Origin of the sequence: Tissierella sp., from assembly GCF_031460495.1 — a bacterium.
Classification (GTDB): domain Bacteria; phylum Bacillota; class Clostridia; order Tissierellales; family Tissierellaceae; genus JAVKTS01.
Window position 1 is genome coordinate 461,372 of sequence record NZ_JAVKTS010000003.1, and the last position, 57,671, is coordinate 519,042.

53 protein-coding genes, 1 tRNA gene and 1 riboswitch (2 of these 55 running past the window's edge) are annotated in these 57,671 nt (G+C 32.3%); of the genes, 6 read left to right on the plus strand and 48 right to left on the minus strand.

Annotated features, from left to right (window positions below):
- The 5 genes from RIN63_RS09870 to RIN63_RS09890 form a co-directional block, all read right to left on the minus strand.
- Positions 1–692 carry the 5' portion of an ABC transporter ATP-binding protein gene (locus tag RIN63_RS09870; protein ID WP_310444564.1) on the minus strand. The gene continues 334 nt to the left of window position 1, outside the view, so 692 of the gene's 1,026 nt are visible here — the first part of the coding sequence; it begins with the start codon at positions 690–692; its stop codon lies off the left edge, out of view.
- A 12-nt stretch (positions 693–704) separates the two neighbouring features.
- On the minus strand, positions 705–1,625 hold the full coding sequence (locus RIN63_RS09875; protein ID WP_310444565.1) for an ABC transporter permease: 921 nt from the start codon (positions 1,623–1,625) through the stop codon (positions 705–707).
- Between the two features lie 12 nt (positions 1,626–1,637).
- Positions 1,638–2,573 carry an ABC transporter permease gene (locus tag RIN63_RS09880; protein WP_310444566.1) on the minus strand — a complete coding sequence of 312 codons (936 nt, stop codon included), beginning with the start codon at positions 2,571–2,573 and terminating at the stop codon, positions 1,638–1,640.
- A 76-nt stretch (positions 2,574–2,649) separates the two neighbouring features.
- A complete protein-coding gene (locus RIN63_RS09885; RefSeq protein ID WP_310444567.1) occupies positions 2,650–4,350 on the minus strand; it encodes a peptide ABC transporter substrate-binding protein in 1,701 nt (566 codons plus the stop codon).
- Between the two features lie 159 nt (positions 4,351–4,509).
- A complete protein-coding gene (locus RIN63_RS09890) occupies positions 4,510–5,757 on the minus strand; it encodes a S41 family peptidase (protein WP_310444568.1) in 1,248 nt (415 codons plus the stop codon).
- Positions 5,758–5,940: 183 nt separating this feature from the next.
- Between RIN63_RS09890 and RIN63_RS09895 the strand changes: the two genes are divergently transcribed.
- On the plus strand, positions 5,941–7,005 hold the full coding sequence (locus RIN63_RS09895) for a winged helix-turn-helix domain-containing protein (RefSeq protein ID WP_310444569.1): 1,065 nt from the start codon (positions 5,941–5,943) through the stop codon (positions 7,003–7,005).
- Between the two features lie 85 nt (positions 7,006–7,090).
- Positions 7,091–7,942: a YihY/virulence factor BrkB family protein gene (locus RIN63_RS09900; RefSeq protein WP_310444570.1), complete on the plus strand. Its 852-nt coding sequence runs from the start codon at positions 7,091–7,093 to the stop codon at positions 7,940–7,942.
- 31 nt (positions 7,943–7,973) lie between these two features.
- On the opposite strand, the gene RIN63_RS09905 is transcribed toward RIN63_RS09900, so the two are convergent.
- Both RIN63_RS09905 and RIN63_RS09910 read right to left on the minus strand, forming a co-directional pair.
- Complete coding sequence (locus RIN63_RS09905) at positions 7,974–10,439, minus strand: ABC transporter substrate-binding protein (protein ID WP_310444571.1); 2,466 nt, start codon at positions 10,437–10,439, stop codon at positions 7,974–7,976.
- 198 nt (positions 10,440–10,637) lie between these two features.
- On the minus strand, positions 10,638–12,683 hold the full coding sequence (locus RIN63_RS09910; protein WP_310444572.1) for a methyl-accepting chemotaxis protein: 2,046 nt from the start codon (positions 12,681–12,683) through the stop codon (positions 10,638–10,640).
- Between the two features lie 160 nt (positions 12,684–12,843).
- Here RIN63_RS09910 and RIN63_RS09915 point away from each other — a divergent pair, with 160 nt between their 5' ends.
- Complete coding sequence (locus RIN63_RS09915; RefSeq protein ID WP_310444573.1) at positions 12,844–13,386, plus strand: hypothetical protein; 543 nt, start codon at positions 12,844–12,846, stop codon at positions 13,384–13,386.
- Between the two features lie 60 nt (positions 13,387–13,446).
- Here the strand turns inward: RIN63_RS09915 and RIN63_RS09920 are convergent, their stop codons facing one another.
- The 26 genes from RIN63_RS09920 to metK form a co-directional block, all read right to left on the minus strand.
- Entirely contained in the window at positions 13,447–14,874 is a 1,428-nt protein-coding gene (locus RIN63_RS09920; RefSeq protein ID WP_310444574.1) for an aminopeptidase, read from the minus strand.
- A gap of 23 nt (positions 14,875–14,897) precedes the next feature.
- Positions 14,898–16,139 (minus strand): aminopeptidase P N-terminal domain-containing protein, encoded by a 1,242-nt coding sequence (locus RIN63_RS09925; protein ID WP_310444575.1) that lies wholly within the window; start codon positions 16,137–16,139, stop codon positions 14,898–14,900.
- A gap of 78 nt (positions 16,140–16,217) precedes the next feature.
- Positions 16,218–16,529 carry a hypothetical protein gene (locus RIN63_RS09930; RefSeq protein WP_310444576.1) on the minus strand — a complete coding sequence of 104 codons (312 nt, stop codon included), beginning with the start codon at positions 16,527–16,529 and terminating at the stop codon, positions 16,218–16,220.
- Between the two features lie 94 nt (positions 16,530–16,623).
- The gene (locus RIN63_RS09935) at positions 16,624–16,821 is read right to left on the minus strand and encodes a YjfB family protein (RefSeq protein WP_310444577.1); all 198 of its coding nucleotides are present in this window, start codon (positions 16,819–16,821) and stop codon (positions 16,624–16,626) included.
- 280 nt (positions 16,822–17,101) lie between these two features.
- Positions 17,102–18,343, minus strand: a complete 1,242-nt coding sequence (gene fliB, locus RIN63_RS09940; RefSeq protein ID WP_310444578.1) for a flagellin lysine-N-methylase — start codon at positions 18,341–18,343, stop codon at positions 17,102–17,104.
- A gap of 51 nt (positions 18,344–18,394) precedes the next feature.
- Positions 18,395–19,369, minus strand: coding sequence for a hypothetical protein (locus RIN63_RS09945; protein WP_310444579.1), 975 nt, complete (start codon positions 19,367–19,369; stop codon positions 18,395–18,397).
- Positions 19,366–20,382: a pseudaminic acid synthase gene (pseI, locus tag RIN63_RS09950; protein ID WP_310444580.1), complete on the minus strand. Its 1,017-nt coding sequence runs from the start codon at positions 20,380–20,382 to the stop codon at positions 19,366–19,368. The genes RIN63_RS09945 and pseI overlap by 4 nt, the downstream gene beginning before the upstream one ends.
- A gap of 21 nt (positions 20,383–20,403) precedes the next feature.
- Positions 20,404–20,859, minus strand: coding sequence for a GNAT family N-acetyltransferase (locus RIN63_RS09955; protein ID WP_310444581.1), 456 nt, complete (start codon positions 20,857–20,859; stop codon positions 20,404–20,406).
- Between the two features lie 26 nt (positions 20,860–20,885).
- A complete protein-coding gene (locus RIN63_RS09960) occupies positions 20,886–21,617 on the minus strand; it encodes a glycosyltransferase family protein (protein ID WP_310444582.1) in 732 nt (243 codons plus the stop codon).
- An 8-nt stretch (positions 21,618–21,625) separates the two neighbouring features.
- Positions 21,626–22,816 (minus strand): UDP-4-amino-4,6-dideoxy-N-acetyl-beta-L-altrosamine transaminase, encoded by a 1,191-nt coding sequence (gene pseC, locus RIN63_RS09965; RefSeq protein WP_310444583.1) that lies wholly within the window; start codon positions 22,814–22,816, stop codon positions 21,626–21,628.
- 33 nt (positions 22,817–22,849) lie between these two features.
- Positions 22,850–23,854: a UDP-N-acetylglucosamine 4,6-dehydratase (inverting) gene (gene pseB, locus RIN63_RS09970; protein ID WP_310444584.1), complete on the minus strand. Its 1,005-nt coding sequence runs from the start codon at positions 23,852–23,854 to the stop codon at positions 22,850–22,852.
- A gap of 188 nt (positions 23,855–24,042) precedes the next feature.
- Positions 24,043–25,860 (minus strand): 6-hydroxymethylpterin diphosphokinase MptE-like protein, encoded by a 1,818-nt coding sequence (locus RIN63_RS09975; RefSeq protein WP_310444585.1) that lies wholly within the window; start codon positions 25,858–25,860, stop codon positions 24,043–24,045.
- A gap of 170 nt (positions 25,861–26,030) precedes the next feature.
- Entirely contained in the window at positions 26,031–26,657 is a 627-nt protein-coding gene (locus RIN63_RS09980; RefSeq protein WP_310444586.1) for a hypothetical protein, read from the minus strand.
- Between the two features lie 842 nt (positions 26,658–27,499).
- Positions 27,500–28,312 carry a flagellin gene (locus tag RIN63_RS09985; RefSeq protein ID WP_310444587.1) on the minus strand — a complete coding sequence of 271 codons (813 nt, stop codon included), beginning with the start codon at positions 28,310–28,312 and terminating at the stop codon, positions 27,500–27,502.
- An 81-nt stretch (positions 28,313–28,393) separates the two neighbouring features.
- On the minus strand, positions 28,394–29,956 hold the full coding sequence (locus RIN63_RS09990) for an HD domain-containing phosphohydrolase (protein WP_310444588.1): 1,563 nt from the start codon (positions 29,954–29,956) through the stop codon (positions 28,394–28,396).
- A 36-nt stretch (positions 29,957–29,992) separates the two neighbouring features.
- A complete protein-coding gene (gene csrA / locus RIN63_RS09995; protein WP_310444589.1) occupies positions 29,993–30,220 on the minus strand; it encodes a carbon storage regulator CsrA in 228 nt (75 codons plus the stop codon).
- A gap of 1 nt (position 30,221) precedes the next feature.
- On the minus strand, positions 30,222–30,671 hold the full coding sequence (gene fliW / locus RIN63_RS10000; RefSeq protein WP_310444590.1) for a flagellar assembly protein FliW: 450 nt from the start codon (positions 30,669–30,671) through the stop codon (positions 30,222–30,224).
- Between the two features lie 97 nt (positions 30,672–30,768).
- Positions 30,769–31,722 (minus strand): flagellar hook-associated protein FlgL, encoded by a 954-nt coding sequence (gene flgL / locus RIN63_RS10005; RefSeq protein WP_310444591.1) that lies wholly within the window; start codon positions 31,720–31,722, stop codon positions 30,769–30,771.
- A gap of 17 nt (positions 31,723–31,739) precedes the next feature.
- Positions 31,740–33,185 (minus strand): flagellar hook-associated protein FlgK, encoded by a 1,446-nt coding sequence (gene flgK / locus RIN63_RS10010; RefSeq protein ID WP_310444592.1) that lies wholly within the window; start codon positions 33,183–33,185, stop codon positions 31,740–31,742.
- 5 nt (positions 33,186–33,190) lie between these two features.
- Positions 33,191–34,588, minus strand: a complete 1,398-nt coding sequence (gene flgK, locus RIN63_RS10015; protein ID WP_310444593.1) for a flagellar hook-associated protein FlgK — start codon at positions 34,586–34,588, stop codon at positions 33,191–33,193.
- A 2-nt stretch (positions 34,589–34,590) separates the two neighbouring features.
- Positions 34,591–35,058 (minus strand): flagellar protein FlgN, encoded by a 468-nt coding sequence (locus tag RIN63_RS10020; protein ID WP_310444594.1) that lies wholly within the window; start codon positions 35,056–35,058, stop codon positions 34,591–34,593.
- 15 nt (positions 35,059–35,073) lie between these two features.
- Entirely contained in the window at positions 35,074–35,358 is a 285-nt protein-coding gene (gene flgM, locus RIN63_RS10025) for a flagellar biosynthesis anti-sigma factor FlgM (RefSeq protein WP_310444595.1), read from the minus strand.
- Positions 35,359–35,423: 65 nt separating this feature from the next.
- Positions 35,424–35,837: a TIGR03826 family flagellar region protein gene (locus RIN63_RS10030; RefSeq protein WP_310444596.1), complete on the minus strand. Its 414-nt coding sequence runs from the start codon at positions 35,835–35,837 to the stop codon at positions 35,424–35,426.
- An 18-nt stretch (positions 35,838–35,855) separates the two neighbouring features.
- Complete coding sequence (locus RIN63_RS10035; protein ID WP_310444597.1) at positions 35,856–36,515, minus strand: ComF family protein; 660 nt, start codon at positions 36,513–36,515, stop codon at positions 35,856–35,858.
- 5 nt (positions 36,516–36,520) lie between these two features.
- Positions 36,521–38,740, minus strand: coding sequence for an ATP-dependent RecD-like DNA helicase (locus tag RIN63_RS10040; protein WP_310444598.1), 2,220 nt, complete (start codon positions 38,738–38,740; stop codon positions 36,521–36,523).
- Positions 38,741–38,776: 36 nt separating this feature from the next.
- Positions 38,777–39,949, minus strand: coding sequence for a methionine adenosyltransferase (gene metK / locus RIN63_RS10045; protein ID WP_310444599.1), 1,173 nt, complete (start codon positions 39,947–39,949; stop codon positions 38,777–38,779).
- 244 nt (positions 39,950–40,193) lie between these two features.
- A riboswitch (SAM riboswitch) is annotated at positions 40,194–40,293 on the minus strand.
- 300 nt (positions 40,294–40,593) lie between these two features.
- On the opposite strand from metK, the gene RIN63_RS10050 reads away from it, so the two are divergent.
- The 3 genes from RIN63_RS10050 (at position 40,594) to RIN63_RS10060 (ending at position 44,692) form a co-directional block, all read left to right on the plus strand.
- A tRNA-Pro gene (locus tag RIN63_RS10050) sits at positions 40,594–40,670 on the plus strand.
- A 206-nt stretch (positions 40,671–40,876) separates the two neighbouring features.
- Complete coding sequence (locus tag RIN63_RS10055; protein ID WP_310444600.1) at positions 40,877–41,251, plus strand: hypothetical protein; 375 nt, start codon at positions 40,877–40,879, stop codon at positions 41,249–41,251.
- A 576-nt stretch (positions 41,252–41,827) separates the two neighbouring features.
- The gene (locus RIN63_RS10060; RefSeq protein ID WP_310444601.1) at positions 41,828–44,692 is read left to right on the plus strand and encodes a phosphodiester glycosidase family protein; all 2,865 of its coding nucleotides are present in this window, start codon (positions 41,828–41,830) and stop codon (positions 44,690–44,692) included.
- Between the two features lie 29 nt (positions 44,693–44,721).
- On the opposite strand, the gene RIN63_RS10065 is transcribed toward RIN63_RS10060, so the two are convergent.
- The 15 genes from RIN63_RS10065 to atpF form a co-directional block, all read right to left on the minus strand.
- On the minus strand, positions 44,722–45,051 hold the full coding sequence (locus RIN63_RS10065) for a rod-binding protein (RefSeq protein WP_310444602.1): 330 nt from the start codon (positions 45,049–45,051) through the stop codon (positions 44,722–44,724).
- A 13-nt stretch (positions 45,052–45,064) separates the two neighbouring features.
- A complete protein-coding gene (flgG, locus tag RIN63_RS10070; RefSeq protein WP_310444603.1) occupies positions 45,065–45,859 on the minus strand; it encodes a flagellar basal-body rod protein FlgG in 795 nt (264 codons plus the stop codon).
- 10 nt (positions 45,860–45,869) lie between these two features.
- Entirely contained in the window at positions 45,870–46,910 is a 1,041-nt protein-coding gene (locus tag RIN63_RS10075) for a flagellar hook-basal body protein (protein ID WP_310444604.1), read from the minus strand.
- Positions 46,911–46,979: 69 nt separating this feature from the next.
- On the minus strand, positions 46,980–48,011 hold the full coding sequence (gene mreB, locus RIN63_RS10080; protein ID WP_310444605.1) for a rod shape-determining protein MreB: 1,032 nt from the start codon (positions 48,009–48,011) through the stop codon (positions 46,980–46,982).
- A gap of 126 nt (positions 48,012–48,137) precedes the next feature.
- Positions 48,138–48,392: a sporulation transcriptional regulator SpoIIID gene (gene spoIIID / locus RIN63_RS10085; protein ID WP_310444606.1), complete on the minus strand. Its 255-nt coding sequence runs from the start codon at positions 48,390–48,392 to the stop codon at positions 48,138–48,140.
- A 52-nt stretch (positions 48,393–48,444) separates the two neighbouring features.
- Positions 48,445–49,242: a M23 family metallopeptidase gene (locus RIN63_RS10090; RefSeq protein WP_310444607.1), complete on the minus strand. Its 798-nt coding sequence runs from the start codon at positions 49,240–49,242 to the stop codon at positions 48,445–48,447.
- 118 nt (positions 49,243–49,360) lie between these two features.
- Complete coding sequence (gene spoIID, locus RIN63_RS10095) at positions 49,361–50,404, minus strand: stage II sporulation protein D (RefSeq protein WP_310444608.1); 1,044 nt, start codon at positions 50,402–50,404, stop codon at positions 49,361–49,363.
- A gap of 199 nt (positions 50,405–50,603) precedes the next feature.
- Positions 50,604–51,854, minus strand: a complete 1,251-nt coding sequence (gene murA, locus RIN63_RS10100; RefSeq protein WP_310444609.1) for a UDP-N-acetylglucosamine 1-carboxyvinyltransferase — start codon at positions 51,852–51,854, stop codon at positions 50,604–50,606.
- A gap of 17 nt (positions 51,855–51,871) precedes the next feature.
- On the minus strand, positions 51,872–52,672 hold the full coding sequence (locus tag RIN63_RS10105; protein WP_310444610.1) for a YwmB family TATA-box binding protein: 801 nt from the start codon (positions 52,670–52,672) through the stop codon (positions 51,872–51,874).
- 138 nt (positions 52,673–52,810) lie between these two features.
- Entirely contained in the window at positions 52,811–53,221 is a 411-nt protein-coding gene (locus RIN63_RS10110; RefSeq protein WP_310444611.1) for a F0F1 ATP synthase subunit epsilon, read from the minus strand.
- A gap of 2 nt (positions 53,222–53,223) precedes the next feature.
- The gene (atpD, locus tag RIN63_RS10115; protein WP_310444612.1) at positions 53,224–54,621 is read right to left on the minus strand and encodes a F0F1 ATP synthase subunit beta; all 1,398 of its coding nucleotides are present in this window, start codon (positions 54,619–54,621) and stop codon (positions 53,224–53,226) included.
- A 19-nt stretch (positions 54,622–54,640) separates the two neighbouring features.
- Complete coding sequence (atpG, locus tag RIN63_RS10120) at positions 54,641–55,498, minus strand: ATP synthase F1 subunit gamma (RefSeq protein WP_310444613.1); 858 nt, start codon at positions 55,496–55,498, stop codon at positions 54,641–54,643.
- 36 nt (positions 55,499–55,534) lie between these two features.
- Positions 55,535–57,040 (minus strand): F0F1 ATP synthase subunit alpha, encoded by a 1,506-nt coding sequence (gene atpA, locus RIN63_RS10125; RefSeq protein ID WP_310444614.1) that lies wholly within the window; start codon positions 57,038–57,040, stop codon positions 55,535–55,537.
- A 17-nt stretch (positions 57,041–57,057) separates the two neighbouring features.
- Complete coding sequence (locus RIN63_RS10130) at positions 57,058–57,600, minus strand: F0F1 ATP synthase subunit delta (protein WP_310444615.1); 543 nt, start codon at positions 57,598–57,600, stop codon at positions 57,058–57,060.
- Positions 57,588–57,671, minus strand: the end of a protein-coding gene (gene atpF / locus RIN63_RS10135; protein WP_310444616.1) for a F0F1 ATP synthase subunit B. The gene runs 426 nt beyond the window's last position; only the last 84 of its 510 coding nucleotides appear in the window; its start codon lies beyond the right edge, outside the window; its stop codon occupies positions 57,588–57,590. Before atpF ends, RIN63_RS10130 begins: the two co-directional genes overlap by 13 nt.

Genomic DNA, 57,671 nt, shown 5'->3' on the forward strand with positions numbered 1-57,671 from the left:
TACATTACCTGAATTCTATCTGCAAAATTTGCAACAACTCCAAGGTCATGGGTTACAAGAATAATCGAAGTATCAAATTTATCTTTTAATTCACTTAGTAAGTCAATAATTTGTGCTTGAATAGTAACATCAAGAGCAGTAGTTGGCTCATCCGCTAAAAGAATCTTTGGGTTACATGATAATGCAATTGCAATCATTACCCTTTGTCTCATACCACCTGATAATTCATGGGGATATTGCTTCACTCTTTGATCTGCATTTGGAATATTAACTAATTTAAGAAGTCTAATGGCCTCCGCCTCTGCTTGCTTTTTATTCATACCCTTGTGAATTTGTAAGCTTTCCATTATCTGTTTACCTACTGTCATAGTAGGATTTAGAGATGTCATAGGGTCTTGGAATATCATGGATACATCTTCACCTCTATAGGACAACAATCTCTTTTTTTTCATCTGTACAACATCTTCACCCTCAAATAAAATCTGTGAACCAGTTTTTATTTCTGCTGGTGGTGTCTTTAATAGTCTTAAGATAGCTTTAGCTGTAACAGTCTTCCCACAACCTGATTCACCAACAATGGCTAAAGTTTCTCCTTTATTTAAATGAAAATTAACATTTCGAACTGCTTTTACCTCACCAGCGTAGGTATGAAATGATACATTTAGATCTTTTACTTCTAATATCTTCTCCATCTTTTTCCCTCCTTATTGTCTAAGCTTAGGATCTAGAGCATCTCTAAGTCCATCACCTAATAGTGTAAATGACAGCATGGTTAAAGCAATCATAAGTGCTGGGAAAAATAATTGATGAGGGTAAAAAACAAAATTCGACTGTGCCGCTGATGCTAAAGCACCCCAAGATGTAGCTGGTGGCTGAGGTCCAAGTCCAAGATAAGATAAGAAGGACTCAGCAAATATATAATTTGGAATACTAAAAGTTATAGCAACAATAACTACCCCAAGTGAATTTGGTATTAAATGTTTTATAATAATCTTCCAAGGACTAACTCCCAATGCTTCTGCTGCCATAATATATTCCTGTTGTTTTATCTGTAGCATCTGACCTCTAACAAGTCTCGCCATTCCACACCAGCCAGTTAAAGTCAAAGTTAAAATCAATGTACCAATACCTCTTGAATCTACCATTATAGAAATTAGTATCACGACTATCAAATAAGGGATAGATGTCAGTACTTCAACTATCCTCATCATAATAGTATCTATTTTACCACCAAAATATGCTGCAAATGCACCATAGATAATTCCTACGACTGTTGATATAAGTGCGCCAAGAATACCTATAATCATAGATGATCTACCTGCTTGCCATACCCTTGAAAAAACATCACGACCAAGCTCATCAGTACCAAACCAATGCATTGAATTGGGTTTTAAATTCTTCTTTAAACCATCTATTTCCTCATATTTGAAGCCATTTATATGGGGCCCTATTACGGTCATTATACCTATAGTAAGAAGTAGTATTAGAGCTAGAGTAGCAACCTTGTTAGTTTTAAGCCTTCTCCAAGCATCTTGCCAATAACCTATCCTAGGACGAGCCATGGCTTCTCCTAAATCCTTGTCTATGCCAACCTTTCTGAATTTATCCTTTGAAATACTTTCCATTTTTAGGTCCTCCTACTTACTGTTTTTTGAAACTCTGATTCTTGGATCCACTACACCGTAAAGTAAATCTACTACTAATTGAGATATAATAAACAATGCTGCATAGAAAACTGTAGTACCAATAATCATGGTATAATCTCTATCATTTATTGAAGTTATATAATATGATCCTAACCCAGGGATACTAAATATCTTTTCTATAACAAAAGAACCAGTGAAAACCCCAGCAATTTGTGCCCCAAGTATAGTAATAGCAGGTAAAATTGAATTTCTAAGTACATGTTTCCTTACAACATTAAAAGGACTAACCCCTTTAGCTTGTGCTGTAAGAATATAGTCTTGTCCTAAAACTTCTAATACATTTGAACGCATATATCTTGCATATGTAGCTATTGAGCCAAATGCCATAGCTATAGATGGTAAAATAGTATGCTTAAGCTTTCCCCATCCCGTAGTTGGCAACCATTCAAGTTTAACAGTAAAACCATACTGCAATAATGCCCCTATGATAAATACTGGAATGGTTACACCTAGCATAGCAATAAATATAACTAAATAATCTGGCCATTTATTTCTATTTAAGGCTGCAACTATTCCAAGGATAATTCCTATTGGAATTCCTATGGCAATTGCTTGAAATCCTAATCTTCCTGATACCGCAGAGTTCTTTCCTATAGTCTCTGTAACAGACCTACCTGGATATCTTAGAGATTCTCCTAAATCACCTTTTGTAACTAAATTCTTCATGAATTTCCCATACTGTACAATAACAGGCTGATCTAAACCATACTTTTCATAATAATTTTGCCTAATTTGCTCAGGTAATCTTTTAGCCATATGTGCTAATGGATCTCCTGGTATACTATGCATTAGGAAAAAAGTAAGAGTTATTACAATCCATAAAGTAAGCAACATATAGCCAATTCTTTTAAAAATATACTTGCCCATTTTCTTCCTCCTTACCGTATTTAGCAATATAGCAGCTCACAGGCATAGCCTGCAAACTGCTACTAATTATTCTGCCTTATCTACCTTGTGTGAAACCGTATTTATACCCTTGAGTACCAAATGGAGTAACTCCTAGGCTCTTAATAAACTTATACCTAAATGAATTTGTTCTTGGATATACTACTGGAGCTACTGCTGCTTCTTCATATAGTAAAATATGTTCTGCCTCTGTATAGTACTCTAAACGTTTAGCAGGATCCATCTCTGCAGATGCTAAGTCTATAAGTTCATCAAATCTTTCATTTGACCATCCTGTTCCAATAGCTGGTGCCTTAGAATAGAATAAACTTAACATATTACTTGGATCATTGAAATCTGCTCCCCATGCCATATAACCTATTTGGAAATCACCTTTTTGAACACTACTGTCAAAAACTGGCCATTCCATTTGATTAACTTCTAAATTAATTCCTAAGTTTGTCTTATACATTTGTTGTAAATATTCACCATAAGTTCTAAACCATTGGTCTGTTGAACCCAAGGAAATTCTTACAGTAAGTTTAGATGGATCTGTATCCATTCCTAATTCTTCTAATCCTTTAATTAAAAGTGCTTTTGCATCAGAATCCTCAACTAATTTACTAACTGGTGATTCTGCTACTTGTCTATATTCGTCATCGCCTAAATTCATACTTGGTGGAACCCATCCAAATGCAGGAGCATTTACGCCGTTCCAAATAACATTTGCTGCTTCTTCTCTATTTATAGCTGCTGAGAAAGCTTTTCTTATATTAGCATTCTTAAACACTTCATTTTGAGTGTTAAAGAACATGAAGAAAGTACTAGGGTTAACTATTTCAATATGATCTAAGTTCTCATCCTTCATGAATTTTTCTTTCCACTCTGGTCTATTAGCTACTGCTGCGTCAACAGAACCATTAGCTAATGAGTTATAGATTGCATTTTCATCTTGAATAATCTTTAGATTTATAGTTTGCATTTTAACATCATCTTTACCCCAATAGTTTTCATTCTTAGTTAAAACTAATTCACTATTGTGTACCCAATTAGTTAAAGTAAATGGTCCGTTATAAACTACAGTATCAAGTTCTGTACCATATTTATCTCCTTGAGCTTCAACTATATCTTGTCTTTGTGGTAGCATAACTCTTTGATAAGTTAATTGCTCGAAATATGGAGTTGCTGACTCTAGAGTTATTTCAAGGGTCTTATCATCTAATGATTTAACTCCAAGTTCATCAACTGACATTTGTCCACTATTAACCTTTGAAGCATTCTTGATAGGCATTAATATAAATGCATATGGAGAAGCTGTATCTTGTGCTAATGATCTTTTGATACCATACTCATAGTCTTGTGCTCTTACCTTAACACCATCAGACCATGTATTATCTCTTATTTTAAATGTCCAAACACTGCCATCTTCATTATGATCCCAGCTTTCTGCACCAGCTGCTGCTAAAAAGTTGTTTTGATTTTCATCTTCTTCTAATCTTGTAAGTGGTTCAAATACATTGTTTAGTATTGTGTTAGAATAGCTATCTGCACCTTTAGAAGCGTCCAATGTACTTGGCTCTGCACCTAATATTAAGTTTAGATATTGTTCACTATCAATATCTGTTGCTACTTCAGTATTCCCACCTGTACTATCTGATGGTTTGTCCACTACCTTTGCATCTTCTTTTCCACAGCCTACTACAGTAAGTAAAACTAACAACATTACAATTGATAGTACTAAGAACTTCTTGTTTCTCATCTGTGAATCCTCCTTTTTAATATTAGAAAAAATAATTTAATTACTTTTAGTATAGATTATTTTCTAACACATGTCAATCTTTTATCTAACATTGCGTTAGATTTGTTTCTAACACAATAAGTTCTTATAATCTAATTATATGGTGAAAGTTAAATCTTACTAATTGTTGTCCTCTATGACTGCTTGAATACATTTATCTTGATTAAAGTCTTCATTAGGTGTAGGATCTACTTCAATATCTGGGACTGTTCTTGTTTCCATATTAATAGTACCATCAGCATTTATTCCTAACTCTGCACTAAATCTGATTACTAGCCCACTATTTGGTAAGTAGGCAAAGGGAATCTCAGGAAAAACTCTATCTCCACCTGTTGTCTCTCCAACCAAGGTAGCAAAACCTGAATCTTTGGCAAAGGAAGCAAATTTTTCAGAGGATGAAAAAACATACTTATCTACTAACAAATATACTTTTCCCTTAAAATCCAGTACATTCCATGGCTGCAATGAAACATAATTTGTATCATATTTATCAAAATTCGTTTTTACCTCTGACGGAAACTTGGCTAAAACCTCTTCACTTAATTTATCTATTGGCTTTGCAAAAGCCACTTTATACATCTCATATTTGTCCCTATAATCTCCTCTAAAAAAAGAATAATACTCCATTGTTTTGGTTTCATCTATTAAGAATCTAACGATATTTTTCCAATAATCATCAAAACCTCCACCATTACCCCTTATGTCTATAATAAGCTTGTCATAATATTCTACTCTCTTTAGAAAATCATTTACCTTAGAATAGTCCTCTGTTATATGATATGCAGACATTGATTTTATCTTTAGATATGCCAATTCGTCTTCTATCAAAATATCTGTCTTTAGTACAGGCTCATCACTGATTAAGAAATTGGAATTTGGGTCGATTTCTATCTTTTCCACATCTCCACGGAAACCATATCTGGCCATGGACTTTTCATAATTTAATACTTCATGCTGCATAGGGTAAAAATGTTTATAATAACGGTTGTAAACTTCACCATTAAAAACATGAGTATGGTCATTGTTTAAATCTCTTAAAATATTACCTATTGCAACAAAAAATTCCGCATCATTTTTAGTGTTTTTTATTATCTTTGTATATTTCTTTTTATTTCCTAGCCAGTCTACACTATGTAGCCTTTTGTTAACTTCAAAAAAAGGATAGTTTTCTTCAAGTAGCTTGTACATATAATCAAAATCCTCAAGCTTTTCTTCTGTAGACATATTAGTTTCCACTATGCCATATTCAGATGATTCCAGTGCTATGGTCGTAACTTCATCCTTTGAAGTACATCCTACTACTGTACTTAGCAAAATCATCATGATTAAAAGTAATACACTAAACTTCACAAATCTTTTATTGCCCATTTCCAAACCCCCATTTTTGTTATTTTTATAAATCCAATGACTTTAGTATATTTTATTTTTCAATTTGAGTCAATGTTTCCTCTAACACAATGTTAGAATTTGTTCTAATGCAGTCTTAATTTAGTGTTGCATTAATTTTCTGTATATTGTATCATTTATAATAAGATGAATAGGAGGAAAGATATGAAAGATAGTATATCATGTACAATCCAGTATAATAAAGCAGTAGAATTTATTGCATCAATTCTAAAATATACCAACAACAAAACACGACAGACTCAGTGGAATACACCTGAACTTGAAAAGGATATTGCCAAAGACATAATGGATTTTTCCCCAAACGAAAAGGTAAAAGATTGGTTAAAACATGTAGATACTAATATTTCTCCTTTTTTACGCAACGATCTAATATTTGTAACAAATGAAAGCTATAGAATACTAGATGTTTGTTTTCATCTTGTTTTAATGCAAGATATAAAGGAACCTTTGGAGTTAATAGAAGCCCTAAGAACTTTGGATTCATCTACTATGATTGAAATCGCATACAAATTTTATGAGCTTGATGCTCCCTTAGATGATGATGAAAGTCTAAGGCTTGCCTTAACCGAAAATTATTCTGAAGAAATAGCATCTTCTTTTTTGCAAATAAAAAATTATCCAGAAAAATACATGCCTCGTGTGATTGAAGTGCTACAAAGTTTTTATGAGGAATTTTATCGCCCCTTTGAAGAAATGGTTTATAACTATATGGAAGAAAGACGATCTTTCCACAATGAATTATTTGAAAAAGACCCTATTTATTTTATAAATACTATGGGTATCGGTGATTATTCTAAAGCTATTGAGCTCCACAATAATTTAATTTTATACATGAGTTTTTTTATAGATGTGGGAGTATTCTATTTTACTTTTGAAGATACTTTGGTTATGTATTGTGGTCAAACTATTGAGCATAGATTTGAAAATAGAAAAACAAGTGACACATATAAAGCCCTATTTAAAGCATTATCTGATGAAAAAAGAGTTGAAATTCTAAAAATGACATCTAAGAGGCCTTGGTATAATAAAGAGTTGGCAGATTATTTCAATCTAACTACTGCTACACTTTCATATCATCTAAATTTACTATTAGATTTAGAAATATTAAGCTTTGAGCCAAGTATTATAAACAACAGATACTACTACACCACAAATAAAGAGAATCTGAAGAAGCTATTTGATATAGCTTTAAAGGATTTATTAGAATGAATCACGGAAATCTCGTGATTCATTTTGTTTAATTAATCATTTATATGGTAAAATATGAATAGATATATAATTGGAGGTGTTAGTTTTGCTCAATTGGCTGGACAAATATGATAATAAATATGCAAAATTTCTAAGGCAATTGCTCTATAGAATAAAAGATGATAGTGTAACTGCCATAGGTGCACAGCTATCCTACTATATAATACTATCAATTTTTCCATTTATAATATTTCTTCTAAACATACTAAGCTTTACTCCCATTGCAAGGGAAGATGTACTACATAGTATAATTACAATTTTACCTATAGATACACAAAAGATTATATCTACATTATTAATCGAAACAATAAATACTAGTAGTGAGGCATTGCTCTCCATTGGTGCTATCACAGGTATTTGGGCAGCTTCAAAGGGAATCATGGCATTAATTCGTGTGCTAAACAAGGCCTATGATGTTGACGAAACCAGATCTTATCTTGAACTAAGGATGTTGGCCATCTTATTTACCTTAGCACTTATAGTATTATTAACCATAGTACTTCTTACTCTTGTATTTGGAGAGGTATTAGGCAATAAACTTTTTGATTTTTTAGGAATTACAGAAAACTTTATTATGTTTTGGCAGTATTTTAGGGTTATTATTTCTTTATGTTTTATGATCTTTATATTTTCTTTATTATATAGATTTAGTCCATCCATAGGAAATGGTGAAAAAATAAGCTTTAGGCATTCTCTTCCTGGAGCAGTCTTTACTTCCATTGGTTGGATATTTACCTCCACTATCTTTTCCTATTATGTAAATAATTTTGGAAACTACTCTAAGACCTATGGTAGTCTTGGAGGTGTCATGGTTCTATTAGTCTGGTTATATATGAGCAGCATTATAATCATAACAGGTGGAGAAGTCAATGCAACCATTAAATTTTTAGATAGCTAATGGGATAGATTAAAGTAATCTATCCCATTTTTTACTCTTTCATTATATTGTCAAATTTAATCATAGCTAAAGGTGAAAGATTTACATTAATTGTCCCATCATGAGTGCAAATTCCGTTCTGTGGGTGGAATATTGGTATACAAGGAGAGTCCTCAGATATTATACTTTGAATTTCCTTATAGTATTCCATTCTCCTAATAGGATTTACTGTAGCCTTTGCTATATTTAAAAGTCTCATAACTTCTTCATTATCATATCCACTAAAATTAGATGTACTGCTAGGTGAAAACATTGGCTCAATAAATGAAGATGGCTCAACTGCATCTGCATACCAGCCATACATATATAAATCATATCCTTTTTGTACATTTGCTGAATTATTATATTCCTTATTTGATACTTGATGATATTTACATTTAATTCCTATGCTATTTAAATCTTCTTCTACAAATTTTAGTATTGGGTGGATATTCTCACCGCATATAATGTTTAAGGGCTGATTCAGATTCACATTATGTTGCCTTAATAGTGCTTTTGCCTTTTCAGGATTATAATCATATCCCTTTACATGATCATAAGGTACTAATCCTGATGGTATCATGCATTTTGCTTCAGATGCAAGACCCCCTGCAACTTCCTCAACAATTCTCTTCTTATTTATAGCATAGTTAAGGGCTTGTCTCACAGGTTTAGATGTATATTGAGAATCAGTATTTTTCGTCTTAAAGCCAACATACAATGTAGCTAACAACTCTTTCCTTTGTATATTACTATAAAGAGCCGTATCTTTTATTATCTCTATTTCCCGTTTACCTTGAAGAATATAAAAATCATATTTCTTGTCAATAAAATTATTCAGAGCATCTCTATCCTTAGTAGATATTTCTAGTATATTACAATATGGATTTCCCCCTATATAGTCTTTAAAGGCTCTTAGCTTATAAACATTATCAACAAAACTTTCAATTATATATGGTCCACAGCCTACAAAATTACCTTTTTCTAATTCCACTGGATCCATTACTGCACAACAAATCTGTGATAGAAACATTAAAAAACCACTAAAAGGTGCTTCTAGCTTAATAGCCAATCTATAATCCCCTAGTATTTTTATTCCTGTAACTTCCTTGGCCTTTCCATCCATATATTCCTTGGCTCCCTGAATATAATCTACGAACCAAGTATTAGGTGATTTAAGTCTAGGAGATAACATTCTTTCTAGTGAGTACTTTATTTCTTTGCTAGTTATCTTTTTACCATTATGGAAAGAAGCATTGTTTCGAAGGTTAAATATCCAAGTAAGATTATCATCTTCTACATACCAGTTTTTAGCTAAAGCTGGCAGTACATCTCCCGTTTCACTAGTAGTCAATAGCCCTGTATGGACATTCATCAAAAACCTCATGTTTTCCATGGAATTTGATATGGCAGGGTCAAGTGTAAATAAAGGCTCCGATAGATTATGGCGTAAAACAATATCCCCTTTATTTGTTTCCTCAATTTCTCCAATTAGTTTCTTTGTTATTCTATTTAATAGATATGCTACATCCTGCAAGGCTAATATAGCAGCCTTATTAAATTGAGTATTAATCAATGCGCTTTCAACCATAGACATGGACTTGTCCGATATCTTTGACATCTCATCTGTTGAATTAATAATCTCTTCCAGGCTATTTGTTTGTACTGATATAGCATTATTTATTTGATCCATAGTCTCTAACAATAATTCCATAGCATTTTCAATTTTCCCAAATGAAAGATTTGATTCTTCTGCTATCTTAGAACCTTCTATTATCTTTTCATTACTATTCTCTATAGCATCTATAGTTCTATTAACATTTCCATTTATCTCCGTAATTATTGAAGAAATGTCATTTGCAGATTTTGCACTCCTGTCTGCCAATGCCTTTACTTCATTGGCTACAACTGCAAATCCTCTTCCTGCCTCTCCAGCCCTAGCAGCTTCTATAGAAGCATTTAAAGACAGTAGATTGGTCTGATTAGCAATATCTTTGATAATATTTAATATACTATCAATTTGAACAGTGGATGACTTTAATCCATTAATTTCAATCATTACAGATGATATTGATTCCTTTATATCCTCCATTGACTGAATTGTATTATGTAAAGACTTGCTACCTTCATCTACTACTTGCAGAGTATCTCTTGCTGTGTCATAAGATGTACTTGAGCTTGCATTTAACTCTTCAGCCATGGCTGAGTAATTACCTATCTCCTCAACCACTTTGGATATAAAAGTCATTTGCTCTTCTACTTTTATTGCTATAGCCTCTATTATATTTGTTAGACCTTCCGTTTGATTGTTTGAGTCCTGAATCTTTATGTCTAAATTGTGTAATAAGTTTTGTTCATTTTGTATTATTATATCTATCTTTGAAGCTCTTTCAATTGTACCTTTACTAAGATCTAAATCAATCTCTTCTATTTTTTCTACCTTCTTTAAGATCCTATTGCTTCTCCATTTTTTAATCATGGCAACCTCCTATGTTAGAAATTTTTCTTACATAGTTGAATTATATCATATGCTACATTTAAAGGAAAGGAAAAATCAGATTCAACTTCCATTACTTCTTTACTCAAATAAACAAAAAATCATGGAAGAATTCCACGGCTCTTTGCTTAATTTTACATTTATAATGAAAATGGACAGATTATCTGTCCATTTTTTTATTTACATTTGAATTTTAGTCACTAAATCTCTTAAATCCATTGCTAATTGAGATAAGGATTCAGAGGATGAAGCAATTTCTTCCATGGAAGCTGTTTGTTCCTGTGTTGCTGCAGATATGTTTTGAATACTATCATTTATACCTTTGGTCATGCCTTCAATAGATTGAGTTGCATTTACTGCATTCTCAGTTCCTTCTGCTACTTGATTTATAGCCTTAGCTATATTTTCTACCTGTACAACTACTTTATCTATTGAAGTGGAAATTTGATTAAAGTACTCTGTGGCCTCTTTTACAGTAACCATGCCTTTTCCAATTTCTGAATTACTTAATTCCATATTATAATTAGCTTTTACTATTATATTGTGATTTTCCTTTATGATATTATCTATTCTTCCTGTTGATGTTGAAGTCTCTTCAGCTAATTTTCTAATCTCATCAGCTACTACAGAGAAGCCTCTACCAGCATCTCCTGCTCTCGCAGCTTCTATGGCAGCATTTAATGCTAATAAATTTGTTTGTTCTGCAATAGATCTAATTACATTAATTATTTCATCCATCTCACGAGAACTATTATCTACTTCTTTTAAAGAATCTTTTACTTCTTCCGAACTTTTTACAATATTATTCATTTGCATATCAGTTTCTTCCATTTTAGACTTCCCAATATTAGTCTTATCTGATACCTCATTACTTAAACTATCTATTGCCTCTGCATTGCTGCTTATTTCTTGAATTTGTGCAGCTATTTCTTCCATATATGATGTAACATTTAATATGTCATTTAATTGATTTTCAGAGTTTATGGCAATTTCAGATGAGTTTTCAGCCATATTTGTAGCAGCAGAAGTAGATTCCTCTGATATTGCCGTCAACTCCTCTGAAGAAGAAGCCACATATTCAGCAGATACACTAATATTTGCAGCGAAGTCCCTCAGATTTTCAATTACGATTTTATTGGCTCGTCCTATTTCTCCTATTTCATCTTTTCTATTTAAAATCTTAGGATTTACATCTCTATTAATATTTAATTGTGCGATTTCCTTCATATTTTCAGTAATTTCTTTTATAGGCTTTACAATAGCATTACTTGTAAATAAGGAATATAGTGCACCACCAATTACTGCAATTGCCATAATACCTATCATATATTTTTCCAATTTATCTATATCCTTATTCATTTCTTTTACATCAATGGCAACTGCTACAGACCAACCATTGATACCTAATGGTGTATAACTAGCATATCTCATTTTACCATCATAAAAGTACTCATCTACAGCTGATTCGCCATTAACCATTCTTTGGAATACTTCCATTAATCCTTTATACTCTGGAATTTCTTTCATTTTTTCTATTGTAATCGCTCCAGATTCAACTACCTCCGGAATATGATAAGCAATCATCTCACCTTTTTCATTAACTAAATAAGCATCTCCTGTTTCTCCAAAACTTATATCATTAACAATATCATAAATCTCCTCAGCAAGTTTAGCCCCTTGCAACACTCCAACAATCCTGCCATTATATGTAATAGGTGTAGCAATTGGTAGTACAACTTCTCCTGTTACCCTACTTTTAATTGCTCCAGACACAACAGTTTGTCCACTTTTAGCTATTTTAAAGTGTTCCCTGTCTGAAATATTAGTAGTTTCACCAGTTTCTAATTTCATGTTTCCATTTAAATCTACTATGTATAATTCTGTATATCCTAATTTAATCTTTTCTTCGTTTATAGCTTTAAACTTCTCCTCCAAGCTTACTTCTGGATCAGCTATTTTATCCCGACTAGCAGAACCTTCTATAGCTATTAAAAATTTATCTATTTTCTCATATATTAGTCTCCCTGAATCATGAGCCCTATTGGTTAAAATCTGATTCATATGATTTTCTATGCTTGTACTAAATAGAAAATAGGATATGAATCCCATAGATAATGATACAATCAATAAAATTAATACATTTGATATAATCATCCTTGACTTCAAAGTATTAAGTTTAATAATTGACTTTTTTTGTTCTTTTAATTTACTTCTTTCTCTCTTCATTTTACATCCCCTTTTTGTTTTTATATTTATGTATATAAATTAAAGCACATACTAGAATAGTGTAACACTTTTTCCCAATATTTACCATTTATTTTTAAACCCTGCCTCCATGGTTAATCTTTTCCACATTTTGCCGATAAATATTATAGAGGTGATGATAATGAAAATAGAAAATGTTCAACCAACACCAGCTATAGTTAGGCCTAAAAAAGTAGAATCTGAGAAAAAGGCTCCAGTAAAAGCTGAAGTAAAAGAAGCTCCAGCAGCAGTCTATGAAAAGACAGAAAGTAAAGAGACATCTCATGTCTATGACAAAAATACAATTGCAAGGTTGAAAAGAGATAGTCAACAAGCTCATGCCCATCTTATACGATTAGTAGAAGATATGCTAAGACGCCAAGGAAAAACTCTTAATCTACTATCTGATGATGAAATCGTAGAAGTGGATGAGACTGCAAGACAAGAGGCAGCAGCACTAATAGGCCCCGATGGACCATTAGGTGCAGAAGCAGTAAGTCAAAGATTAGTAGACTTTGCCATAGCTATATCAGGTGGGGATAAATCCAAAGCAGACACTCTTAGGTCAGCTATTGAACAAGGCTTCAAAGAAGCAGAAAAAATCCTAGGGGAACTTCCTGAGATATCAAAGGAAACCTATAAATTAACTATGGAAAAATTTGATGCTTGGGTAAATGCAGAATAATTAAAAGACATATCTATTGGAGGGCAACCCCTTAGATATGTCTTTTTTTATTTATCTTATCTAATTTTTATAAAATACATTATATCCTTTATAAGTCATATATACATCTGCCTTACTTGCTATTTCATAAGGAGCATGCACACTTAGTAGAGGAACTCCACAATCTACTACTTCCATTCCATATTTTGCAAGTATATAGGCAATTGTGCCTCCACCACCTTGGTCAACCTTACCTAACTCTCCCATCTGCCAAACTATATTATTATCATTAAATATCTTTCTAATTTTACCTAGGTATTCTGAGTTAGCATCATTAGATCCGCCTTTTCCCCTAACGCCAGTATATTTCACCAAAGTTATACCATTTCCTATAAATGGTGAGTTTTTCTTGTCTAATACTTCAGGATAATTAGGATCAAAACCAGCTAATGTATCAGCAGAAAGCACACAAGAATTTGCTAATGCTCTTTTCACTATAAGCTCAGAATAATTATCTTCAGTCATATCTATTAATTCGGAAACCATGTTTTCAAAGAACATTGATTCCATACTAGTATTTCCAACACTACCGATTTCTTCTTTGTCCACGAATAATGCAACTGATGTTTTATTTGGATTATCTATATCTAATATAGCTTTCATAGAAGTAAAAGCACAGACTCTGTCGTCTTGGCCATATCCTCCAACCATAGACCTATCTATTCCTACATCCCTAGACTTTCCAGCAGGAACTATTTCAAATTCAGCAGTAGTGAAATCTTCTTCTGTCATGCCATATTTTTCATTGAGGATATTTAATACATTTAACTTAACTTTTTCGCTTAAATCCCCATCAGCATATGGAATGCTTCCGATTAAAACATTTAAGCCTTCTCCAGTAATTCCTTCATCCATTTTCTTGCCCATTTGGTCCTTAGCTAAATGTGGAAGTAAGTCAGTTATGAAAAATACTGGATCATTTTCATCTTCACCTATTACTATGTCAATTTTTTCTCCATTTGAATTTACTACGACTCCATGTAAAGCCAATGGCAAGGTTACCCATTGATACTTCTTTATTCCACCATAATAGTGAGTCTTTAACAAGGCAAAATCTGAATCTTCATAAAGGGGAAATTGCTTTAAATCTATCCTTGGAGCATCTAAATGGGAACCAATTATATTCATTCCCTTTTCAAGCTTCTCTTGTCCTAATACAAATAGAGCAACAGCCTTGTCTTTATTATTTGCATATATCTTCATACCTGGAGTAGGTTTTGTTCCTTTTTCTCTTATTTCCTCTATTGATATATAACCATTTTCCTTAGCTACCCTTATTATTTCTCTTGCAGCTTCTCTTTCTGTTTTACCTTTATCTAGGAAATTCTTGTATTCTTCATTTATAGCAAAAGCCTTTTCTCTTTCACTATTGTCCATGATTTCCCATACATTTTTCCATTTGTGAGTTAATCTTTCTTGTAGTTTCTTGCCTTCTGTTTTTTCAGTCATTCTTTTACCCCTCCTAAATTGTATTATCTATTCATAGCTGCTTCTATTTCTTCTACAGTTTTTATAATGTAATGAGATAGATTTTCGCATCCATTTTCCGTAATCAATAGATCATCTTCTATTCTTATGCCTATTCCCTCTTCTTCAATATAAAGCCCTGGTTCATTGGTGATTACCATACCTGGCTTTAGCTCAGTATTATATGGCCCTACATCATGGGTATCTGCCCCTAAATAATGTGATACACCGTGGAAATAGTATTTGGAGATTTCTTTGTCCTCCTTAATTAATCCTAATTCCTTACAACCTTCAGCTAGAACCTTTTTAGCAATTTCATTTAATTCTCTAAAAGCTAGTCCTGGTTTTGCAGCTTCTTCTACAGCTTTTTGTGCTGTTAAAACAATATTATAAATCTCTTTTTGTCTATCTGTGAACTTGCCATTCACAGGGAATGTACGACTTATATCACCATTGTAATACTTATACTGAGCTCCCAAATCAAATAATATTAAATCTCCATCATTAGCTTTAGAATCGTTATCTACATAATGAAGGATAGTAGCATTTTTCCCACATGCAGCTATGGTTTCAAAAGCTTTGTTTCTTACACCATTTTTCTTTAAAGTAAAATCAAAATATGCTTCGATCTCATATTCCATCATACCTGGCTTAATATTTTCTACCATGTTCATTATACCTTCATTGGTGATTTCAATTGCTTTTCTAATTAAATCAATCTCATCCTTTGATTTAATTAGCCTTAGTTCCGTTATATCATGGTAGATATTTTTTATTTCTATATATGGATATCTTTCTTTTATCATCTTTGCAAATTCTTGGGACTCTGTAGTTGTTCTTCTGATTTCTTGTCTTTCTAAGTCTAAGTATATCTTTTCTATATTATTCCTGTTGAGAATAGAGCCAATAGTTCCTTCAAAGCTATCTAGGTATTCAATATTGTCTATGCCCGATGCTTCCTTGGCTTCATCCTCAGTAATTGTAGCTCCTACCCATTTAGCCATAACTGGGTCTGGTCTCTCAATGAATAATTTCTCTGAAACTTTTCCATCAATCTTACTAATTAAAAGAATGACTTTGTCCTTATCAATACCTGATAAATAATAGAAATTTCTATTAGGTATAAATTGATATAGTTCATCAGCAGACTTATATGGAGCCTTATCTGCAAATAATAGCAAGATACTATCATTTGCTAAATTCTCTTCTAATTGTTTTCTGTTTTTTGTAAAGAATTCTTTATTCATATCTATCCCCCAATTATTTATGATTTTAATTAATTGTAGATTATGCACTACTAAATTATACCATAAAATAAATAATTATTATAAATTTTCTCTTATATGAAACTTGCCTTTATTACTAACTAATTTTTCAATTACCTTGGCAACATCTTCTTGATCAATATCCTTGTTCTCTACATAGGAAATATTTCCATCTTTTACTAATCGATCTATACTTTTAAGGGATACTCCTGTTTCCATAATAATCTCCATAATAGTAGACGCTGGATGTTCCCTTATATATTCCATAATCAAATTATTTTCTTTTCCTATCTTTTCATTACAATCCATACAATATGGTTTGCCATCTTTTTCAAACATCTTGCCACAACTTTTACAGATTTCATATGCCACGATATTCACCCCAAATATTTTTTTCTTATGTATTTTACCAATATTAGTATTATATCATATAATTGAATAATAAAAGAACAGAATTATCTGTCCTTTATAGTCTGATGTCAATATTGCCACCTAAATTAGGTGTGATTGATTGTTCCATTACTTTTGTATTTGCTGCCAGTATTTGAATCATATCAGTCATTTGTGATTGGCTTGAATCCATTACCACCTCTAGTACTGAAACTCCTATTTCTTGACTCAATTTCATTTGGCTAAGTGATGTTGATAATGCAGCTATGTCCATGGATTGACCTCCTTTGGTTATATATACCCTAAACTGATTCAAACTTATGAACTACATCTTTTAATTCCATAACTTAGTGCCTTTTATCCTTGCTCTACCTTACCAAATATATAAGTTCTATAAATTCCTCAAGAATATCAATTAATGATTGTCTATGGTTTACTATTTTAATATTTATTATTTTTTATATTAGTTTTTATTAACTCCTCTAATGCATTTATATGATATACCAGACAGTAGATTAAATAATTTAACTGCTGTCTATTATCTCGCCTAATATCTAGTTCTTAGATAATATCGTCATATATGCAAGCGTATCTAGACCATTTTCCTTTATTAGATTAATAATTGATTGAATGTATTGGTTATTGTGTAATATAACTTTTGAAAACGATTGTATTAATTTTAATGTAAGTTCGTCATTTAATCCCTTGTGGTATCCCGCCATACCTATAAGGTGTAATTTTATCATTCCATAGATGACACAAAGAAAAATATAAGAATCCCATATACTTGCAAAACCTCCAAAAGGCATCATCCCTCTAAAATATTCATTTACAAGAAAGTTCTCTAAAATATATTCTTTCTCTTCTAAATAGTCCTTTAGATAGTTAGTGTAAGTTTCTTCATACTTCTTTATCGTAGTTTCTATTTTCTCATCTTCTGTATTTTCTAGACCTAGTAAAGTTTCATTAAGGCACTCCATATATCTTCCATTTAAACTTCCAATTAATAGTCTTTCATTTATCATTGTTTCTAATATCTTTAATTGAATTTCAATTTTGGAAGGAACTTTATTAAGCTCATCCTTAAAGCTTCCTCTGTCAATCATTTGTGCAAGAGATTCTAGAGTCTTAGGTATATCATGAGTTTTATACATCTTGTATAATCCTTCAATTCTATTGTTAACGATGCCCAGTAAAATAAGTCTTTCTGAAATGCTATAGTTCCTATCTTGAAGTAAGGATATGCAAAATAGTCGAATATCCCAAAAGTATCTTTCAGGTTTATTATAAAACATATGCCCTTCTGTATCAAATCTTGAATTTATCATAATTCTTAAATCTTTATCTTCTTGTATTTGTTCAAAAGAAATTCCTTTTGGGTTTAAGAGTGCTAATCTTGCTATCTCAGGACAAGATATCGTTGCACTACGCTCAAGTTTTCCATCTATCCTATTTGTAAATCTAGGATATGAAGCACAGATATCAGATAGATGTTCTTCTCCCAAGATACCTTGAATCTTACAGAGCCTACTTTCATCTAAAAAAGGGCATCTGTCTAACTCATCCATTACTATTCTCCCATAAAACTCATCAGACTTATTATTATGGGATCTTCTAACCATAGATTTAAATATAGGCTTTAGTTCCATATTGTTACTTCTTTTATAATTTTGATATCTCTTTTTATCTAAAGATACTGTCCATCCAATACAACAACTATCTTCACATTCTGAACCAATACATCTAAATTGTTTCATATATTCTGGTATTAATATCATCCTTTTATGTTGTTCCATTAAATCAGCTCCTCACTATCTTAAAAAATAAGTGTTTATTATTAGATTTATCTATATTCTTGATAACATTATTTTAGCAGTTGATAAAGTTGAGTAATTCCTCACCAAATCTAATGTTACATCTTTTAAAGTTATATTCTTATAACAATAACTTTCTATCAACCTATCTAAGCTATCATAGTCAATCCTAGGATGCTTTCCTAAATAATTAACTCCCATATTACCCAACTCTTTACATATCAAATCCTGATTATCTGCTAGACTAAATATAATGGGAATACTTCTTTGAGATAATACCTCGTAGACAGTACTTCCTCCAGCAGTAATTACTATCCTTGAAGATGCTATATATTTTTTTATGCTACTCGGTTTGTATATTAACTCCATATTTTCAGTCTTGATAGCTTCAATGTTTTTAATATAATCACTGTGATATCCAGGTCCAATTATAATCCTAGTCTTAATATCCAAGTTTTTGATTGCATCCATTATTTTAACTGTAATTCCATAATCATCTGTACCACCAGTTGTAATTAGAACTCCATCTTTTTCTATATCTTCATCTTGTTTTTCCCAATATTCTTCCTTCATTATTAAATACTTGGGTCCTAATAATTTTAATTGTCCTTCTATATCTGAGTATCCTATTCTTTCAGCATGGATATTCCCATTGTGGATAATATCTGGTATGGATGCATCATAGATGTCGTTGTTATCATCTATAATCATTAATTTAGTTTTTTCTTTTATTTTCTTAAGGTAATCATTATTTCCTAAATATGAATCAAATATGATTAAATCAATATTTAACTTGTCCATTATCATATAATCTTCTTCTAACTTATTGCTTATTATATATTTAAATTCAGTATCTTTTATTAAATTCTCTAGTTCTTGATTTAAGATGAAAATAATATTAGTATCTTCTTTTACTTGTCTGAGTGCAGTTGCTAGTGACAGACATCTATAGTAGTGCCCATATCCTATACCTTTGCCTCCTAATACTCTGATTACTATGTTCTTCATTCTATATGACTCCAGTCTACAGGAGTTCCTCTTTTTATATCTTTATTTACCTTCTTTCCTAATATGTCATTATAATGTCTTGGGTGCATCCCATATCCCGGTCTTATGGATCTCATGTTTTCTTCAGTTATTATATCCCCAGATTTAATATCTTCTGTGAAAAATAAGGATCTAGAAAAGCTTCTATTTTTTAAAGTCTTTTCATTTAAATTATAGTTCACATTGCCCAATGCTTTTTCTAGATTTCTTATTTCTTCTACCATTGATTTAAATCCATCTATTTCCATTGAGAATTCTGCATCAGGTCCTCCAATATTTCTATCTAAGATTACATGTTTTTCTATAAAATTGGCACCTAAAGCTACTGCTCCAAGGGCTACTGTACTTCCCATTGAATGATCTGATAGCCCCACATTTACTCCAAATGTTTCTTTCATATTTGGTATTGTTAGTATATTCATATCTTCATAGGGTGCCGGATATGAACTTGTACATTTTAATACAGTAATATTAGTATTTCCTGCATTTTTACATGTGTCTACTGCTTCTTTTATTTCTCCTATTGTGGCTATTCCTGTTGATATAATCACTGGTTTTCCCTTTGAAGCTACATATTCTATTAGTGGTATGTCAGTTATTTCAAAGGATGCTATTTTATATGCTGGTGTATCTAAGCTTTCTAATAAATCTACTGCTGTCTTGTCAAATGGGGATGAAAAAATAGTAATTCCTACTTCTTTTGCATAATCAAAAAGTTCTTTATGCCATTCCCATGGAGTATATGCTTCTTGATATAATTTATATAATGTTGTTCCATCCCATAATGTCCCTTGTTTTATTTGGAAGTATTCGTTATCACAGTCCATTGTAATTGTATCTGCTGTATATGTCTGGATTTTTACTGCGTCTGCTCCTGCTTCTTTTATAGCTTTTATTGTATTTTTGGCTATTTGAATATCATGTCCATGGTTGGCTGATATTTCTCCTACTATATAAACTTTATTATCAAACATGAACTTTTACTCCCTTCATAATTATTCTTTAGCAAAAGAATAAAATACATAGATATCAAGCTCTTCTTCCATTCTATATCCAGCTTTTAAAAAAGCCTTTACTGAACCTATATTGTCCTTTTTTACTTTACCTATTAATAAACTAGATTTATATATATCTTTTATTAGTTTTAATAAATTTGTTGCATGACCTTTTCCTCTATGCTCTTTAGCAATATTATAGTTAATTACATAAGTATTACTTTCTATTTTATCTAGTCTAATCAATCCAACTTTATCACCGTAAGCCTTAAATAGATAAATGATTGAATCATTTGATTCAATCTTGTTTTTAAACCACTCTTTATGATCTTCATATTTTATTGGTTTAGAATTAAATGAATTCAACCTAACATCCTTATCATTTGCCCATTTAAATACCAGATCACAGTCATTATTTGTAGCATGTATTAATTCATAATTACTAATGTCTACCATATTAATTTTCTCCTTATTACTTAACACTAAACCTTTTTCTGCTCAATATGTGCATTTATACTAAATAGCTCTGGCTTTCTTTCAAATAACTCTATTATGTCCTTAAGGTAAAAATCGTGCTGTCCTTTATACAGTTCTTCATATACCATAGATATCAGTTCAAAATCCTCTTCTGTGTCTAAAGTCCATCTATATTTTGAATAATCTATATCATTTTTATAGTAAAATATATTATTACTATTTTCGTAGATATAAGGAGTCACATGCTCTCTTTGATGCTTTTTATTAGCTTCATTGTAGGCTATTTCTAGTTGTTTAAATGAAAATACCTCTGTGTCTAGTCCTCTTGGATATGTCCTTTGAGTTAAATCAGAACCTGCATTAGTTACTAAATCATATTTATTGTTTTTATAAAGCTCTATTATCTCATCAACTATTATTGGGTCTATTAATGGACAATCTGATGTTATTCTTACCACTATATCTGCTTTGTTTTCTTTTGCTGCATAGTAATATCTTGATAGTACATCATCTTCTGATCCTCTATAATACTTAACCCCTAATCTATTTGTCTCATATACTATTGCATCATCGTCTACTTTAGTTGTTGTAGCTGTAATAATTTCATCCACTAACTTAGATTGTCCTACTCTTGAAATTACATGTTCTAGTATAGTTTTATCCCCAACTTTCTTCATGACTTTACCTGGTAATCTAGTTGACCCCATTCTTGCTTGGATTATTGCTACTATTTTCATAATTATTCCTACTTTCTATAGTAATTAATAATCTTATGAATTCCATTTATTACATCTTCCACATCCTCATCTGTCATTGCTGGGAAAAGTGGTATCGTAAACATTGAATTATACAATTCTTCTGCCTTAGGGCATATCCCTTTTTCATATCCTAACTTTTGATAATATGGATGCCAATATACAGGGATATAGTGCACATTTAATCCTATATTTTCTGCTGAAAGAGCATTATATATTTCTTTCCTATCTACTTTCAGTTTGGATAAATCAAGTTTTAGAACATATAGATGGTTTACTGTATCTGAGAAATCAGCATTTCTTTGAATTATAAGTCCATCTAATTTTCTAAAAGCTTCGTTATATCTATTTACTATCTCTTTTCTCCTTTGAATAAAGCAATCTAGTTTGTTCATTTGACTTATACCTAATGCTGCTTGAAAATCAGTCATTCTATAGTTGAATCCTAAATCTAATTGTTCGTAATACCAACTTCCACCGTCTTTATTTTCAAGTTGATTTATGTCTCTAGTGATTCCATGAGATCGAAAATTAATTAGTTTCTTATAGTATTCTTCATTATTTGTTGTTATAATTCCACCTTCACCAGTTGTTATGGTTTTTACTGGATGAAAGCTAAACATAGTCATATCAGCTTGACTACCTACCCTAGTTCCCTTATATTTAGTTCCTAGGGAATGTGCTCCGTCCTCTATAATCACTATGCCTTTATCTTTTACTAAATCTTTAATAGCATCTATATCTACGGCTTGTCCCGTGTAATCTACTGGTATTATTGCCTTGGTTTTATCTGTTATCTTTTTTTCTATTTCTCTTACATCAATATTAAATGTATCTGAATCTATATCCACAAATACAGGAGTTCCACCCATATATAATACGCAGTTTGCTGATGCTGCAAAAGTAATTGGTGTAGTTACAACCTCATCACCTTCTCCAATTCCTGCAGCATAACATGCTCCATGTAAAGCAGCTGTACCATTTGAAAATGCTACTGCATATTTAGCACCTACATAATTAGCTATTATTTCTTCAAATTCCTTTACTTTTGGTCCTGTTGTTAGAAAATCAGATTTTAATACCTCAATTACAGCAAAACAATCTTCATCATCTATACATTGTTTTGCATATGGTAATAATTTGTTTCTAACAGACATTCCACCTAATATTGCTGGTTTCATTTTCATTCCTCCAGTATTATACTTTCTGCTAAGCTACTTTAGTTTCTGTATCCTTTGTCTTAAATCCTCAATACTAATCCACTCATTATTTGTTTCTGAATTATATTCAAATCCATCTTCTATAGGCTTTCCACCATCCGTAAAAAATCGTTCCGAATTCCACCAATCAAAATGTGGATATACTATATAATGGTTTTTATATTCGTAAGTCATCCTTGAATCATCTTTTGTTACCATTACTTCGTGTAACTTTTCGCCTTCTCTAATACCTATTTCTTTCAATTTGCAATCTGATAACATTGCCTTAGCTAAGTCTGTTATCTTAAATGACGGAATTTTAGAAATATAAGTCTCTCCACCTTTTGATTCTTCTAAAGCCTTAAATACTAACTCTACTCCATCTTCAAGAGTAATCCAAAACCTTGTCATTCTAAAATCTGTAATTGGAAGTTCTTTTTCTCCTCTATCAATAAGCTCTTGGAAGAAGGGAATAACAGACCCCCTGCTACCTGCTACATTACCATACCTTACTACTGAAAATATTGTACCTTTGTCTCCAGAATATGCATTGGCAGATATGAATAGCTTATCAGATACCAGTTTTGTTCCACCATAAAGGTTAATTGGGTTTACTGCTTTATCTGTCGATAAGGCTACTACTTTTTTTACTCCTGTATCTAATGCTGCATCTACTATATTTTGTGCCCCATGTATGTTTGTCTTAATTGCTTCAAAAGGATTGTATTCACAAGCAGGAACCTGTTTCATTGCTGCTGCATGAATTACATAGTCAACTCCCTTAAAAGCTCTATAGAGTCTTTCTCTATCTCTTACATCCCCTATAAAAAATCTTAGTTTTCCTTGCTGCTCTTTGGTTAATTTAGATGCAAATAATTTTCTAACTACATCTTGCTTAAATTCATCTCTTGAATATATAATAACTCTAGAAGGATTATATCTTTCAAATATCATCTCGATAAACTTTTTTCCAAATGAACCTGTACCACCTGTAATTAGTATTGACTTGTCATTTAACATAATTATCTCCACCCTTTATATTGCAATATTTATCAAAGTTTTTTATTTCCTTTATATTGCTTCTATACTTGTAGTGCATCTATCTATCAATAAATCATTTAACTGTCTATAATAATAATTATTACTTATTATCGATCATATAATAGGTTGCTTACTATTTTTTTGATTATTTCCTTTATAAATCATATCTAAAAGAGAGCTTCTATCTCTCTTTCTTCAACAGCCTCTAATGAAACATCTAGAAGTTCATTTATATTTTCATATTGTATTTTTAATCCAATTAGTAGCCTTTTCCTTTTCTCTAATGCATCTTCTATCTTATCTAATGCATTGTAGGTTCCAATTGTAATGGCTTCTCGATATAAATTACCAATCTCTTCAATAAAACCCTTATAAAAATCTGTTTTTTCCAATTCTTTAGTCTTATTAATTATCTTATTAAAATCACTCTTAAAGTCTTTTTTATAATGCTGATTTATCAAATTAGTTAATAAATCAATTCTTTCATTTGATATTTTTATACATTTCCTTAATTCTACATTATATTTATTCATAAGCTTATCATATTCTTTTTTATCAACTTCAACTTCATATTCAAATAAAGAATTAAGTTTATTTTCTATATCATATTCTCTTGTTAAAAATTCATCTATAGCTTCCTGAAAACTCATATTTGGAATACCTTTTATAGGCAGTCCCCCTTCTGTACAATTATATATGCCTTTATTTATCTGATTATATTCAATATAATCTTCAAACCAAATTTTAAAGTTCAAAAAAGCGTCTTTAGTATATACTTTTTTCCCATAAATATCAACTTCCTGTATATATCCATTTTCAGTATTAATATGATTTTGGTGAATTGCACCATCTGCATACAATTTTTCTCTTGTATAGCATAAATCTTGACCTAAAAATATAATACATGATGATTCAAGCCATACTGCAAAATCAAGTGCCAAATTCGCTACTGAACCTCCAGTTAAAAATTTATTTGTTTTTATGTTCATCTTTTCGCAAATATTGTTCATATAAGTATCAGAATGTAATGTTAACCACATCTTATTTCCAGTATAATCTAGCAATGATTCGTAATAAACAACATTATTATATAAAAATAATGGTCTATGGTTTTTTAGATTTTTGAATATTTCTCCTTCAGATTTATTTCCATCAATCCCCATTATTATATGTGGTTGTATATTATTACTTTCTAATATATTTGCAGATGAACCTACTACCAATATAATCGCTCTTTCCTTTATATCATTTAGCAAGTTGATATTTTTTTCTAAAGAAGGCCCAGCTGAAACAATGACAACAGGCACACCTTTTAATTTATCTTTTAATCTGTCAACAACATCGTATTCTTTTATGAATTTCATATTTCTCAATATGTTATAAATCCATCTTTTCGAACTTACTATTTCTGTAAACAAATTACCTTCTATTGTCATAACTAAAGAACTTAACTCTTTATATATGCTATCTATATAATCTTCATATAAATTATTATATTTAGAACTATGAGTAAAATATAAGTTTTTTATCTTATTGTTTTTTACATAGTGTTCAATTAAATGTCTTATAGTATATTTATCTTTATTAATAATAAAAACTATATTTTCCTTATTTAGGTAATCTGAATAATCTTTAATCTTTAAAGATTGAATGAAAATATCTAATTTTGGTTCTATTATAATAATCTTTTTATCAGGAAACCTTTCTAATAAAAAATCTAAATAGTATCCTAATCCCAATCCAAATATTACTATAGTATCTTCTTCTTTTAAATCTATTCCTTCTACCCATGCAGCTGATTCCCTCAAAGGATTGTATTTACTATGTAAGTAAACTTTATTATCTATCAAGATGTTGAAACTTTTATCTTTATTTTCTACTAATTTATATTTTTTATCAATCATCTCATCCATATTATATTCATCAATTTCTTTATATAAATCAAAATAATACATTTTTAGTTGATCTAAGTTTTTTATATACAATTAAAACACCTCTTTTAATCTACATGTTTTTTATAATCTTACTTCAGATATTCAGGTTATGGTAATCTATTAATGGCTCTCAACATTTAATATAACATTTCATCTTCCATATTTATATGTTTTAACTACTAAATATTGTAGAATTTAATTCTTTAAGTTTATTTATTGTATCAATTGAGATTGGAAGAACTATCATTTTTATTGACTAGATTTAATAGTTTGGTTGCCATTTCTTTGAAAATTGTTGCAATCTCATATGATAATATATCTGCTATAGAGACATTATCACCATTAGATAGCGAATCTTCAAAATCTCCTAATATTGATTTAAGAGAAAACACCTCTTTTGCATATAGATTCCAATCTTTATAACTCAATACAACATCTTTTAATCTTTCATCTTGATCTATAAAAGAAAAAGTATTTATTACCCAGCTAATTCCACCTAGTAGATCTTCTAAATCCTTCCAAGATTCTTGATTAGGATTTTTGTAAAAGCTGTTAGCTAAATTATCTATAAGTTCTGGAGTTCTTTCTAGGTATTCTAACGCAGAATTCAATATATCATCTACTAATTCTTTATAAGTAGATGATATTACTTCCACCTTGTCAATTACCCTAATATTATCTAAGAAATATCCATAGTAGTCCTCAAACACTTCATATTCATCTACTACTATATGACTTAGCACTTTAGATGATTTAGCGATTATAGTATCTATTTCATTTAGTATATTATCAATCTCATCTTTATTGTTTTCATATTCCAAAATTTGATTTTCTATGTAAATTTTCAACATAATACCCCCATTCTTTTCTATGTATATATTATCGACAGAATTTGATATATATTTATATAATACCTCATTTTAGTATATCATGACAATTAAATATGAAGATATTTGCTGAATAAATATACTAATATGATATAATAAAACTAGAACCTTTGTTTGATGGAGGTGATAATGTGACTATCTTATTTACCGATGAAATGGTAAATATAATAAGAACTGAATATCCTGATTCAGATAATGAAATAGTATCTAATAGGTTGGGAATTTATTTCGATATGCTTTAAGATATAAAGCTTCTAGATTAGATATTAAAAAGCGATATGTTTATGAAAGAATATTATTAGGATACTGCTAAAACCTTACGAGAACTTATTACGGATTGTATAATAAAGTTCAAAGGATGAAAGAAAACGGCCTAATTTAAAAACCAGAGGAAAATCCTCTGGTTTTAGTTTGTCTCTTGAGACTTGTAAAATTATCTTAATAATTGTAATACAGTTTGAGGTGCTTGGTTTGCTTGCGGACCATCGTGTATGTTTCCATATACGCCAGACTATATCTTCAACCAAAATTTGATCTGGTTGTTGGGTACTTCGGGGGCACTCTCTCCCCTACGGACTTCATCACCGTACAATTATTTAATGTCTTAGGTGGTATATCCTAGTCGTTGAACCTTCTCCAACCTTTCAGTACAGGAACTCGGCTGCTGATTGTCCAATCTAACTAATTTTCAGACCTTCACGATTACCCTTTCGGATTGCGTTGTGGTTTAGTTAGCTTAAGGAGGTTCCAGCAATTCACCCAATTTGCTCTCAAAGATTACTCTCTGAAGGACCCTATTTCCATTATCTTAACAATTGTAGAACTGTTTGAGGATTTTGGAAGGATTGAGCCAACATAGCAGTTGAAGCTTGTTGTAATATGCTATTCTTTGTTTGCTCCATCATTTCTTTTGCCATATCTACGTCTCTTATTCTTGATTCTGCAGCTTGGATATTTTCTGAAGCATTATCTAAATTCTTGATTGTATGCTCTAATCTATTTTGATTTGCTCCAAGTTTTGATCTTTCAGCAGATACAAGTTTGATTGCAGCATCTACTTTAGCTATAGCACTAGCAGCACTACCATGTGATGCTATTACAAGAGCATTTACACTTAATTTAGCAGCTTTCATAGTTGATATTTTTAATGTCATACTTACGCCTTTATCAGCACCTATTTGGAATTTTACAGATGTAAGTGTACCATCTAATAAAACCTTCTCATTAAATGTAGTTTTTTCGGCTATTCTATCAATCTCTTTTACTAATTCAGTCATCTCATTTGCTAGCGCTGTTCTATCAACTGCAACGTTAGTATCATTAGCTGCTTGAACGGATAATTCTCTCATTCTTTGTAGGATTGAGTGAGTTTCATCTAATGCACCTTCTGCAGTTTGAATCATAGAAATAGCATCTTGTGAATTCTTTGAAGCCATATTAAGTCCTCTAACTTGCGCTCTCATTTTTTCGGAGATTGATAGTCCTGCTGCGTCATCTCCTGCTCTGTTTATTCTGTAACCTGATGATAATTTCTCCATTGATTTAGCTCCACCAGTGTTAGCTAATCCTAATTGTCTGTGTGTGTTCATTGCCATTAAATTGTTATTAATTCTCATTATTTATTCCTCCTTGATTTTTGTTGTTGGCATCCTTGCCACAATTTTTTAAGTCTTTTTATCCTTTTGGCCAAAGGTTTTCTAACTTTCAATATTATTATCGGATGTTTGTCCTATTACTTTAGTGTTTTTATCGGAATATTTTTCTTTTATTTCCAAAAATCTATCTAAATTGTCAAACAGTATGTCTACGAGTTTTGGATCGAAGTGTTTGCCTCTTTCTTCTTTGAAATAATTTAGTATGTCTTTGGTTACCCAAGGTTTTTTGTATATTCTTGGGCTGCCTAGGGCGTCGAATACATCTGCTATGGCTGTTATTCTTCCATAGATGTGGATTTCTTTCCCTTTTAGCCCTCTTGGATAGCCCTTGCCGTCGTATCTCTCGTGGTGTTCGTGGGCTACTATGGATGCTGCTTTTAGGATTTCTCTTTTTGAGTTCTTCAGTAGATTATATCCTATTGTAGTGTGAGTTTTTATAATATTGTACTCTTCTTGTGTTAGTCTACTAGTTTTTAAAAGTATATTATCAGATATTGCTATCTTTCCTATATCATGAATTGGCGTTGCATGGGTAAGGAGTATCACATCTCTTTTGGATAATCCATATTCTTCAGCTAGTATTTCACAGTATTTGGATACTCTCTTTACATGGTATCCTGTTTCTTCTGATCTGGCTTCTGTTACTTCTCCTAATGTATATAGTATTTCTTTTTGAGTTTCTTCTATTTCTAGATTTAGACAAAGGTTGTCGAAGGTAGCTGATATACTTTTGTGAAATACATCTAGAAGTTCCATATCTACATCTATTTCACCATCTATTTCTATATATATTATGGCTTCATTCCCAGCCGTACTTTTGTATTTAGCCACATAACAATTATCATAAAAATCATGTTCACCATCATTATATAATTTGTTAAGTTTCATCAGATCAGCTTCAGATACGGTTTGTCTGATGCTCTTATGAATAGATTCTTTATATTTCCCATGGCCATCTATTAATTTGAAAATATTTGAAGTCCCCTGCCTAATAGCTGCGAAGGAATTTATTTTACATTCTTGTACACTTTTACATTGATTAATTACCGCACTTAGGTGACAAAGACACCCAGATAGAAAATCTTCAATAGAGTTTGTCTCATATAGTTTGGATATAGATTGTACTACTTCTTCCATAGCTTCTTTATTGTTATTTATACGATTAATATCCCTAAAGGATCTTAGGGATGAAAATATAACTGTATTCATTTTTTTTGAAAATAAGTCTGTTTTATCTTCATATCCATTTATATCATAGCTTAATATAATTTCTTCCTGTAAACTCATAGATCTATTTCCAGTAATTAGAATTATTCTAATATTAGCATTTTTTATATCTTCTCTAATATATTTTGCCAAACCTAGACCTGAGTCTTTTTCTTCTAAAAATACATCTAACAATGCCAATGCTATATCATTGTTTTTCTTCAATATTTCAACGGCATCTTTTGATGTATATGCACTATAAAACTCCACAGGTTTATTTTCAAATCTAAGATTTTTGTTAAGCTCTTTTACCATTCTGTGTACAAAATTATCATCATCTACTATGAGTACTTTCCACGATCCATTGTGGCTCAGATTCTCTATTTCATCCTTGAACACCCTACAATTCCTCCTTGAGTACATTAAACCTACGCTCTATTGCTTTTTAAGTAATCTTTTCATTTCTTCTAGGTTTGTAGTATTATTAACTGCTGCTAAATTCTCTTCTTGTATTTTCTTGTATAATTCCTTGCGCATTATATCTATATTTTTTGGTGCTTCTATGCCAATTTTCACTTTACCGTCTTCTATTTCTACAATTCTAATCTCAATATTTCCATCTATAATTATAGACTCATCTTTTTTCCTCGAAAGTATTAGCATATTATTCTCCTCCTGTTTTGGAGTCTTGATTGAATATGAAATGTTTGGTAGTATATCTTTCATCATCTAATATTACTTGTTTACCTAGTCTTTTTCTAGTATTGATGACTATTGGTCCTAGAAGGTTGGTAGTCATCTTTGTCATATCTTCTGGTACTACTACCATGGAGTATATGGCTACTTCTTCTTGCTTTTCTATCATTAGTTTATTAGTTGCTATTTCTGGAAGTAATATATCATAGTCACTAAATATTTCAAATGGATTCAGTATTACAAAAGATAAGTCTAGGTTTTTAACGGATTGTAAAAAATGAAAAGGATTTTCTTCATCTTCATTTAATACAATGATAAATTCTTTCTCCTCTTCAAATCCAGGTATTCCTTCTTGAAACTTAATTATCTTTTCTTCTTTAATATCTATTTCGCCAAAATTCCTCGTTCTTATTCTCATCCATACTACCTCCTTTTATTCAATTATAATACAAAATATGAGATTATAATACAATAATCTAAAAAATAAAAAGGGACATCAGTCCCCTATTGATTTATTATCTTAGAAAATCCATTAAGCTTGGTTGTATTATTCTAGCCCCTACTGCAAGGCTTGCGTTGTATACATTTTCTTCTATAGCTAATTTCATCATTGCTTCTGGTAAGCTTACATCTTCGTTGAAGGATAGCAACTCTTTTAGGTTTATTAATTGATCTTCTAATTTACTTTCTGTTAGTTGTATTCTATTGGTTTTTGCTCCTATTTCTGCTGTAACTGATAAGATTTGGTTGCTAGCATCCTTTATATTTCCTAAGGCTGTTTGAAGATCATCTGCTGGATTTGCAGATGTCCCTGCTAGAGCAGCTTCTAAATCGTCAAACATTTGTATTAAATATGCTTTACTTCCTGCAGTCACTTCTGTTTCATAATCCTTAGTTCCACTTCCAAATATCTTGTTTCCCAAAGTATTTACTGATACCCTCTCAGCAACTCCTACATTATAGACAAATACTTCATCTATGGGAACTCCCCCATCATCTAGCCCAATATTTACCTTATAGTTTCCATTTTCATCTAGTAATTCCTTGTCAGTCTTATATCCTGTAAATATTGATCTTCCTGCATAGGTCGTATTTCCTATTTGGATTAAATGTCCCTTTAACTCAGTTATTTCTGCTTCAATCTTTTTTAGATCATCTGGAGCATTTGTACCATTTGCTGCTTGATTAGTTAATTCATAAGTTCTCTTAAGTACTTCATTTATTTCCTTAAATGCTGATTCTGATTCTTTCATCCAAGCCTTTGCATCCTTAGTATTTCTTAGATATTGGCTTACTTTTGATATATCTGTATTAAATTTTAAAGATTTACTGGCAGCTATTGGGTCATCTGAAGGTACTCGAAATTTCTTGCCTTTAGATGATTCAAATTGTAACTTTTCCAATCTTTGTAGAGTACCATTTAAATTATATGTCATATTGCTTACAAGCATATTATTTGTTATACGCAATTTACTTCACTCCCTTCTTATCTTCCAACCATTCCTAGCCTATTTACTGTGATATCCAATAGTGCATCCATTGTTGATATCATCTTTGATGCTGCTACATATACATGTTGGAATTTTACCATATCAGCCATTTCTTCCTCTAAGGATACTCCTGATATGGATGCTCGTTTTGTTTCTACATTTTTTTGCATTAGCTCCTGTGTAGCATATAACCTTTTTGATTGAAGGCTATCTACTGCCATGGATGAAAGCATTGCTTTAATAAAATCATCTGGTGTTCCTTGGGATACAGCTCCTGAGAAGAAATCTCTGGATTCCCTTTGCTTTACAAGGGCTAAAAGATTTCCATTGTCTTCTGCTGCTCCACCAGAAATTGAAGCTGCTGCAATTTTCTTTATATCATCTATTATGTCTTGATTTACGCCCAATGTTGCCGCTGCTTCCTCATCACTTGTATAAGTGAAGAAGTCTATTCCATCCACACCAGCTCCACGACTTTCACCTATTCCATATCCTTTTCTATGGAGTTCATTGAATTTATCTGCAAATCCCTTTGCAAAGTCATTAAGCTGCTCCATATAATATGGTATACCTCTATAAGTATTTCCTTGTCCATCTCCTTGAATCATATCCAATAGTCCCTTTAATTCTCCTGACTTAGGATTTGCATCTCCGCCATTCTCCCAAAGAATATCATAAGTATCCTCTACTCCAACTGTTGTTTTCTTAAGGAACATCTTGTTAGTATTCATGTGGTCTACTATGGATATTCCATTAACCGATATCTCATATTTGCCGTCTGATGATTCATTTACTCTCACATTTACTATCTTAGATAATTCATCTACTAGCAATTCCCTTCTATCTCTTAGGTCATTGGCTTGTTTTCCATCTATTTCTTGAGAATATATTTGCTTATTTAATCCTGCTATTCTTTCACTTAAACTATTTACATACTTTACTTTAGTTTCTATTTCATATTCTGTTTCTTTTTTTACATCACGCAATCTTTTTATAGTTTCCTGTACATGCTTCGTAAAGGCAATGGCATTTTCTCTAACAGGCTCCCTATATGCTATATCTGATGGGTTCTTGCTCATTTCATCTAAGCTTGAATAGAAATCATCCATATATTGTCTAAAACTACTATTAGATGGTTCACCCATTAATTTTTCCATTTCAGTTAATGCATTTTTCTTTACTTCCCATTCTCCCATTGGAGCCATTTCATTCCAATATTTAAAATCAACGAAGGAATCCCTTACTCTTTGAACATTATAGATTTCTGTACCTGTACCTAGAAATCCTATCCCTGGCATTAAAAAAGGGTTTGTAGCTTTTTGGTCTATTTGTTGCCTAGAATATCCCTTTGTGCTTGCATTGTCTATATTATGATTTGTAGTATATAAAGCTCTTTGTGATGCAAGGAGCCCTCTTACCGCTGAATTAAATCCAAATATCATTCTTTCTACCTCCCAACTAATCCTACTCTATTGACTACTGTCTCTATCATTTCATCTATAGCGTTGATCACTCTTGAATTCGCAGAGTAGAAATGTTGAAATTTTATCATATCTGCCATTTCTTCATCTAATGATACATCTGAAAGAGATGATCTTTTTTCATCTATGGACTTTATCAAAAATCCTTGATTGTCTGCTACCAGTCTAGAGGCTTCTCTTTCCAAACCTAATTCAAGTATTATATCTCTATAATATCCATCAATATTCATAGAACCAAATAGGGTTTCATCGTTTCTTATTTCATATATTTCCTTTGCTATATTTCCATCTCCGATTCCACCAGTTTTTGATATAGCTATTTTATTATAGTTAGATAATGCTGGGTTTACTTTGATGTTAGCAGCCGTAATGACTCCATCTGTCCCTACAAAGAAGTCCAATCCCAAATTCATGCCTTGTAAGTCTATTCCAGTTTTATGAAGGTCATTTATTCTACTGGCTACTGTACTAACTAGAGTATCTAATCTATTCATATAATTAGTCAAAGATCCGTCCCTTACATCTATATATCCTGCCAGTTCTCCAAGGCCATTTAAATTAATTTTATCATTGGTTTTATCCCAATAAATATGTCCTAAGCCCTTTTCATCAGTTTTCATATCTATTTTACTAATATAACTACCATTTACTAAATCCTTCCCCTGTAAAGAAATAATTGTCTCTCCATAGGAATTTTCATAGGATGTAATTGGAATTAGTTCAGATAATCTATCTAATAGAGCATTTCTTTCATCTCTAAAATCATTGGCTTTTACTTTGCTATTTTCCCCTTCTACTACCTTGATGCTCTTATTTATTAATGCTATCTTGTTAAGTAAGCTATTGGTTTCTTCTACTTTAATGGTTATTTCTTTATTTAAATTTTGCTTTATATCGTTTAATTGATTGGATAGATGATTGACAGTTTCTGTCATTGCTACTGCTGATTCATGTACCAAGCCTCTAATAGTCAAGCTATCTGCTTCATTAGAAAGTTCGCTCCAATTGTTCCAAAATTCATCCATTACTTTTTGCAGTCCACTATTTGTTATTTCGTTAAATATTCCCTCTACATCTTCAAGAATCTGTGATTTTGAATTATGATATCCAAAGCTAGCCATTTCACGTCGTAGTTTCAAATCTAAGAATTCATCTCTGATTTGTCTGATCTGTGAAACATTCACTCCTGTTCCCATTTCCAGCCTGCTATCTGCTGATTTTGTATATGGATTATTTGTATGAATTGCTGATTGTCTCACATAGTTCACATTATTTGCGTTGGCTATATTGTGTGAAACAGTATTTAATGATTGCCTTGAAGCTTGAAGCCCGGATATTGATATATATAAACCGCCAAAACTCATATTTACACCTTCCTATCAAAAATACTATTTCCACTAGTTTTTTTATTGTTTAATCCATAGCTTGGATTATTACTTGAATTGGTGATTAAATTCATATTAAAATCAATCCAATCCAGATTTTCCCTTATTAAATCATTATTTAATGTATTTCTTACATAAAGTTCTTCAAAAGCTAAGGTCATTTTATCCTTTAAATCTATTAATCCCTTATTATCCTCTGGAACTCTTTCAATGACATCAGAAATAGGGGTATCTATAGCTACCCCCCAAGTATCTAACAATCTTTCTCTGGATTCTTCAAGTAGTGCCATCTCATTAATTAGATCTTCTTCTTTTTTTGTTGTTTTTTCTAAATCTTGTATTTGATGGTTGATAATCATATCTGTTTTTTCAAATGAAATCTCTTTTAGACTCATTAAAACAGTTAATTCTTTTTCCAATATTATTTCCAATTCTTCTTTAAAAGTCATTGTATTCACCAACCACTATATTTTTTTATCAAAATTGATACTTTCTAACATCTTCTCAGCGATTTTTTGCCCATCAATTTCATAGGTACCTGTCTCAATTTGGTTTTTAATAAATTCTACTTTATCCATGCGAATTTCTTCTACATCTTTAATCTTTTGTAATGCAAATTGAAACTCTACTGCCCTTTCAGATATCTTGATCTGGTCTTTTTCTTGACTCGCCTTATCTGATTTTACATTTTTTACCCCTGCATTTTTGTTATACACTTGAAATACATTATCAAGTTTATTTATTCTCATTAAAAAACACCCCGCTTCCCGTATTCAATAATATTATCGGTCAGATAGGATGTTTCTTTAACTTTTTATTTTTTACGGTCATGTCTATCCGCTACTCTAAACTTTTCTTCCACTTTCTTTGCAGAATTTTTCTTTGCCCTTTCTGTATTTAATACATCTCCTAGCTCTCTCTGAATGCTATTTGCACATTTTTCACAGAATCTCCCTGTCCTAATACTTGCTCCACATTTTTCACAATCAAGTATTAGATTTCCACCTTCTGCTATTTCAAGCCTTCCATCTCTTAAAAAATCTATTATTTTCCTCGAATCAATGCCTGTCCCTTCGCTTACATCAGAAATATTTGCACCTGGGTATTCGAGGAGAAATGCTTTGATACTTTGGAAATCCTTCTCATCATCTTTTCTACAAAAAAAACAAATTTTAAAACCATCATAGTTGTATACCCTTCCACATCGCGTACAGTTTTTTAAATTCATATTCCCACATCCTTTAATTTAATTTGTTTTACTTGATGTAAGTGCTAGTCCTATTACTTCTTTAGAGCCATTTTCCCTAAGTACTCTGCTACATTCTTCCATTGTCACCCCTGTAGTTATTATATCGTCAATTAGAAGTATTTTTTTACCTTTTATTTCTTCAGCTTTCTTTAACTCAAATGAATCTTGTAAATTGATAATCCTGTCAATCTTGACTAAATGGCTTTGCTCCTTTGTCCATTTTGTCTTTATCAAGTTATCATGTAATAATGGCTTGTTTAGATTCTCTGATATGTAATTTGCCAAAAGTTCTGCTTGATTATATCCTCTTAATGCTTCTTTTCTCCTATGAGCAGGTATGTATGCAATTATATCTATATTTTTTTCTATTTCTTTTTTTCTAATTGTATCTAGCATTATCTCACCAAAGGGCTTGTACAAATAATTTTTTCCATTAAATTTATATTCCTTCATCTTATCCCTAATAAATCTATTGTAAGAAAGAGAATAATAGGCCTTATTTATATAAGATGAATTAATTTCTATTTCCTTATCTAAAATATCTAAGTTTTCATAGCAGTCTTTACATATAAAATTCTTTATATTAGAATTATTTTCCCTACACATTAAGCATATATGTTTTTTTGGAAAAAGTAAATTATTTAATAACTCTATCAATATAATCACCCTATAAATATAGACATATAATTTCTAATCTTTTTATCCAGCGCAGAGTATCTTTTAGCTATTCTATTGTTTTTTATCATCATATCTAAGTATTTTTCTTCCCCTACTAATACTACTAGTTTTTTTGCCCTTGTAATAGCTGTATATAGCAAATTTCTTGTTAAAAGCATTGGTGGACCCCAGCTAATAGGCATGACAACTACTGGAAATTCAGAGCCTTGGGATTTATGTACTGTTGTGGCATAGGCTAGTTTCAGTTCATCTAATTGATTGAATTCATATTCTACTTCTCTTTCTTCATCAAATAGAACTGTTACTGTCCTCATGTCTTCATCTATGTCTATGATATACCCAAAATCTCCATTAAATACACCCTCACCGGATTCTACTTCCCTACCATTCCTAATTGTCTTCCATTCAATTGTGTAATTATTCTTTATTTGCATGACTTTATCCCCAACTCTAAATAAATCATCCCCTATTTGTTTCTCGTTTTTATTTTTATCCTTAGGATTTAGTACAGTTTGCAAATGTTTATTTAATGAATTTATACCTACTTCTCCTTTTTTCATAGGCGTAAGGACTTGGATATCTTTTAAGCTGTCTACCCCATAGAATGTGGGCAATCTCTCTTTACAAAGCTGAAGTATTGTACCTAATATTTGACTGGTAGTTGGCATAGTCATAAAATAAAAGTCTTTATCTTTTTCATTTAAAATAGGTTCTTCTCCTTTATTTATCCTGTGGGCATTGACTATTATCATGCTCTCTCCTGATTGTCTAAATATCTCATCTAATGTAACTACTTTAACTACTCCTGAAGCAATAATATCCTTTAGTACATTTCCAGCTCCTACAGATGGTAGTTGGTCTATATCTCCTACTAAAACTACTCTAGTACCTGGTTTTAATGCTTTTACTAAGGAATTCATAAGAAGAATATCTATCATAGATGCTTCATCTATTATAATCAAGTCTGTATCTATGGGACTGTCTTCGTCTTTGCCAAAGGCCATGGATTCTTCTTCCATAAAGGAGTATTCTAGGAGTCTATGTATAGTTTTTGCTTCTCTCCCTGTGGTTTCAGTCATCCTCTTAGCTGCTCTACCTGTTGGCGCAGTTAGAAGTACTGATAGCTTTAGATCTTCGCATATTTTAATGATGGCATTTATAGTTGTGGTTTTTCCTGTACCTGGCCCTCCTGTAATGACAACCAACCCATTATCTAAGGACTCCTTTATAGCTAGGATTTGTTTCTTTGCAAAGGTAATGTTTTCATCTTCTTCTATCTTTTTTATTTCCTTTTCTATATCTATATCTAGTTCTTCTAATTTAACTTGAGAAAGCTCAGTGAGTTTTCTACTTACATTATTTTCTGCCATGTGAAAAGGTGTATAATATACTAATATATTTTCGCCATCCGGGACTAAGTGAATATTTCCCCTTATGGCTAAAGTTCGCATTCCTTCTTCTATTTGGTTACTTTCTACTCCTAATAATTCTTGAGCCTTGGGTATTAGTTCATCTTTAGGTGCATAACAATGACCATTTCCCGCAAACTCCATTATAATATATCTTATACCCGCTTCTATCCTATAAGGTGACTCTTTGTTTATCCCCATTTTCCCTGCAATGGTATCAGCTGTCTTAAATCCTATGCCTATTATATCCTCGGACAATTTATATGGATTTTCCTTGAGAATATTTACTGTATTGTTTCCGTATTTCTTATATATCTTTACACCATAATTAACTGTAATTCCATATTGCTGCAGAAAGACCATAGTGTCCCGTAGTTCCCTCTGCTCAGCATAGGCTTCAACTATTTTTTCAAGTTTCTTGTCCCCTATTCCGCCTATTTCCTTCAGTCTTTCAGGATTATATTGTATGATTTCTAAGGAATCTAGTCCAAATTTCTCCACAATCTTTTTAGCTGTTTTTGGACCAATATGGGGAATTAATCCTGATGATAGATAATTTTCTATTCCCTTTGTGGTAGAAGGAATAACTGTAGAAATACCCGTGAAGGAAAATTGTTCTCCATAGTTAGGATGATAAATCATATCTCCTTCAACCTTTACCATCTCTTCTAAGGTCAAAAATGGTACATAGCCAACTATAGTAATAGGTCCGTCATCTGTATTCAATACGGCCACAGTATAGCCATTAGATTCATTCCTAAATCTAATTTCCTCAATTATGCCTTCTAAAATCATCTTTCATTTCACTCCCGTTGCAGAATTATTGGAGGCTTAGCCTCTCAATAATTCTACTTTATCTGTTTTCTCCCATGGTAAATCTAAATCTTCTCTTCCAAAATGTCCATAAGCTGCTAATTTTTTATAAATTGGGCGTCTAAGGTCTAAATCTCTGATAATAGCTGCTGGTCTAAGGTCAAAGTGTTTATCTACTAGTTTTTGAATTTCTTCATCAGATTTTTTTCCAGTGCCAAATGTATCTACATATATTGATACTGGTCTTGCTACTCCTATTGCATAGGCAAGACCTACCTCACACTTGTCCGCTAAGCCTGCTGCTACAATATTTTTTGCTACATATCTTGCTGCGTATGCCGCTGATCTATCTACTTTAGTTGGGTCTTTTCCTGAGAAAGCTCCACCACCATGTCTTGCATATCCACCATAGGTATCAACTATTATCTTTCTTCCTGTTAATCCTGCATCTCCCATAGGTCCTCCTACTACAAATCTTCCTGTAGGATTTACATAGTATTTTGTATTGTCATCCAACATATTATGAGGCACTATTTCCATTATTACATGTTTTATTATATCCTCTCTTATGGTGGATAATTCAACATCTGGACTATGTTGAGTAGATACAACAATATTTTCAATTCTAACTGGCTTATCGTCAATGTATTCAATAGTTACTTGAGTCTTTCCATCTGGTCTTAGATATTCTAATGTACCATCTTTTCTTACGTCAGTTAGTCTTTTAGCTAGTCTATGAGCCAAGGATATTGGTAATGGCATTAGCTCTTTTGTTTCATTACATGCAAAACCAAACATCATACCTTGATCTCCTGCACCTATTTGGTCTAAAGCATCATCTGAGTCAGTTTTTTGCTCTAAAGCTTTATCCACTCCTAAAGCTATATCTGCTGATTGCTCATTTATAGAAGTAAGCACTGCACAAGTATCGGAATCAAATCCATATTTTGCTCTTGTATATCCTATATCTTCTATCGTCTGTCTTGCAATCTTCTGTATATCTACATAGCAATTTGTAGTGATTTCACCTACTACTAATACCATTCCTGTTGTCACTGTTGTTTCACACGCCACCCTTGCTAATGGATCTTTTTCAAGTATTGCGTCAAGTATACTATCAGAAATTTGATCGCATACTTTGTCTGGATGTCCTTCTGTCACTGATTCAGAAGTAAATAACCATTTTTTCATTTGTTTCCCTCCTATTAATTCCTTATAATTTGAAACTGAATACATTCATATATTTTCTCTACATCAACTCACACTCTTAGATGTATTAGGGCATTTCCCCTCAGTTTCGCAACTCAAATCTATTCGCTCCCTACGGTCGCGTAGATTTGGTGCTCATTGCGTTTGACCTACATCAGCTCACTACATTCACTGTGTTAGGTCATAAAAAAAAACCTTCATTCGAAAAGGTTTTTGCGTTGGCTAAACCTCATCTTTCAGACTATTGTCTGTGGGAATTAGCACCTGGTAATATACTGGTTGCCGGATTTCATCGGGCCCGTACCCTCCATCGCTCTTGATAAGGAACTCTATTTATTTTTATATTCTACTAATTTTATCATAACTCAATATTGTAGTCAACGATGAAATATTGTATTATAATATTGTATAATAATATTGAAAACAGAATATAATAATCTAAATTAACATTAAATAATTTTTATGTGAAATCTGGAGATATTCTTAGATATTTTAAGATTAAATTTGAATTAGTTGTTAGATTTAATTTTTCGATTGCATTTGGATGATTTTTATTGATTATCATTTAATTTATACTATTGCATTTATTTCCCCCAAAGCTTATAATGTAATAGTCGGGTTTGCGACGGGGTGTAGCGCAGTTTGGTAGCGCACGTGGTTTGGGACCATGGGGCCGGGGGTTCAAATCCTCTCACCCCGACCATAGAACCGACAAAAAGGACTAAATGAAAATTTAGTCCTTTTTTTATTTTTTGACTTTGATTAATAATTCTCTCATATTCTAACCTCCTTAGTAAATTTTCAATATATATCAATCCAAGCTCTTGATCACTAAGTGATAATCCTAAATTTTATTAAAAAATTATATTAATCTAGTTTTTTGCTAATACTAACATCGGAGGTGTTAATATGAAAAAAGTTATTTTTGTTATACTTATTTGTACATTTGTTTTAGTAGGCTGTACCACTACTGATAATAGTGCTGAAGATAATAATACTAACTATACTAAAGAATTCCCATTCTTACCCAATCACCCTGATATGAAATTTGTTGAAATTCTTCAACAAGGCAAAGAAAATGAATATAGCTCTGCAACTTACATTGTGAAGAATGCAACTCAAGAAAAAGTCATAGAAGATTATATAGATATACTTGAAAGTGATTCTTGGAATCTAACTGTTGATAAGCCAATTCTCATAAACGCAACAAAAGATGATCATCAAGTAAATATCTATATTAATCCAGCTGACAATGATGTATCTTTAACTATTGTAGCAAAGTAATTTCTTAGAAGGGCATAAAGAAGCCCTTCTAAGGTTATTCTACATTAAACTAATCCATGTAATTCTTGATATTATTCTACAGTAATCATGTCAAAAGCTAGAAATACATCTAGTTTATTATTCATATCTTTCTTTTCATACCTACCAGCATTAATTAGATTTTCAAATATATTGTAGATCATCTTATATACCTCCTAACAATCTTTCCATCTATGAATTATAATGTACTCCTGTACTTCTAATAATTGATTTTGCAATTCAATTATAGCTGGTTGTAGGGTTCAAATCCTCTCACCCCGACCATAGAACCGACGAAAAGGACTAAATGAAAATTTAGTCCTTTTTTATTTTTTGTATTTTTAACTTAGGTACATAGTCTTAATTTTTACCTCTTTATTCCAACTGAGTTAGTTCTTACCATCAGCTTCCCCATTGTCCTAAACTTGTAATATCTTTGTAACCCAATTGATACATTAACATTATATAATTAAATTGGTAAAATTTATATGGGTAGGGGGTGAACCGGTACTGTAATATTTGACGGAAAACTATTGGAAAATACAACGAGGTGAGATTATGAGAAAGAATATCAAAAAAGTTTTTGTGTGTTTTATTGCTGCTGCCACAATCTTTACATCTTCTACAGGGGTACTGGCAAATAAAATAACTGTAAATATGCCCTATTCTATTTATGAAACTGTGGAAAAGAATAATATTTCCTCAGGGGTAGTACATGAGAAGATAATGAAATTTACCACTGCAGGATGGTGGAATATAAATGTTTTAAGAATCGATTTGTTAGATCCCTATACAGATATTAAGGGTCTTATCAACCCTGAAAGTATAATAAAAAGAGATAAGGTTAGTTCCTTAGTAGAAAAGCATAATGCTGTTGCAGGAATCAATGGGGACTTCTTTAGCTACACTCCACTACCTTGGGCTCTAAGTCCATTGATCAGCGAGGGAGAATTAGTGAGTATGTCTAGGGAAAGCAATCCCTTACCTAGCTTTTTTATAGATGTATTGAACCAAGGAAAGATAGGTTATTTTAATACTACTATTGATGCGGTTAATCTAAATACAGAAAAGAGTATTAGAGTAAATGTAGTAAATAATGTAATTTTTACAGAGTTTCAAACTGTAACCTTATTAAATAAAAACTGGGGACCTGAGTCAATAGGTACGAAATATCATAATGATGCAGTAGAAGTAGTTGTAGATAATGATGTAGTAGCTGAAGTTAGACAAGGTAAAGAAGCTGTAGCAATCCCTGAAAATGGATATGTTCTCATTGTAAGAGGACCGAGAGCACAAGAACTTTTAGGTCTATCTGTAGGGGATAAGATGGAATTAAAAGTAAAATCTGCCCCTGATATTAATGAAATTAAATTTTCCATGGGTGGAGGAAGTTTTATTCTAGAGAATGGAGAATTGAGAAATCCTGATACTTCATCTCCTGGTGATCATCCAAGATCCGGGATTGGTATTAGTAAAGAAGGAACTGAGATTATTTTAGTTACAATAGATGGTAGAGACTCATCCTTTAAAGGCGTTAGCCAAGAAATGTTTGGAGCTATAATGAGAGATTTAGGTGCTCACAATGCACTTAACTTAGACGGAGGCGGTTCTACTGCCATGGCTATCAAAGCAATTGATGAAAGTAAAGCAACTGTAGTAAACAAGCCTTCTGAGGGTACTGAAAGATTGGTAATTAATGCTGTAGGAGTATTCTCCAACGCTCCTGAAGGAAAACTAACCAATATCAAAATTTCAACAGATGACACTAATATGTTTGTAGACACTACTAGAAAACTAAATATAAAGGGATATGACGAATATTATAATCCTGTAACTTTGGATGAGACTAAGCTTGAATTTACTATTGAAGGTGTAGAAGGAAATATAGAGGGCAATGTATTTAAGGCTGAATCCACTGGACAGGCTAAGATTACAGTTAAATATGAAGACATAGTAACTTCTATAGACCTTAATGTACTTGGCACTATAAAGGATATAAATACTAGTCTATCGAGCTTTACTATAGGTATAAATAGTGAAAGAACTTTACCTATATTTTCAGGAAAGGATGCCATGGGATTTGAAGCAAAGATATATCCTGAAGATATTACATTTAGCACTATAAATGAAATTGGGTATGTAGTTAACAATGTATTCTATAGCGAAAAAGCACCACGAGCAGGAATATTAACTGCAAAAATTGGGGAAGGCTTAAGAAATATTCATGTATATGTGGGCAACGATGCTAAATTAGTTTCAGGATTTGAAAATATTGAGAATATAAAATTCACTTCCTATCCTAATACTGTTACTGGAGAAGTAAACCTTAATAGCGATGCAAAGGAAGGCAAATCTTCTGTATCCCTTAAATATGATTTCTCCAAGGGTGAAAAAACTCGAGCTGCATATGTAAATTTAATAACTGGTAAAAACTTAGGAATGGCTATTCCTGGAAATCCTAAAAGTCTTGGATTGTGGGTTAGTGGAGATAATAGCGGCAGTTGGTTAAGAGGGATCATCAAGGACAATAAGGGTAATAGTCATTATATAGATTTTGCTAAAAATGTGGACTGGACTGGATGGAAATATGTAACTGCTAATCTACCTACAAATATAAGCTATCCTATTACCATAGAAAAAGTTTATGCAGTTGAAACTGATAGTCTTAAGAAGCAAAGTGGTGAATTACTGTTTGACGGGTTAATTGCTCAATACACACCGGTATTAGGAAATATTACAATACCTACTCCTAGTGCTTTAAAGGATAATAAAAATGTTAAATCAGAAGTAAAGGCAGAAGGTTTCTCAATTGGAATTACATCTGAGCCTACTGGATTAGATGAATTAGTTAAATATGATGCTACTTCTAAGATCAAATCTAGAATAAACAACAATAATGTAGGAGTTTTATTAAATGGTGTCTCTGAAGAGTTTAAAAAAGACCTTAAGAATTCATCCATAATAAATGCTTCAGGTAATTACAATAAGAATAATCATAAAGACATGTTCTTCTTACATGTAAATACTCAAAAAGGTGGAATTAGAGCCACAAATCCTGAGCAATGGAATAGTCTTAGAAAGGATTTAGAGAATATTAAAGAAAATAATATAGTATTGTTATTATCCTCACCAGTATTTGGTGCAAATGGTTTTACAGATACTTTAGAAGCTAACTTATTCCATAAATATTTAATTGAAGCTAGGGATAGAGGGAAGAATGTATTTGTAGTACACGGAGGAAATTCTAATACCTCAGATTTAAGAGATAATATCAGATATATTGGAATAAATACAAAAACACCTGCTAAAGCAGAAGATATATATGACCTATCTATAGTAGAATTTGTAGTAAATGGTTCTGATGTAACTTATCAAATCAATCCATTATTTCAAAAACCAAATGTAACAGTAGGAAAAAAATAGATTTAGGGGTTATCCCCTAAATCTATTTTTTATAAGTTAATATATCCTTTTTTAAATTGATCATATAAAATCTTCGCCATGCCAATGCCATTATCTCCATTGGACATATCCTTAGACAATTCTTCTAGATACATCTCTTCAAACATAATGCTTCCTTGAGATTTTTCTATTATTCCATTATCTGGAACAGTTTTCTTCATCTCTTTTAGCATCATATAGGTGAATATACTCTCAAACTCCTTGCAAGCATCCATAAGTTTTTTATCATCAGGATTCTTGTTTAGATTTTCCATCTTTTTCTGCACTATAGAATAATCTTTCTCATTGTTTATAACATTACCAGTTGGTGTTATTTCCATCTAATACACCCCATTATCTCTTCAAGTTATTTGCCATTTGTAGCATTTCATCGGCAGTGGTAATAGCCTTTGAGTTGATTTCATAAGCTCTTTGAGCTGTAATCATCTTTACCATTTCATCTACCACTTGAACATTTGAAGCTTCTAGATATCCTTGGATTACCTTGGTACTCATTTCCTCAGCTTCTAAAAAAATTTCTTCTCCTGATGCAGTTGTTGCACTATATAGGTTTTGTCCTTCAGATTGAAGTCCCTCTGGGTTCATGAAATTTACAAGCATAAATCTTCCAACTTCAACTGATTCACCATCTTCATCCTTGCCATATACATATCCTAACTCATCAACTGAGATATCGGATATTCCTTCTTCTATAACTATCAAATCTTCATCTTCACTAAGTACAAAATATCCCTCAGAAGTAACTATAGTAGCCTCATCGCCGTCTATACTCAATTTAAAACTTCCATCTCTAGTATACCTTATATCTCCATTTGGCAATTCCACAGCGAAAAATCCTGCTCCATTTAATGCGAAATCAAAAGTTGACTGTGTTTCCATAAAACTACTTGTCCTAAAATCTCTCTTTGTAGCAACAGGCATAACTCCATGACCGACTTCTAAATTAACTGGTCTTCCTTGGTCGTCATTAACATTAGCTCTTTTTAAATTTGCATAAAACAAGTCTTTAAATTCTGACCTTTGTACCTTGTAACTAGTAGTATTTACATTAGCTAAGTTATTTGATATTGTGTCTATATTAAATTGTTGCGCCTTCATGCCTGTAGCTGCAGTCCATAGTGACCTCATTTTACTCCTCCTATACTCTTCCTATTTCATTAGCTGCTCTTTCCATCATTTCATCTTGCATCCTAACTACCTTTTGATTTGATTCAAACTCTCTTAGGAGAGTAATCATTTCCACCATTCCAGATATTGGATTCATATTTGAACCTTCTAAATAACCTTGTAATACTTCTCCATTAAAGGGAGTTTCTCCTACTACGGCATTTTCCGCCACATAGAAAAGATTGTCTCCTCTTTTTCTAAGGAATTCCTTATTGTCGATATCTACTATATCCAAAGTATCTATTAAAACATCATCTACAAAGACATTACCATTTGCTAAAATATCTATATTTCCTCCATTTAAAGGAATTGCTCCATTTTGGCCTAATATTCTCTTACCATCTAAATCAGATAAAAAGCCATTTGTTATGGAAAATGATCCGTTTCTTGTATATAAAGCTTCTCCATCTTCACCTTCAACTTTGAAAAATCCATTTCCTTTTATAGCCAAGTCTAACCTTCCGCCAGTATCCATAAAGCTACCATTAGTAAAATCAGTAACCATCTTTTGGAATCTAACTCCTCCACTCATAGTACCAATTACATGTAATGGTGGATTGTAAACAGCACCCTGAAGAAGATTTTCTATATCCCCAACTCCTTGTAAAGGATTTCCATTACTATCAGTTATATAATTCTCATAATCAGTTTTATATTCATCATCTAAATTCTTGTAAGAAGTCTTTAAATATCCTTCTTCATCCACAACAAATTGAATTTCTTTTACATAGGATCTACCTCTTGAAGTATTTACAACGAAAAAACCTTCGTCTGTACGAGCAGTATGGACTTCACCATTGTTTTCGTATGTAATATTAGCTCCTCTTGGTATATTTCCATATTCAGGAGTTCTACTCATCTTAGCTAACAATTTTTCTGGAAAGGATTCTGTAAGAGAAATATCCTTTTTATATCCAGAAGTATTTATATTAGCTAGATTATTTGTAAGAACATCTAATCTTCTTTGATTAGTAACTAAAGAAGTTGCACCAATATATAATCCTCTATTCACAATTATCACATCCTAATTTTTATATCTATATTGTTATCGACAATTTTTTCAAAAACTTTATCTATTACTTTAGTCCCTATATTTTTTAATGCTATTATCTTCTACTATAGTACTATCAAGAAACTGAACCCAATCCAAAGCTTTTCCAGTTCCTCTTGCAACACAAGAAACAGGCTCATTTGCTACTACTGCCTGAATTCCCGTCCTATCTGCGATTAGCTTGTCCAGTCCATATAGAAGAGCTCCTCCTCCTGTGAGTATAATCCCCTTGTTGCTAATATCAGCAGCTAATTCTGGTGGAGTTCTTTCTAGGACTGCGTGAACTGTATCAATGATCTCTTGAACTGGATCCTTGAGGGCTTCAAGCATATCTGTAGAAGAGATATTTACTGTAATAGGTAATCCTGTAAGTAAATTTCTTCCCCTTATTTCTTTAAATTCTTCAGTTTCTCTTTTAAATGCAGAGCCAATACTAAGTTTTAGTTCTTCAGCGGATCTTTCTCCAATCATCATATTATATTTTTTCCTAATATATTTAGTTACGGATTCGTCACATTCATCCCCAGCTATTTTTATAGAACGACTTACTACTATACCACCTAATGAAATCACGGCCACATCTGTAGTTCCACCACCAATATCTACTATCATATTTCCATTTGGTTCCGTAATATCAATTCCTGCTCCAATGGCAGCAGCAATAGGCTCTTCAATCAGGTAGGTTTTAATTGATCCTGCTTGATTAGTAGCCTCTATAACCGCTCTCTTTTCTACTTCTGTTATTCCACTTGGTACACATACTATTACTCTTGGTTTAAATAAATACTTCCCAACAGATTTCTGTATAAAATACTTTAACATTCTTTGCGTTATATCATAATCAGATATAACTCCATCCCTTAGAGGCCTGATTGCCACAATATTTCCCGGAGTCCTACCTAACATCTTCCTTGCTTCTTCACCTACAGCTAAAAATTTATTTGTATTTTGATCAATTGCAACAACAGATGGCTCCTTTAAAACTATTCCTTTTCCTTTTACATAGACTAATACACTGGCAGTACCCAAGTCTATGCCTATATCCGCTCTTAATCCACACATTAAAAGTCCCCCCTAATTGTCCTTATCTTATATTATATTCTACATAAAATCTAAAAATCCTTCTTTTTTTGCAAAATATTTTCTAAAATATGACAAAAAATTAAAAAATCCCAAATTTGGGACTTTTTACTCATTAACTGCACTATATTTCATCTTAGTTGCCTTACCGCCTCTAATATGTCTTTCTGCCTTATTAGTATCCAAAATACTTTTCACCATTGTTGCAACAAGAGGGTTTATCCTTGGTAATCTCTCTGTTACGTCTTTGTGTACCGTGCTCTTACTAACACCAAAAACTTTAGCAGCTTGCCTAACAGTAGCTTTTTCACTTACTATGTATTTTGCAATTTCTAAGGCTCTCTCTTCTATATAATCCTTCATTGATTAACCCCCCTTAAGATTTTGGGTATTATTAATAAATACTTATGCTTTTTTAATCCATAATAGAACGAGGATCTACTATTTTCCCATTTTTTATGACTTCAAAATGAATATGAGGCTCCATTAACATCTCTATTTTTCCAGTCTTTCCTACTTTGGAGATATGATCACCTTTCCGGACCTGTGTGCCTACGGTTACCATGTCTTTAGTAGCTAAATTTGAATATCGGGTTTGCAGTTCCTCATTATGCTCTATTACTATGACTATTCCCCATAACTGGTCTTCATATACTTCCTTTACAATTCCATCAGCTGCTGCTTTAATGTTGTCCCCTTCTTTGCCACCAATGTCAATTGCTCCATGACCTACCCAAGATTCAAGAGTCTCTGAATACACCAAAGAATCTGTTGTGTATTCTGTGATTATTGACCCATCAAGTGGTAGAATAAAGGATAAGTCCTTTACCACAAAATTTGAATCAGCCTCTTCTTCCTCGTCTTCAAATTCTAATTCCTCCATATCATCTTCTGAATAATCATCCTCAGGTAATAGTACTTCTATAACATCCTCTGGACTTTCTTCCACTAGCTCTTCTGAGTCTTCATCAGAACTACTAGCTTCCATTTCTTTGTCAGCGAGCATGGACAATTCTAAATCCTCATCATATGAAGTAGTTTTCCCTGGGTCATCATCTACAATGGTGAAATTATCACTTCCTAGCTTTGCATTTGTAGCATTTAAATTTCTCTTGGATATAAAAAGGGTCCCCCCTGCAACTACACATACACACAGAAATAAAAGTAAAATAAATCCTTCCTTTTCCATTAACTCAGTTAATTTTTTTTTCATATCCCCACCTCCATTAACTAGTATTTCCAGTTGATGAAAAATCATACAAGGAATATTAAGAAAAAATAAAAAAATTAATGGAAAAATAATAGAAATTTTAAGTGCTTTTCATCAATTGTTAATTGCTAATTGACCTAATCTCAACCCCAGTATAATAATGCTTTAATATCTCTTCAAAATTACTTCCATGCTTACCCATTCCATTGGCTCCCCATTGACTCATGCCCACCCCATGACCAAATCCATAGGTCTCTATGTCTATGATATTTAACTTTTTATCCATGGATATAATAAAATTAGTTGAATTTAATGCAAATAAATCCCTTAAATCTCTACCCTCAAGTATAATTCCATCTATTGCAATTTTTTTTACTCTGCCAGTTATTGTTCTATCTATTAACTTGATTTTGTCTGGGAGATTATCCTTATTTAAATTAACCTTTGGGTATTTTGATTTAATTTTTTCAATGAATTCAGTTGTTGTTAAGGTAATAGTATTTTTGAATTTTGGAGCTTCTTCTTCATAAGGGCTAGTCACTGATTTTAAATATGGCAACTCTGCTGCAAAAACATCCTTTACATCTTCAGTCCTGCCTCCAGATGTGGAATGATAAAGAGGTTCAATGATCTCTCCATTATAAAAAATACCTAATCCTTTAGTAAGGTTCACAGCCTCCTCTATCTTAGGCCAGTAATTTTCTATCCAAGATTCTCCATTTAGTTCTCCTAGCTGAGAAAAAGATAGATAGGCTTGACAATGTATACCACTACATATAGGAGCCGAGCTATGATCGGGGTGCCCTTCCTTATACTTGAGATTCCTAGAAATAGCATAAGTTCTAGCAGCTATTGCCTGTGCTTTTAGGGCTTCTATATGGAATGCTGCTGGCATTTCTGCTGCTACTACTCCCTTTACATAATCATCTATATTCATTTCTTCTACTAATCCTGATTTATTATTATAAAATTTAATTTTGTCATATACATAACCAACTACAATGGGCTTTTCCTCAACTTCTAATATTGGTTTTATCTCTTCTTCTAAAGCCTCTCCTTGAGCAGAATTTCCTTTAGGTACAAATTTAAAGGTCTTAACAATAACTGTAGGTAACAATATAGTTATTATTAAGACCATCGATATATAAATCCCTAGTTTTCTCATCGTCTCCTCCTCTTTGCATTAGTATAGTATAAAATATAATATGCCAATAACTAAAGCTTTATGCTTTAATTTAGTGAAGATAGTGAATAACTGATAGTGAAGAGTTTAAGAAAACAAATAAACCACAAGAACCGTCCCTGTGATTTAATGTTTGCTTTTAAATTAAAATAGGAAATAAAAAAAGTGCTAAAGCACTTTTTTATTTCCTATATATTATAGCTCCCAATTTGGAGAATTTTTCTTCTATATCATCATATCCTCTATCAATATGATAAATATTGTCTATTTCTGTTACTCCTTCTGATACTAATCCTGCAAGAACTAAAGCTGCACCTGCTCTTAAGTCTGAGGCTTTGACTGGGGCTGAAGTTAAATTACTAACACCTTGTATAATTGCGGATCTACCATCTATCTTAATATCTGCTCCCATCCTCTTTAGTTCATCAACATGCATAAATCTGTTTTCAAATACAGTTTCAATACATACAGAAGTACCTTCACATAGACTCATTAATGCCATAAATTGAGCCTGCATATCTGTAGGGAATCCTGGATACGGCATAGTTTTCACATCTATTGCCTTTAAATTCTTTGTCCCTATGACCCTAACAGTATCTTCATTTTCAATTACTTCACAACCAGCTTCCTTAAGTTTTGCTATTACTGGTTTAACATGTGATGTAATTACATTTTCTACGATTATATCTCCACCAGTTATTGCTGCGGCTACCATAAAAGTACCTGCCTCAATTCTGTCTGGAATAATGGAGTGAACTCCTCCACCTAATTTTTCTACGCCCTTAATTCTAATAGTAGATGTTCCTGCACCCTTAATATCTGCCCCAAGTTTGGATAAAAAGCTAGCTAAGTCAACTATTTCAGGTTCCATAGCTGCATTATCGATGATAGTCTCACCTTGGGCTAAGACTGCTGCCATCATAATATTCTCTGTTGCTCCAACAGAAGGAAAATCTAAGTAAATTTTTTCTCCTACTAATTTGTCTGCATAAGCATTAATATTACCATGATCCACATCTATTGTTGCTCCCAATGCCTTAAATCCTTTTAGATGCAAATCTATAGGCCTTGTTCCTATAGCACATCCTCCAGGTAAAGAGTTTTTAGTCTTACCTAGTCTTGATAGTAGTGGTCCCATGACTAAGAATGATGCCCTCATTTTACTCATAAGTTCGTATTTTGTTTCATAATTATTGATATTTGCAGAATTAATCTTTATAGTACTTTTATCCAAATGCTCAACCTTAGAGCCCAATGACTTGAGTACTTCACACATTACTTCTACATCTTTTAATTTTGGTACATCATCTAGTATAATATCCTCTGTCCCAAGTAAAGAAGCAGCTAGTATTGGAAGTGCTGAATTTTTTGCACCTGATATCCTTACTCTTCCTTTCAATGGAGGGCTTTTTTCCACCATTATTTTTTCCAAAAACATCTCCTCCTACTTTAATATCCTGTGGTAATAATAGGTGTTCCAATCCATATATAAGTCTTGTCTTCAAATTCATTGTACCTGATTGCCAAATTCAGATTAATCTTCTTTTCACCAGAAAATATAGAACTCTCAATTAGAGGTGTAAAGGCTGTATAGCTTGATATTGATGAATCAAAGTATTCTTCAACTACTTTCCCCTTTACCTCTCTCATGGCATAACTAACATTCTTCTTTAAGTCTTCTTCTTTTAATTTTCCATCAATTGTGCCAATAATGCAAGTAGTTATTTCTACAGGTTTGCTGAATTTCTTAAAAATACCTTCAGTCCTTTCTATTATACCACTAATATTAAAATATTTCCCGCTTTTTATAAAATTAATAAATAGAGTTGTTTCCCCCTTCTTAGAGTCTGAGTCAAAATATGAGGATATCATTACAGTTACTGAATTTCCTTTACTATCTATTCCATGAATTGCCAGATGATTAAAGTTTTCTTCATAAATACTTTCCTTTGAATAATACTCCTTATCTACATCAGTATTATCCATATTAACATTAAACTCTTCACCCATTATTCCCATTTTAGTCTTTATCTCTCCGCCCATTGATTCAACTGCATCCTTAGATATAAATTCATCTAAAATTATTCCTCCCATATTTAAATCCCCTTCGAGGAATTGTCCATTTAACTCTTTTAACATTAAAGATAGTACATCAGATTCAGTATGTTTTTTGCCTGCCATTGTCAATGCTGGTATTAATAAAGATATAATAATTGCAAATAAGATTATTTTTTTAAAATTCTTTTTCATTTTAGGTTCCCTCCTTAAAATTTAAAGGAAAGAGTATTTTTTAAAAATGTAAAGGGGGACAAAACATTTAAATAAAAAAAGTACCCTTTCCCTATGATAAAAGTATTACCATGAGAGGGCACTTTTTATACCTAAATATTAATCAAATTTTTTTAAACCCGAAACATCTAATCTATTTATTGCACGTTGAAGAGCAAGCTCTGCTCGTCTAATATCTATATTTTCTTTTCTTTCCTTGAGCATAGATTCTGCCCGCTCTTTAGCAGCCTTAGCTCTTTCTACATCTATTTCATCAGGCCACTCAGCAGCTTCAGTAACTATAGTGGCTTTATCATCTACTACTGAAATATATCCATCTACTACTGCTGCTACCTTTTCTTCCCCGTCTTGGAATATCCTTACTTTCCCAATCTTAAGAGGTGTAGTAATCGGCGCTCTTCCTTTTAGGATAGCAAGATCACCCTCTATTCCACGAACAACAACTGACTCTACTTGTTCTGAAAAGAAAAGTCTATCGGGGGTTACAATCTCCAAATGAAAAGTAGACATAATTAACCCTCCATTTTCTTAGCATTTTCTATTACATCATCAATAGTACCCATGAATAGGAATGCCGCCTCTGGTATATCATCATGCTTACCTTCAAGGATTTCCTTAAATCCTCTAACAGTCTCCTTAATAGGTACATAAGCACCCTTGATTCCTGTAAATTGTTCTGCTACGCTAAAAGGTTGGGATAAAAATCTTTGTATCTTCCTTGCCCTAGCAACAGTCAATCTGTCATCATCAGAAAGTTCATCAATACCAAGGATCGCAATAATATCCTGTAAGTCTTTGTATCTTTGAAGCACTTCCTGTACCTGTCTAGCTACTTCATAATGCTCTTGCCCAACTATTTCAGGGTCTAATATCCTAGAAGTTGAATCCAATGGATCAACTGCTGGATAAATACCTAATTCTGATATAGAACGAGATAATACAGTCGTAGCATCTAAGTGAGCAAAAGTAGTAGCAGGGGCTGGGTCAGTTAAGTCGTCAGCAGGTACATATACAGCTTGAACAGATGTAATTGAACCTTTCTTAGTTGAAGTAATCCTCTCCTGAAGTTCACCCATTTCTGTAGCTAAGGTTGGTTGATACCCTACAGCTGATGGCATTCTACCAAGTAAAGCTGATACTTCTGATCCTGCTTGAGTAAATCTAAATATATTATCTATAAATAATAATACATCTTGACCTTCTTGATCTCTAAAATATTCTGCCATAGTAAGACCTGTTAGTGCTACCCTCATCCTTGCTCCAGGTGGCTCATTCATTTGACCAAATACTAATGCAGTCTTATCAATTACTCCAGATTCAATCATTTCATAGTAAAGGTCATTACCTTCCCTAGTCCTCTCTCCTACACCTGTAAAAACTGATAATCCACCGTGTTGTATTGCAATATTATTTATTAGCTCTTGTATTAGTACTGTTTTACCTACTCCAGCACCTCCAAATAAGCCTACCTTACCACCCTTAGAATATGGTGCTATAAGGTCAACTACTTTAATCCCCGTTTCAAATATTTCCTTAGAAGTCTCTTGTTCCTCAAAGGATGGAGCAGGTCTATGAATTGGAGAAGTTTGAGTAGCTTTAACTTCTCCCTTACCATCAATCGGTTCACCTAATACATTGAAAAGTCTTCCCAAGGTCTCCTTACCTACAGGAACAGCAATAGATTTACCAGTATTAGCAGCTTCCATACCTCTAACAAGTCCATCTGTCGAATCCATAGAAACACATCTAACAATGTCATCACCAATATGTTGAGCTACTTCTACAACTATCTTCTTACCATCTTTTTCTATCTCAATAGCATTTAATAGCTCTGGTAGATTATCTTCACTAAACCTAATATCAACTACGGGGCCTATAACTTGAACAATTTTTCCAATGTTCTTTTCCATTTGCCCTCTCCTTTCATTGTTACTTTAGAGCCTCAGCACCGGAAACAATTTCAGATATTTCCATGGTAATTGCTGCCTGTCTTGCTCTATTATAGCTAATTTGTAACTCATCAATCATTTCTTCCGCATTATCTGTAGCAGATTCCATAGCAACTCTTCTAGCAGCTTGTTCACTACAGGATGACTCAATAAGAGCACCAAAAATACTACTTTGTATATATTTAGGAATCAAATAAGATAATACTTCTTCAGTAGAAGGTTCAAATTCTGTAATAGTCTTTACCTTTTTTTCTCCTTTATGAACCTCATCAGAAGGAAGTAGTCTCATTATTGCAGGCTGTTGCGAAATAGTACCCAAGAAACGAGTATAGACTATATTTATTTCATCTACTTCTCTATTCTTATATAGATTCAAGGCTAGATTACCAATTTTTCTAGCATCAGAAAAATTTGGTTCTTCAGTGATGCCAGTGAATTCACCAACTACATCATAATCTCTTCTTTTAAAGTATTCACGAGCTTTAGTTCCTACTGTGATAATCTTAGTCTTGATGTTCTTTTCTCTAATATTTTTTTCTGCCAATCTAATGATACCAGCATTATAACCTCCAGCAAGTCCACGATCTGCAGCTACTACAATATATAAAGAAGATTTCACCTCTCTATTATCCAACAGAGGATGTTTCATATTACCTGTAGTAGCTAATATATCCTGAATATTATCAAGAACAGTATTATAATATGGTCTAGATCTTTCTATCCTATCACGGGCACGCTTTAGCTTCGCAGAAGAAACTAACTCCATAGCCTTAGTAATCTGCTTTGTATTACTAATTCCTCTTATTCGTCTTTTAATATCTCTTGTTGTTCCAGCCAAAATTTACACCACCTTTAGGCAATTGTCAATTGACAATTATTGAAAATTCTTCTTAAATTCAGCGATTGCTGTTTTTATTTTCTCCACATTTTCATCAGTTAAATCTTTTGTTGTTTTAATATCTTCTATTATGTCTGGATAGCTATTATCTACAAACTGTAAGAATTCCTTTTCAAAGGCAGATATCCTATTTACAGGAATATCTGTAAGATATTTGTTAAGCGCAGCATAAAATATAACTACTTGATGTTCAACAGATACCGGACTATATTGAGGTTGCTTTAATATCTGAAGCATTCGTTCTCCTTGATCAAGTACTCCTTTAGTTTCCTTGTCTAGTTCTGAACCAAATTGAGCAAAAGCTGCTAACTCCCTATATTGTGCAAGTTCCAACTTAATTCTCCCTGCAACCTTTTTCATCGCCTTTATTTGTGCAGAACCTCCAACTCTTGAAACAGAAAGTCCTGAGTTAATTGGTGGTCTTTGACCTGCAAAGAATAAATCTGTCTCTAAGAAAATCTGTCCATCAGTGATAGAAATAACATTAGTTGGAATATATGCTGAAATATCTCCAGCTAGTGTTTCTATAATTGGCAGGGCAGTAATAGACCCTCCACCAAATTTTTCATCTAGTCTTGCAGCTCTCTCAAGAAGTCTTGAGTGAAGATAAAATACATCTCCAGGGAAAGCTTCTCTTCCTGGTGGTCGTCTTAAAAGTAAAGACATGGCTCTATATGCAATAGCATGCTTTGATAAATCATCGTATACTATTAGTACATCTTTCCCATTTGCCATAAATTCTTCAGCGATGGTTACACCAGCATATGGAGCAATATATTGAAGAGGTGCCAATTCACTTGCTGTAGATGATACAACTACAGAGTAATCCATTGCACCGCGTTTCTCAAGTGTATCAACTATTTGAGCTACTGTAGATCTCTTTTGACCTATGGCTACATAGATACAGATAACATCTTGACCTTTTTGATTGATAATTGTATCAATGGCAATTGCCGTCTTTCCAGTTTGTCTATCTCCGATAATAAGTTCCCTTTGACCCCTACCTATTGGGATCATGGAGTCTATTGCTTTAATACCTGTTTGCAAAGGTTGGTTAACAGACTTTCTTGTAATAACCCCTGGAGCAATTTTCTCAATAGGACTAAATTTAGTAGTATTTATAGCACCCTTACCATCAATTGGTTGACCAAGGGCATTAACAACTCTACCTATCATCGCATCTCCTACTGGAACTTCAACAATTCTACCAGTTCTCTTTACAACATCTCCCTCTCTGATTTCCTTATCAGAACCTAAAAGAACACAACCTACATTGTCCTCCTCTAAGTTTAATGCCATACCAAAGACTTCACCTGGGAACTCAACTAGTTCTCCAGCCATACATCCTTCTAAGCCATGAATCCTAGCGATACCGTCTCCTACCTGAATAACAGTACCTATATCTACCATATCTAATGATTTTTCATATCTTTTAATTTGTTCCTTAATAATTGAACTTATTTCTTCTGGTCTTAACTCCATTTTCTCACCTCACTCTTCTAGTTTGTCGCCCCACTAATGGCTTTCCCTATAGCCTCTAGTTGGCCTCTTACAGTGCCATCTACAAGTTTGTTTTCAACCTTTAATAAAACTCCTCCAATAATAGTACTATCCACATTATTGGTTAGTTCAATTTTCTTGTCTAACTTATTCATAAGAATTGTCATAAGTTTAGACTTAGCTTTTTCTTCCATAGGTACTGCTGTTACAGCAACAACTCTAACAATATTTTCATGTTCATTAAATAATTCTTTATAACTATCTATTATCTCCAAAATATGAGCTTCTCGTCTTTTATCAATTAAAACATATAGGAAATTCACCATTTCAGTGGATATCTTATCTTTGAAAAGTTCATCTATTAAAGAATGTTTTTCTTTTTTACTAATCTTTGGATGATGTAATATCTGAAGCAATTTTGGTTCTGAAGTAAATATTGACTTTAGGTAATCTAATTCTTTATCAAATATGGAAATCTTGTTAGTATCAATTCCAGCTTCAAATAATGCTAAAGCATATCTTTTACCAACTAACTTTGCCATTTTGAATTACCTACCTCATCAATAAATTTATCGATTAAACCTTTTTGACTATCCATATTAATTTTCTCCTC

Excerpts from the sequence above, each read along its gene's own strand:
- RIN63_RS10040 (WP_310444598.1), bottom strand. The coding sequence starts at position 38,740 with ATGATTTTAGAAGGCATAATTGAGGAAATTAGATTTAGGAATGAATCT.
- RIN63_RS10065 (WP_310444602.1), bottom strand. The coding sequence starts at position 45,051 with ATGGAAATAACACCAACTGGTAATGTTATAAACAATGAGAAAGATTAT.
- RIN63_RS09890 (WP_310444568.1), bottom strand. The coding sequence starts at position 5,757 with ATGGGCAATAAAAGATTTGTGAAGTTTAGTGTATTACTTTTAATCATG.
- RIN63_RS09920 (WP_310444574.1), bottom strand. The coding sequence starts at position 14,874 with ATGACTGAAAAAACAGAAGGCAAGAAACTACAAGAAAGATTAACTCAC.
- RIN63_RS10110 (WP_310444611.1), bottom strand. The coding sequence starts at position 53,221 with ATGTCTACTTTTCATTTGGAGATTGTAACCCCCGATAGACTTTTCTTT.
- RIN63_RS10055 (WP_310444600.1), top strand. The coding sequence starts at position 40,877 with ATGAAAAAAGTTATTTTTGTTATACTTATTTGTACATTTGTTTTAGTA.
- RIN63_RS09945 (WP_310444579.1), bottom strand. The coding sequence starts at position 19,369 with ATGAAGAACATAGTAATCAGAGTATTAGGAGGCAAAGGTATAGGATAT.
- RIN63_RS10030 (WP_310444596.1), bottom strand. The coding sequence starts at position 35,837 with ATGAATTTAAAAAACTGTACGCGATGTGGAAGGGTATACAACTATGAT.
- metK (WP_310444599.1), bottom strand. The coding sequence starts at position 39,949 with ATGAAAAAATGGTTATTTACTTCTGAATCAGTGACAGAAGGACATCCA.
- csrA (WP_310444589.1), bottom strand. The coding sequence starts at position 30,220 with ATGCTAATACTTTCGAGGAAAAAAGATGAGTCTATAATTATAGATGGA.
- RIN63_RS09960 (WP_310444582.1), bottom strand. The coding sequence starts at position 21,617 with ATGAAAATAGTAGCAATAATCCAAGCAAGAATGGGGTCAACTAGATTA.
- flgK (WP_310444593.1), bottom strand. The coding sequence starts at position 34,588 with ATGAGTTTTGGCGGTTTATATATATCAATATCCGGGCTTCAAGCTTCA.
- spoIIID (WP_310444606.1), bottom strand. The coding sequence starts at position 48,392 with ATGAAGGATTATATAGAAGAGAGAGCCTTAGAAATTGCAAAATACATA.
- RIN63_RS09985 (WP_310444587.1), bottom strand. The coding sequence starts at position 28,312 with ATGAGAATTAATAACAATTTAATGGCAATGAACACACACAGACAATTA.
- RIN63_RS09905 (WP_310444571.1), bottom strand. The coding sequence starts at position 10,439 with ATGATTAAAAAATGGAGAAGCAATAGGATCTTAAAGAAGGTAGAAAAA.
- flgG (WP_310444603.1), bottom strand. The coding sequence starts at position 45,859 with ATGAGGTCACTATGGACTGCAGCTACAGGCATGAAGGCGCAACAATTT.
- RIN63_RS09935 (WP_310444577.1), bottom strand. The coding sequence starts at position 16,821 with ATGGACATAGCTGCATTATCAACATCACTTAGCCAAATGAAATTGAGT.
- RIN63_RS09955 (WP_310444581.1), bottom strand. The coding sequence starts at position 20,859 with ATGGTAGACATTAGTAATTATGAATTAATACATGCTACAAATAATGAC.
- RIN63_RS10060 (WP_310444601.1), top strand. The coding sequence starts at position 41,828 with ATGAGAAAGAATATCAAAAAAGTTTTTGTGTGTTTTATTGCTGCTGCC.
- RIN63_RS09925 (WP_310444575.1), bottom strand. The coding sequence starts at position 16,139 with ATGAATAAAGAATTCTTTACAAAAAACAGAAAACAATTAGAAGAGAAT.
- RIN63_RS09895 (WP_310444569.1), top strand. The coding sequence starts at position 5,941 with ATGAAAGATAGTATATCATGTACAATCCAGTATAATAAAGCAGTAGAA.
- fliB (WP_310444578.1), bottom strand. The coding sequence starts at position 18,343 with ATGGAACAACATAAAAGGATGATATTAATACCAGAATATATGAAACAA.
- flgM (WP_310444595.1), bottom strand. The coding sequence starts at position 35,358 with ATGAGAATAAATAAACTTGATAATGTATTTCAAGTGTATAACAAAAAT.
- RIN63_RS10105 (WP_310444610.1), bottom strand. The coding sequence starts at position 52,672 with ATGAAAAAGAATTTTAAAAAAATAATCTTATTTGCAATTATTATATCT.
- mreB (WP_310444605.1), bottom strand. The coding sequence starts at position 48,011 with ATGTGTGGATTAAGAGCGGATATAGGCATAGACTTGGGTACTGCCAGT.
- RIN63_RS09885 (WP_310444567.1), bottom strand. The coding sequence starts at position 4,350 with ATGAGAAACAAGAAGTTCTTAGTACTATCAATTGTAATGTTGTTAGTT.
- pseI (WP_310444580.1), bottom strand. The coding sequence starts at position 20,382 with ATGTTTGATAATAAAGTTTATATAGTAGGAGAAATATCAGCCAACCAT.
- RIN63_RS10090 (WP_310444607.1), bottom strand. The coding sequence starts at position 49,242 with ATGAAAAAAAAATTAACTGAGTTAATGGAAAAGGAAGGATTTATTTTA.
- RIN63_RS09880 (WP_310444566.1), bottom strand. The coding sequence starts at position 2,573 with ATGGGCAAGTATATTTTTAAAAGAATTGGCTATATGTTGCTTACTTTA.
- flgK (WP_310444592.1), bottom strand. The coding sequence starts at position 33,185 with ATGATATTTGGATTTAATTCAGCGGTAAGAGGGCTCCTTGCATCACAA.
- atpA (WP_310444614.1), bottom strand. The coding sequence starts at position 57,040 with ATGGAGTTAAGACCAGAAGAAATAAGTTCAATTATTAAGGAACAAATT.
- pseC (WP_310444583.1), bottom strand. The coding sequence starts at position 22,816 with ATGAAACCAGCAATATTAGGTGGAATGTCTGTTAGAAACAAATTATTA.
- RIN63_RS09875 (WP_310444565.1), bottom strand. The coding sequence starts at position 1,625 with ATGGAAAGTATTTCAAAGGATAAATTCAGAAAGGTTGGCATAGACAAG.
- pseB (WP_310444584.1), bottom strand. The coding sequence starts at position 23,854 with ATGTTAAATGACAAGTCAATACTAATTACAGGTGGTACAGGTTCATTT.
- RIN63_RS09910 (WP_310444572.1), bottom strand. The coding sequence starts at position 12,683 with ATGAAGAGAGAAAGAAGTAAATTAAAAGAACAAAAAAAGTCAATTATT.
- fliW (WP_310444590.1), bottom strand. The coding sequence starts at position 30,671 with ATGAGAATAAGAACGAGGAATTTTGGCGAAATAGATATTAAAGAAGAA.
- RIN63_RS10020 (WP_310444594.1), bottom strand. The coding sequence starts at position 35,058 with ATGACTTTTAAAGAAGAATTGGAAATAATATTGGAAAAAGAATTAACT.
- spoIID (WP_310444608.1), bottom strand. The coding sequence starts at position 50,404 with ATGAGAAAACTAGGGATTTATATATCGATGGTCTTAATAATAACTATA.
- RIN63_RS10130 (WP_310444615.1), bottom strand. The coding sequence starts at position 57,600 with ATGGCAAAGTTAGTTGGTAAAAGATATGCTTTAGCATTATTTGAAGCT.
- RIN63_RS09915 (WP_310444573.1), top strand. The coding sequence starts at position 12,844 with ATGAAAATAGAAAATGTTCAACCAACACCAGCTATAGTTAGGCCTAAA.
- atpD (WP_310444612.1), bottom strand. The coding sequence starts at position 54,621 with ATGGAAAAGAACATTGGAAAAATTGTTCAAGTTATAGGCCCCGTAGTT.